This is a genomic window from Streptomyces humi, assembly GCF_001005085.2.
In the GTDB taxonomy this organism is placed as follows: domain Bacteria; phylum Actinomycetota; class Actinomycetes; order Streptomycetales; family Streptomycetaceae; genus Streptomyces; species Streptomyces humi.
This window is the reverse complement of record NZ_LBMU02000045.1, coordinates 56,740-111,252: the sequence shown is the minus strand read 5'-3', so window position 1 is coordinate 111,252 and position 54,513 is coordinate 56,740. Positions and strand designations below refer to the sequence as shown.

Genomic DNA, 54,513 nt, shown 5'->3' with positions numbered 1-54,513 from the left:
GTGGCTGGCGAAGTCGTTCACGACCAGCGCGGACGGCAGCGCTTTCACGTTCGTGCTGCGCGACGGCGTCACCTTCAGCGACGGCAAGCCCGTCGACGCGGCGGCCGTGAAGGCCACGTTCGACAACCTGGTGAAGCTGCCCGCGAACGGCGCCCCCAGCTATCTGATCGGCTACCGGGGCACGACCGTCACCGACGCGCACACCCTCACCGTCAAGTTCGCCACGGCCAACGCCCAGTTCCTCCAGGCGACGTCGACCGTCGGCTTGGGGATCCTGTCGCCCGCATCGTTCACGGCCTCGGCCGCCGACCGCTGCCGGGGCAAGTTCATCGGCTCGGGCCCGTACGTCCTGGACCACTACACCACCAACCAGGAAGCCGTACTGAAGAAGCGGGCGGACTACGCCTGGCCGTCGTCCCTCGCCACGCACAAGGGCGCCGCCTACCTCAGCGAGGTGAAGTTCACGTTCATCCCGGAGGCCGGCGCCCGTACCGGCGCCCTCTCCTCCGGTCAGGTGGACATCGCCAAAGCACTACAGCCCACGGACGAGGCCCAGTTCAAGGGCAACGGCTTCCGCGTCCTGTCGGCGCCGGGACCCGGGCTCGTACCGCCGCTCTCCCTCAACCACCGGGGAATCCTCGCTGACCAGAAGGTCCGCGAGGCGCTCCTCAAGGGCATCGACCGGCAAGGGCTCGTCGACTCGGTGTTCAGTCACTCGTACAAGCCCGCCACGAGCGTGCTGTCCTCGACGACGCCGTACTACGTGGACTTCTCCGACAGACTCCGATACGACCCACAGGGCGCCAAAGCCCTGCTGGACAGCGCGGGTTGGAACGCGGGCAAGAGCGGCATCCGGGAGAAGGCCGGCAAGCCGCTCGCCCTCACCTGGCTGATCCCCGCGCCGATGCCGCCCGCGAACGAGGCCGTGCAGCAGCAACTCCGGAAGATCGGCGTCGACCTGAAGCTGAAGGCCGTCACCCCGGCCGTCTACGTCGAGCAGCAGCAGAAGGGCAACTTCGACCTCACCGCCGTCGGTGTCACCCGCGCCGACCCGGACGTGCTGCGCACCATCTTCTACAGCAAGAGCGCCAACCTCTGGCATCTGCCGGCGAGTGAACTCGACACCTACCTGGAGCAGGAGGCCGCGGCGACCGACACGAAGACCCGCCAGACCGCCGTGTCCAACGCGGTCCGCTGGATCCTGGACCACGCAGACACCGTCCCGCTCTACGAGGGCGCCCAGGTCCACGGCGTCTCCGACAAGGTCAGGGGCTTCACCCTCGACGCCTCCAACCGGTTCGACCTGTACGACGCCTGGCTGGGCTGAGGGGGGTCGACTGTGCACACGGCCCTGTACACGGCCACCCGGACACTGCGCGCGGTGTTCGTCGTCTGGGCCGCGTTCACCCTCACCTTCGTCGCGCTGCGACTGCTGCCAGGCGACCCGGTCGCGCTCATGCTCAGCGGACGCGGCGGCTTCGCCGAACTGTCACCGCGGCAGGTCGCCCAGGCCCGCGCGGAACTCGGCTTCGACCGGCCGCTGATCGTCCAGTACGGCTCCGCCCTCGCCGGCGCGCTCCACGGCGACCTCGGCGCGTCCCTCCAGACCGGGCAGCCGGTCTCCCGCATGATCGCCGACGCCGTCCCACCGACCCTCCAGGTCGGCACCCTCGCACTGCTGCTCGCGCTGACCCTGGGCACGCTGCTCGGGGTCGCCGCGAACCTGACCGCGAGCCCCCTCCTACGCCAGCTCCTGCGCTCACTTCCGTCGTTCGCGGTGTCGCTGCCCTCCTTCTGGGTGGGACTCGTCCTGATCCAGCTCCTCTCCTTCCGCTGGCACCTCTTCCCCTCCTTCGGTGACAGCGGCTTCGCCGGCGTGATCCTGCCCGCCTGCACCATGGCGATCCCGGGAGCCGCACTGGTCGCCCAGGTCCTCGGCAAGTCCCTCCACACGACCCTCCAGGAGCCGTACGCCGACACCGTCCGCGCCACCGGCGCGGGCCGGACCCGGCTCCTGTTCGGCCACGGGCTGCGCAACGCGGCCATCCCGGCCGCGACCGTCGCCGGGATGCTCGTCGGCTCGCTGATCGGCGGTGCGGTCGTCGTCGAGACAGTCTTCGCACGGCCCGGCATGGGCCGCATCACCCAGTCCGCCGTCTCCGCGCAGGACCTGCCGGTCGTACAAGGGGTGGTGGTGGTCGCCGCCCTGGCCTTCGCGGTGGTCAACCTGCTGATCGACCTGCTGTACCCGGTGCTCGACCCCCGCATCCGCGCCACGGGACGGCTGGTGACCGCATGACGACGCTGACCCGGTCGCCCGTCGAGCCGGTCCGGGAGCCCGCACGACTTCGCCGCGTGTTCTCGGCCCCACTCCGCTCACCCGGCGTCACGCTCTCCGTCCTCGTCCTCGGGACCGTCCTCGGCTGGGCCCTCGTCCCGGACTGGTTCACCTCCCGCAGCCCCGTCACCGGCGTACCGGCGGACCGCTTCCGACCGCCGAGCGCCCGACACCTCTTCGGAACGGACCAGTTGGGCCGCGACATCTACGCCCGAGTGGTCCACGGCGCGGCTCTGTCGCTCCGCGCCACCGTCCTGGCCATCCTCATCGCCCTGGGCGGCGGACTGATCCTCGGGCTCGTCGCCGGGTTCTTCGGCCGCTGGACGGATGCGCTCATCATGCGGGCCGTCGAGGTCACGATGTCCGTCCCGCCGCTCCTGCTCTCCCTCACCCTTGTCACCGCGCTCGGCGTGGGCACCGGTCAGATCGCCGTCGCCATCGGCACGACCAGTGTCGCCGCGTTCACCCGAGTCATGCGGGCGGAAGTGCTGCGCGTACGAGCCGCACCGTACGTCGAGGCCGCCATCCTCTGCGGTGCGCGCTGGTGGCGCATCCTCCCCCGCTACATCCTCCCGTCCGCCATCGGCCCCGTCCTGGCCCTGGCCGCCCTCGACTTCGGCCTCGTCGTCCTCGCCGTCTCCAGCCTCGGCTTCCTCGGCTACGGCGAACCGCCTCCGGCCCCCGAGTGGGGCTCCCTCGTCGCCGACGGCCGCAACTACCTCGCCACGGCCTGGTGGCTGACCACCCTGCCCAGTCTCACCGTCACGGTCGTCGTCCTCGCGGCGAACCGGCTGTCACGAGTACTCGAAGCGGAAGGGAGGCATCGGTGAATCCGGTGGAACCGGTGCGTGATCACGACTCGGCGAGGGGCCGCGGTTCCCGCGCGGACGTGTCGGCGCGGGGTCCCGCGTGCGATGACGGCCCGACCGAAGTCCCTGGCGCCCACGCGACAGTATCGACTGGTGCCTCTCCCGCGCACGGCGGTGACGAGACGCCGGACCATGCCCTCTCCGCTCGTGGTTCGGCGAGGAACCGGGGCTCTCGTGCGGGGGCCGGGGGCGCTGACGGTGCGGCCGGGAGCCCCGGTGCTCGCGCTGCGGTTCCGCCCGGGGCGTCGGCCGGGGATCCGCTGCTGGCCGTGCGAGGCCTGCGGATCGGGTACCGCGGCGCGCATGGTACGCACCTCGCTGTGGACGGGCTCGATCTGAGAGCGACGGCCGGGGAGATCACCGCCGTGGTGGGGGAGTCCGGGTCGGGGAAGAGCAGTACCGCCCACGCACTGGTCGGGCTGTTGCCGGCCGGGGGCGTGGTGCTGGGCGGTTCTGTCCGGCTCCAGGGCGAGGAGCTGACCGGGCTCGGGGAGCGGGCATGGCGGGAGGTGCGGGGGCGGCGTGTCGGCCTGATCCCGCAGGACCCCGGCGTCAGTCTCGACCCGGTCAAGCCGGTCGGCGCGCAGGTCGCCGAGGTGCTTCGGGTACACGGCCTGGCCACCCGCAGGGAGGCCCCCACCCGAGCCGTCGACCTCCTCGCCGAGGCCGGACTGCCCGACCCGGCACAACGCGCCCGCCAGTACCCCCACGAACTCTCCGGTGGCATGCGCCAACGCGTGCTCATCGCCATCGCCACCGCCGCCCGCCCCCGCCTCCTCATCGCCGATGAACCCACCTCGGCCCTCGACGTCACGGTCCAGCGCCAACTCCTCGACCACCTCCAGGAAGTCGTCACCACCACCGGCACCGCCATGCTCCTGGTCACCCACGACCTCGCAGTGGTCGCCGACCGGGCGCAGCACGTGGTGGTGATGTCGCAGGGACGGGTGGTGGAGTCGGGGCCTGCCCAGCGAGTGCTCGCTGACCCCCGACACCCGTACACACGCCGACTGCTGGCGGACGCACCGACCCTCACGGCCCGGCCTCCGCGTGACCGTTCCGGCACAGGCTCCGCCCCGGCCCCCGTCGCCTCCGCACGCACGGCTGACCCCGTGGCAGCGGGTGCGGCAATCCGCGCTGCTCGACCTACCCCCGGCGAACCGGTTTCGACAGCACCCCTGTTGATCGTCACCGGTCTCACCCGGGCCTTCCCCGTCCGGGGGCCGGTCCTGTCACGGCGTCGTACGCACACCGCAGTCGACGGGGTCGGGTTCGAGCTGGGCAGAGCCGAGACCCTCGGCCTGGTGGGGGAGTCCGGGTCGGGGAAGTCGACCACCGCGCGAATGATTCTCGGGCTGGAGCGGGTCGACAGCGGAACGGTGCTGCTGGACGGGGTCGATGTCACCACCGTGCGGGGAGCCGCGCGGCGGGCGCTGCACCGTCGAATCCAGCTTGTCTATCAGAATCCGTACGCCTCGCTGAACCCCCGTTTCACCGTCGAGGAGTTGCTGACCGAGCCGTTGCGCAACCACAGGATCGGGAACAGGACGCGGTGGGGCGGAGAGGCGCGGCGGCTGCTCGACGATGTGGCGCTGCCGGCCGGCGTGGAGCGGCGCAAGGCGGCCGAGCTGTCCGGTGGGCAGCGGCAACGGGTGGCCATCGCACGGGCGTTGGCGCTCGGGCCGGAAGTGCTCGTGTGCGACGAGCCGGTGTCCGCGCTCGACGTCACCATTCAGGCCCGGATCCTGGAGCTGCTCGTCGGGCTTCAGGAGCGGCACGGGCTGAGTTATCTGTTCATCTCTCACGACCTGGCTGTCGTGGCACAGGTCAGTGACCGGATCGCGGTCATGCGCGGCGGCCGGATCGTGGAGAGCGGGCCCGCGGAGGAACTGCTGAGGGCGCCGCGACACCCTTACACCCGGGAGCTGCTGGCCGCCGTGCCGGGCCGCAGCGCGACGGAGGACATTCCATGCAGCTAGGGCTCATCACGTTCGGCAGTCTTCTGCCCGACCCGCTCACCGGCAAGACCCTCACCCAGCGCCAGCGGCTGCGGGACGTGGTGCGCGCGGCAGCCGACGCGGAGGACGCCGGGTTCGTCTGGTACACCGTCGGCGAGCACCACTTCGGGGAGCGGGACGTCATCTCCTCGCCCGCACTGGTGCTGGCCGCGATCGCGGAGCACACGACGACGATCAGGCTGGCGACAGGGACGACGCTCGTCGCCAACCGCGACCCGGTGCTCGTCGCCGAGGACTACGCGCTCGTCGACCTGCTGTCCGGCGGCCGACTCGAACTCATCGCGGGCGGCTCCTTCTTCCCGGAGCCGTACGCGGTGTTCGGCCAGTCCCCCGACTCGAAGGCGGCGCGCAAACGGGAGAACACCGAGCTGCTGATCCGGCTGTGGACCGAGGAACGGGTCACCTGGCACGGCGAGTTCAGGCCGCCGCTGGCCGAAGTCACCGTACAACCCCGGCCGTTGCAGGAGAGGCCGCCGCTGTGGATCAGTGGCGGTGTGGGGTCGGAGTCCGTGCGGCTCGCGGTCGAACACGGGCTGCCGCTGGTGGTGGGGACCACCGCGCGTGAACCCGGCACGTTCGTACCGGTCTTCGACGCCTACCGCGCCCTGTGGCAGGAGAGCGGACGCACCGACCCGCCCGGCAGGCTCGGTGCCGCCAGCCATGTCTTCGTCGCGGAGACGTCCCAGCGGGCGCGCTCCGTGTGGGCCTCCTACATGAACAACTACCTGACCGTGAAGAAGCCCGGCACCACACACTTCACGATCCCGCCGGACTTCGACACGTACATCGGCGACAACGGGCCCGCGATCTGCGGCAGCCCCGCCGAGGTCGTCGACAAACTGGGCCGCCTGCACGAACTGTGGGGCCACGACCTGCACCTCCTCGCCATCGATGTCGGCGGGATCCCGTACGCGGAGGTCCAGGCGGCCGCCGAACTGACCGCAGCCGAGGTCCTTCCCCAGGTCGCCGGTCTCGGGACCGAGGCGGTGACCGGTGCCTGAGCTGCCGCCCGTGGTCGACGCCGAGTGGGTCGGCGCGCACCGCGACACCCTCGTGCTCGCCGACGTCCGCTGGTTCCTGGACGGCCGCAGCGGCTACGCGGCCTACCTCAGCGGCCATCTGCCCGGCGCGGTCTGGGTCGACGTCGACACGGTCCTGTCCGGCCCGCCCGACGCGACCGGTGGGCGCCACCCGCTGCCCCAACCAGCGTCGTTCGCGGAAGCGTTGGGTGCGCTCGGCATCGGGGACGGTGCGACGGTGGTCGCGTACGACGCCGACGGCGGGCCGTACGCCGCCCGGCTGGTGTGGCTGCTGCGCCGGACCGGACGGCCCGCTGCCCTGCTCGACGGCGGGCTGACCGGCTGGCCCGGCGAGACCGAGACCGGCGCCGTCGTGCTCCCCGGGGCGCGGCTGACGCCGGTGCAGTGGCCCCAGGAGGCGCTGCGGAGCGCCGATCAGGTCGCGGCGGGCGACGCGATCGTCCTCGACGCCCGTGCCGCGGACCGGTACTCCGGTGTGCATGTCCTGCCGACGGATGTCCGTTCCGGCCACATCCCCGGCGCCCACAGCGCTCCCTGGAGTGCGAACCTCGCGCCGGACGGCACTTTCCTGGCGCCTGAGCAACTGAGCGCACACTACCGGGGGCTGGGAATCGAGGACGGCGCCGATGTCGTCGTCTACTGCGGCAGCGGGGTCACCGCCTGCCACGACCTCCTGGCCCTCGAACACGCCGGCATCACCGGTGCGGCCCTCTACCCGGGCTCCTGGTCCGCCTGGTCGGCGGACCTGTCCCGGCCGGTGGCGACCGGCGTGGAGCCCGGGTAGGGACGGGCGGGTCGGGGCCGGCGTTCACCAGCCCGTCCCGAACCTGGCCATCGGCTCGATCAACTCCCGCTCCTCGTATGCCAGATGCGACAGGATGGCGTCTGTGAGCAGGTCCGTCGCCGCCCGTAGCGCCTCCCGCTCCTTCTCGCCGCTCTCCTCGCCGACGAGGGCGACCAGTTCGCGGTCGATGCGCTCGATCAGACCGTGGATGGCGTGGTGTTCCTCGGTGAGTCGGTCCAGCACCTCGCCGAGCCGGGGGTCGGAGCGGCGCAGGTAGGGCAGGAGATCCTCGTCCTCGCGGGTGTGGTGCAGGGTGGTGATCCGGCAGTAGGACGCGCAGTACGCGCCGAGCGTCCAGGAGTTCTGCCGCAGGCTGAGCCGCTGGATCTCCGACCGTGCGTCCCCTGGTGCGAGGGTGTCGGCCAGCACCTCGCGCGCCACCTCGCGGAGCCGGTCGAGATCGGCTCGGAGCTGGTCGTGCGCGGCGACGAGGTTCCGGGCCGGCTCCTGCTCGCGACGCGGATAGCGCCGATCCGGGTCCGCGGGTGGTCCGACGGGGCGCGTCGACTCGTCCCAGGCTCGCTCGACGGAGCGCCACGCCTCCGGGGGCGGAGTGGGCCGTACGGTCAACGGATCCCCGGAAGAGGTTGTCGGGACCGGGACCTCGGCAGCACCTGTTCGCGGCCCCGCGACACCGGCCCGGCCCCCCGCCGCGTCCGCGACGGCCCTGTGCTGCGTGGTGATCACCGCCGCGGACCTGCGAACCACATCCGTGACACCTGCGTCCCCTGTGGCAGCCGGCGCGTCGATGGCGTCATCCTGACCGGCGGCTGCCCGGGTGCCGTCCGTACGCCGTCCGGCGTCGCGGGCCTGGCCACGTGCCGCCCCCGAGCCGTTCGCCGAACTCGGCGTGTGCGGCGCGCGTTTGCGTTCGGCCGTCACCAGCTCCCGTGTCGCTGGTGCCACGTCCGCGGCGAACGCCTCGAGCAGGGCCGGCTGATGGGCGGGCAGCAGGAAGGTGCTGGTGCCGTGCTCCAGGGTGAGCGCGGCGAGTTGCTCGGGCCAGGCGTCGAGCGGGCCTTTGGGGAAGCCGCCCGGACCTGGTGAGAGGTTGTACAGCCGGCGAACCGCGGAGGGAGCGCGGCCGGCGGTGACCGCCGCCTCGTCGACGATCCGGTGCCCTGCGGCGAGGCGGCCCGGCGGTACGTGCGGGACGCTGGGCAGCCAGCCGTCCGCCGCCGCGCCGGTCAGCGCCAGCATGCGGGGGCCGACGGCGCCGATCCAGATTCCGATGGGGTGCGCGGGCGCGGGGCCCGCGGCGGCGCCGTCGAGCCCGTAGTGCTCACCGGGTACGCGTACCCGGTGGCCCTCGCCCCACAGCGCGCGGATGACGTCGATGGCTTCGCGGGTCGCCCGCACCGCCTCGCCGGGTCCCCGGCGCGGTCCGCCGTCGGCGGCGATGGCGTCCCAGTACGCCCCGGCACCAAGCCCGAGTTCGACCCGGCCCCCGCTGAGCAGGTCCAGGCCGGCGGCGGTGCGGGCGAGTACGGCGGGCGGACGCAGGGGGAGGTTCGCGACGTTCGGGAAGACCCGTACGCGGCTGGTGGACGCGGCGATCACCGCGAGCGCCATCCACGCGTCGAGCAGTTCCGGCCGGTAAGGGTGGTCCGGAACGCTCACCAGATCCAGTCCCGCCTGGTCGGCGACCCGGGCCAGCGCCACCGTGTCGTCGGCATGCCCCGTACTCGGCACCAGGACAGCACCGAAGAGGAGGTCGTGTCCGTAGTCAGGCATATGGGTGCCAACTCCTGTTCATCGGCGGTACGGGGGAGAGAGGGGTGCCTGGCGGCTCCCGGCGGCCGAGGCGGGCATTGAGTCGGCAACTGACGCAAGGGGTGTGGGAGTTGTGTCCGGAGGTGTGCGGGGGCGCATCCAGCCCTCGATGGTTTCGCCACGTTCCCTCCCGCCCGCGAAGCCACCGGTTCCAGGCCTGTTCCCCCGCACACCCCCCGTCTCAAGCCGCCGACCGTGACTGCTCCTTGCCGGGAGGAGTGGGCGCAGGGGCCGCCGCCGGGGTCCTGCCCCAGAACCTGCCCGGCCCCGCCAGCGCGGCCAGCGTCGCGACGCCCAGGGCGATCGCCGACATGACGAACGCGGTGGTGTAGCCGGATTCGGCGGGTACCCGGGTACCGGGGATCGTCCTGGAGGCGACGATCGACGCGGCGATCTGGGCGCCGAGGGAGCCACCGATCGTCCGCATGATCGTGTTGATGCCGGTCGCCTCGCCGGTCTGGCTGCGGTCGACCGCGCTGACGACGAGGTTCGCCAGGGCGGCGAAGGCGAAGCCGACGCCGATGCCGAGGATCCCGGAGCCGACGTACATGGTCCACTCGGTGTCGTGCGCGCCCGCGTAGACCACGAAGCCGACGACTCCGATCAGGCAGGCCAGGACGAGCGGCAGCTTCCAGCCGGCGGCCGCGCCGATGCGCCCGGCGAGGGGGCTGGCTATCAGCATCGTCACGGCCATCGGCACCATGAACAGCCCTGCTTCGGTGACGGACGCGTCGAAGCCGTATCCGGCCCGGGACGGGGTCTGGGCGAGGAGCGGCACCAGTGTGAACGCGCCGTACATGCCGAACCCGATGATCAGTGCGGTGATGTGACTGGTCAGCACGGCGGGGCGGCGCAGCAGTTCGAGGTCGATGAGGGGTTCGCCGACCTTGCTCTCGGCGTATGCGAACACCGTGAGCAGCACGACGGCGGCGAGGAACAGGCCGATGATCCCGCCGGACGTCCAGCCCCATGACTTGCCCTCGCTGATGGCGAGCAGCAGTGCCACGACAGCCGCGCTCAGCAGCACCACGCCGGCCCAGTCGATGCGTCCGGGGTTGGTGGCCGAGGACTCCCGGATGAACGCGGTGACGGCGGCGATGCCGAGCAGGATGACGACCAGTCCGAGCCAGAAGATCCAGTGCCAGTCGAGGGCGTCGACGATCGGGCCGGGGATCACGAGCCCGACGCCGAAGCCGATGCCGAACGTGGACGAGATCAGGCCGATCGCCACCGGTACCCGCTCGCGCGGGAACTGGTCGCGCACGATCCCGAACGCCAGCGGGAAGGCGGCCGACCCGACACCCTGCACGGCGCGCGCCGCGATCAGCAGGGCGAGCGAGTCGGACAGAGCGGCTAACAGGGTGCCCGCGGCGAAGACGGCGAGGCTGGCGATCAGCACCCGGCGCTTGCCGAACATGTCGCCGACCCGCCCCAGAAGGGCAGTTGCCACCGACGCGGTGAGCAGGAAGGAGCTGAGTACCCAGGACACGGCCGTCGTCGAGGCGTCGAACTCACGCTGGAGGTCGGGCAGCGCGGGCACGACCATCGTCTGCATCAGGGAGAAGGACAGGACGGCCAGGAGCAGGGCGGCGAACGGGGCGGTGGTGCCGCGCTGTGCGCCGGGCGGTGGTGTGTCGGTCATGGAGCGGTCCTCCGGAGACGGGCGCCTCGGTCCGCTGTTTCGGAGCACGGATGGAGCGCCGAATTAGTATCGCCCTGGAATGATTCCATGATGTCATCATCACGTCCAGTCACTGTATGCCCTTATCGTGAACGCATGAGCCAAACCCCTGAATCCGCTGCGGGCGCCACAGTCCAGGACAACGCGTCTCGCCCGCCGAGCCTGCTGGCGCTGCCGTCGTACCTCGCCGGACACATGGCGCGGATCGGCCACGACGCGCTCGTCGAGGCGGTGGGTCGGCACGGGCTGCGGCTGCCGCACTTCGCGACCCTGACCGCGCTCTCGGACTTCGGCCCGCTGCCTCAGCATGTGCTGGCCGACCGGCTCGGCTTCCAGCGCAGCCACCTGGGCGGCTACCTGGACGCGATCGAGGAGCGCGGGCTCGTGCGCCGCACCCGCGACCGGAACGACCGGCGTCGGCAACTGGTCGAACTGACCAGCGAGGGAGCCGAGTTGCAGCGCCGGCTGTGGCAGGTGGCCCAGGAGTCCCAGGACTCCTTCCTCGGCTGCTTCACCCCCGAGGAGCGGGACACGCTGACGACGCTGTTGCGCAGACTGCTGGACGCCGACGACCGGGCACGCTCCTGATAAACCCGCAACCGAATTTCGTAAGGATGATTGCGTGCGCCAAGTAGCCGAAGGCGGTTTCATACTGCTGCAACAGAAAATTCACCGCGACGGATTGGAATGTGCGTCCCCGGTTTCGTAGAATCGTGCAGGAGTTCTTATTCGTGCGACGACGTGCCTCACGGGGGGAGCATGACGCAGACGTCAGAGTTCTTGCGAGGGTCTCCGTTATCCAACCAGTGCATCGAACGCCTGCCGGGCCCCGCACCCGTGGCAATACCCGGCACCCCGGCCTGGCGCATCCTGCTCGTCGAGGGCGACGCCTCCGCGGCCTGCGCGCTGGAGGAGGGGCTGCGCAGGCACGGTCACGAGGTGGCCGCCGTGGACCGGGGCAGCGTCGCCCTGGCCGCCCACGAGAGCGTGGACCTCGTCCTGATGGAGCTCGAACTCCCGGACCTGGACGGCCTGGAGGTGTGCAAGGCCATCCGAGCCGTCAGTTCTGTGCCGCTGATCGTCGTCACCGCGCGCGGATCGGAGCTGGACAGAGTACTCGGACTCCAGGCCGGCGCGGACGACTACCTGGTCAAGCCGTACGGGTTCCGTGAGCTGATGGCCCGCATCGACGCGGTCATGAGGCGTGTGCGCATCCAGAGCACGCAGGGCCGCGCCATCGACCACGGCCCGCTGCACATCGACGTGAACTCCCGCGAGGTCTGCGTGGACGGCCACGGCGTGGACCTGACCCGCAAGGAGTTCGACCTCCTCTGTCTGCTCGCCTCACACCCCGACACGGTCATCTCGCGCAAGCGCCTGCTCCAGCAGGTGTGGGGCGACTCCTGGTCCCGGCGGACCGTCGACACCCACGTCAGCAGCCTCCGCAGAAAGCTGGGCGACAGTGGCTGGGTGGTCACCGTACGCGGCGTCGGATTCCGGCTGGGGCACGCCTGAATTTCCGCACATGGCAATGAGAAGAGCTATATGCAGCCTTTTTGCCATAACTTTCGGCGCCGCGGCGGAATAGATCGAGGCGACCGCCCGAAAATCACTCGCGTGATGCCAGACCTGAAAATGGATTCCGGCTCCACCGCGTTTTCCGAACCCCTCCGGGGGGCGGACTCCGATTCCCGCCGATGGAAGCGAGTCGTGCATGTCTCACACGCATGAGTCCCCCGTCGTCGTCGCCGGGGCAGGCCCTACCGGGCTGCTGCTCGCCGGTGATCTCGCGGCGGCCGGCGTCGACGTCGTCATACTGGAGAGGCGTCCGAAGGGCATCAGCAACCTGACCCGCGCCTTCGGCGTGCACGCCCGGACCCTCGAACTCCTCGACGCCCGGGGGCTCGCCGACGAACTCGTCCGCACCGGCCGGACCATTCGCGAGCTGCGGCTGTTCGGGGCGGTGCCGTTCGACATCGGCACGCTGCCGTCCCGGTTCCCCTTCCTGCTGGTCACGCCGCAGTACGAGGTGGAGAAGCTGCTGCTGCGCCGGGCCCTGGAGAACGGCGCGGTCATCCGGTACGGCACGGAGGTCGCCGGTCTGGAGCAGGACCAAGACGGCGTCACCGTGTCGGTGCGAACGGAGGCCGGCGACACGACCGTACGGACCGGGTATCTCGTCGGCGCCGACGGGGTGCGCAGCGCGGTGCGGGAGGCGCTCGGCCTGCCCTTCCCCGGCAAGGTGGTGATCCGGTCGGTCGCGCTCGCCGACGTGAAGTTCACCGAGGAACCGCCCCTCGTGGTGCGGGTGCACGGCACCGGCGGCGCGTTCGGTTTCATCGCCCCCTTCGGGGACGGCTACTGGCGGGTCGGCGGCTGGGACCGCGCGCACCGCGGCGAACCCGAGGAGACGCCGGTCGAGTTCGAGGAGCTGCGCGAACTCATCGCGCGGGCCTTCGGTTCCGACTTCGGGATGCACGACCCGCGTTGGCTGTCCCGCTTCCACAGTGACGAACGGCAGGCCCCGGAGTACCGCGTCGGGCGCGTCCTGCTGGCCGGTGACGCCGCCCACCAGCATTCCCCGGCCGGCGGCCAGGGCATGAACACCGGCCTCCAGGACGCCGCCAACCTCGGCTGGAAGCTGGCGGCGGTGCACCACGGCCGGTCCGCCGACGCGCTGCTGGACACCTATCACGCCGAACGCCACCCCATCGGCAAGGCGGTCCTGCGGAGCAGCGGCCTCAACCTGCGCCTCGCCATGGCCCACAACCCGCTGGAGATCGCCCTGCGCACCGTACGCAAGCTGGTGGTCACCCACGTCCGCCCGGTGACCAGGCAAGCTGTCGGCGAGATCACCGGCATCGGCTTCTCCTACCCCGCCCCGCGAGGCGCGCACCGCCTGACCGGCAAGCGCGCCCCGGACCTGGAGCTGGACCGCGGTCGCCTGTACGAGGTGCTGCGCGAGGGATGTTTCGTGCTGGCCCTGCCGCCGGGCACGGAGGCGGGCGGGCTTGCGCGGAACGGGCTGATCGTCGCTCACCGCACCGGCGGCGACGAGGCGCTTCTGATCCGCCCCGACGGCTACTACGCCTGGGCGGGGGCGCCGCAGATACCCGTCATCGAGGCCGGCGTCGCCCCCTGGACGGGCTGACCGGAACCGGCGGACCGCGTCGGAGCGGTCCGCCGTCACCGGCCGTACACAGGCCATCCCGGGCCCTCAGCGCGGCGGCAGCGGCGAGAGCGTCGGCAGGTGGGCGAGGAAGCCGCCGTCGACGGAGAGCACCTGCCCGGTGATGAACGAGGCGGCCGGGGAGGCGAGGAACGCCACCAACTGGCTCACGTCCTCGGGAGTACCGAGGCGCGGGATCAGGTTCGCGCTCTGGAACATCTGCTGCACCGGCACCGGCATGTCCGCCTCCAGCGCCGGCGTGCGGACCAGCCCCGGCGCGACGGCGTTGCAGCGGATGCCCTCCGCGCCGTACGCGGCGGCCACGAACCGGGTCAGCGCGATCAGCCCGCCCTTGGAGCTGCCGTAGGCGACCATCACCCGGTCACCGGAAAGGCCCTGGCCACTGGTGATGTTGATGATCGACCCGCCGCCGCGCTCGATCATCACCGGAACCGTGTGCTTGCACAGCAGCATCGGACCCCGCAGGTTGACCGCGAGGACCTGGTCCCACAACTCCACCGACATCGACACGACGTCCCGGTCCTGCCGGATCGCGGACGTCAGCGCCGCGTTGTTGTCCAGGACGTCGATGCCGCCGAAGGTGTCGACGGTGAAGTCCACCAGCCGCTCGACGCTCGCCTCGGAGGATATGTCGACGCCGTGCCCGACCACTGAGAGTCCCTGCGCGGCCAGCTTCTCGGCGGCCGCCTTCGCGGTGTCGGCCGCGACGTCCGCGAGGACGACCTGCGCACCCGCGACCGCCAGCGCCTCCACCGTCGCGACGCCGATCCCTCCCGCGCCGCCGGTGACCACGGCCACTTTGCCGACCAGGGACTGCGTTCCGTTCGTCATCGGTCAACGACCTCTCGTAGCCGGGTGGATATGCGGAGAAGCGGCGCTGCACGGTCCTGTCGGGTGTATGGAAAGGTCAGGCGGAGACTCCGAACAGCTCGCCGAAGCGTCCGAGCAGCAGGTCGGCGCCCTTGTAGCCGGAGGTCTCCGCCGCGCCCAGCACGACCGGGCCGTCGGGGCCGGGCACCTGCGAGGCGCCGCCGGTCGAACCGAGCGGCACGAGCACCGCATCCGGCCCCGGCCGGTAGGTCTGTTCGACCGGGCGCCCGGCGGCCAGCGCCCTGATGTTGGCGGCGACGGTGACGGCGTGTTCGGTGGCCGCCTTGGACCGCTTCGGCTCGGGCACGGCGGTGACGTCACCGATGGCGAACACGTTCGGTGCGCCCGCCACCCGCAGGTGCTCGTCGACCTCTACATGCCCGTCCCGCCGCCGTGCGGCGGCGAGTTCACCGGCCAGCATGTCGCTGAGCGGCGTCATCCCGTAGCAGCGGAACCACAGGTCCGCGTCGATCCGGATACCCGCCTCGGTGGTGACCGAGAACGGCCCGCGCACCCCCGCAGGCGTCGACGGCGGGGCAGTCAGCGCGCTGCCCAGCTCCAGCCGTACGCCCCGCTGGGCCAGTTGCTCACGCAACGCGTGGCGCAGCTCGGGCAGATAGCGCCCGCCCAGCACGTCCTCGGCAGGGTCGACCACGACCACCTCCGTCTGCGGCCACCGCTCGGTGATCTCTCCAGCCAGCTCCAGTCCGACGGGGCCGGCCCCGAGCAGCAACACCCGGGAGGAGGAGGTGAGTTCGGCCCGCGTGTCCGCGTGTCGCAGCACGGAATCGGCGCTGTCCTCGGTGTCCGGCTTCGCCGGGTAGGGGTACGACGAACCAGTGGCGAGGACGACGTAGTCCGCGTCGATGCGCGTGCCGTCGGCCGTGGTGACACCTCCCGCGTCCACCGCCACGGCGCGGGCGCGCACATGCCGGCCCCGAGTGAACAGCCCGTCGTACCCGAAGTAGATCCGCTGGGCCCACTCCTCGTCGACCAGCCCGCGTAAGGCCGCCACCGCGTGGACGAAGGCGTCCTTGGGATCGATCAGGACGACGTCGAAGTCCGGGTCCAACTCACGGGCCAGCGCGGCCCCTCCGTATCCGCCGCCGACGATCGCGACCGTGCTGCCCATAAGTTGCACTCCTTGTGCTCACCGCGTCGGTACCACCGGCGGAAGACAGGGCTCCGCCGACACTCGGGAAGCCTAACCGGCGGCCTAGGTAAAGTGCAATCTGTATGGCAATTAATGCCCGGAGCCTGACAGAGACATCGAGGTGTCGCATGCCCATGGCCTACCTGTACGACCGTTTCGGCGGACCGGAGGTCGAGTACTTCGCCGACCTCCCGCGACCGGTTCCGGGCCCCGGTGACCTGCTGCTCGCTGTGCACGCGGCCGGCGTCAACCCCGTGGACTGGAAACGCCGCTCGGGCCGCCGTCCGGCCGGGGCGCCCGCCGTCGTGCTGCCCGCCGTGATGGGCGGCGAGGCGGCAGGCAGGGTGGTCGCGCTGGGCCCCGGCACCACCGGCTTCGCCGTGGGCGACGCGGTCCTCGGCGGCCCGACGACAGGCGGGTACGCCCAGTACACCCTGCTGCCCGCGCGAGCGGCGGTCCGCAAACCGCCGGAGGTCTCCTGGACCGACGCCGCCGTCCTGCCCATCGCCGCCGCCACCGGCTACGGAGCGGTACACCAACTCGCCCTCCCGCCAGGCGCGACGCTGCTGGTGACCGGCGTCGGGGGAGGCGTCGGCGTGGCCGCCGCGCAGGTCGCGGTGGGTCTCGGGCTGACCGTGGTGGGCTCGGCGGCCGAGGACAAGCGGGCGTTCGTCGAGGAACTCGGTGTACGGTTCGTCGCCTCCGGACCGGGCCTCGCCGCGCGGCTGCCGGGCCGCGTGGACGGCGTACTCGACCTGGTCGGCGGAGAGGTCCTGCGCGAGAGTGCCGGGCTCCTGGCGGACCGCACGAAACTGGTGAGCGGCGCCGACCGGGACGCCGTCGCCGCACTCGGCGGCGCGCCGGTGGGGTCGGTGCGTGACCCCGCGATCCTGGGCGCTGTCGTGGAGCTGGTCCGCACCGGCGCTCTGAACCCGAAGGTGACGCACGTGATCCCGTTCGAGCGGGCACCTCGGGCGGTCCGGGCCGTGGAGGGCGGACACGGCCGGGGCAAGACCGTCCTGGAGATGCCGCCTTTGACTTGAGAGCCCGAGTGGCGGACCGCTCGGCCCTCCAGGAAGTAAAATGCAATTTGCATGGCAATTTGGCCGACGGGCCACCCGATCCACCGGAGGCTCCCCTGAACACCACACCGCCGGCTCCCGCCGACCCCGACGTGCCGACGCGCCCCGGGCGACCCGGCGGCAGGGCCGCGAAACGCCAGGCCATCACCCAGGGCGCGCGTACCGTCTTCGGCCGCGAAGGATACAGTCGCACCAGCATCGAGGCCATCGCCGCCGAGGCCGGGGTGTCCACCCGCACGATCTACAACCATTTCCAGGGCAAGGACCACCTCTTCTCAGACGTGGTCCGTGACAGCGCCAGCCAGGTCGCGGACGCCTTCATCGCGACGGTGGCCGAACAACTCTCCGGCACCGACGCCCGCGCCGACCTGATCGCCCTCGGCCGCGCCCTCGTCGGTCAACGCACCCAGTTCCCCGACCACTTCGCGATGATCCGGCAGATCAAGGCCGAGGTGCAGCACTTCTCGCCCGCCCTGATCGACACCTGGCAGCAGGCAGGACCCCTGCGCGTCCAGAGCGAGGTCTCCCGGCGCCTTTCCCAGCTCACCGACGCCGGCCTCCTGCACATCTCCAGCCCCGCCCGCGCCACCCTCCACTTCGTCGCCCTGGTCAACTCCGAGATCACCATCAGCCCCTACGCCAGCCGCGCCCCGAGCCCGGCACAGGTCCGCGCCTGCGTCACCCGCGCGGTCGACGCGTTCCTGCACGGCTACGGGGCCGCGGCCACGGACTGAGTGAATCCGTACCACGTCGCCGACGGCGACCACCTGCTTCCGGGGCTGGAAACGGCCGGGCCGCACAACCAGCCGGTGCGGAGGTGGTCACGGCACAGGTGGGCCCCGAGGAGTTCCTGCGGATTCTTCGGGGCGATCCCCACAGTGGATCGCGGTGGTGACCACCGCGACGCCGACCACCCACCCAGAGGGTTCCCCTGTGATGCCTTCCCGGCGGCCTCCGCCGAGCCGCCCCTGCTGGTGGCGTGCCTGGACCGGCATCCAGCACCCCGCAGACCCCGCTGTCCCGGCGGGCGTTCGTCCTGCACCCGCAGGACGATGGCGCAGGGATCATTCCTTGGTGAGGAGGCGGACAAGACGCTCGCCGTGCCTTCCGCCGAACCACTCGGCGTGGCCGACGCAGTACTCCTGTGCCGGCCTCGTGTTCTGCGCAGATCGTGTCACGCTGTGGAAGTAGCCGAGTTCGGAGAGGGCGAACTCCGCGTGCCGCAGGGGAAGATGGGCGGCCAGGGCGGCAGACTCCGCTTTGGTGAGGGGCGTACGGGCCGGTGGCCGTCGGGGATCGCCAGAGCGTCCTGTTCGCGGACCGGGAAGCCGGGACGAAGCGGAAGACCGTCGGCACCACGACCGGGGCGATCGCCGAAGAGCTCGAAGGCGGGGCACCGGTGTCCCGGGCGAATCCTCGCACCCGGCCCGCAGGAACGACCACGACGGCATCAGTCCCCCTCGCCGCGGCCCTCCGGCTCGAACCCCCCGATGGTCGGTCGTGACGTCGGCAGGATCCCGGCATGGCCGATCGTCGTTTCGAGTTGATCTGCGAGAGCGTCGACGGCGGCCGACACGCGCCCGGGACCGCCCAGGTCGCGGGCGCCTCAACTACCCTGCAAAGCAGTTTGGTTGACACGGGCCGAACTGCGTGCTTCCATCCCGGCATGCCTTTGCCGGAGCCTCTGACCCGTCGCCGCGCCGTGGACCTCGTCCGCGTGGCCGCCGCGCTGTGTCGGCTCCCCGGCTGATCGGCTTTCTCTCGGTTCTCTTCTTCGACGGCCGCGTCGCGCATGCGCTGTCGGTTTGTGCAGGCATGTCGAGGACGTTCCCCTGCGCGTCGGCTGCCGCGCTCTGCCCGGCCCCTCTTCCCCGCCTACGCATGGGACTGCCATGTCTGCTGCCGGCTCCGCCGCCCACCAAGAGTTCGCCTACGATCGCCGCAGGCTGCGCCAGTGGCTCGCCGGCGAGGCCAGAGCGGACGGGGTCACGCGGCGCCGGCTGCTGACCCTGCTGGCCGCGACCGCCGCCGCCACCGCGCTCCCCGTGAGGAATCCGGCGCGCGCCGCCGACTCGCCGATCGTCAAGCCGTTGCCGCCCGAGTGGTTCATCCAGCGCGGCACCAACGCCGAGACCCGCTGGGAGGCGCTGCGTGGAACCGGCCACCACACCCCCAACGCACTGTTCTTCGTCCGTAACCACACGGCGACACCGGTCCTGGACGCCGCCGACTGGCGGCTGAGACTGTGGGGCGACGGGCTGCGCGGCACGCCTGCCGAGGACCGGCCGGTGGAGTTCGGGTACGACGATCTGCGTGCCCTGCCCGCCGTTACCCGCACCGCGTTCGTCGAGTGCGCCGGGAACGGCCGCAGTTATTACACGACACAGCAGGGCGAGACGGTCACCGGCACCGCGTGGACGCTGGGCGCGGTCGGCGTCGCGCGCTGGCGCGGGGTGCGCCTGGCCGACGTACTGCACAGGGCCGGGCTGTCCCCGTACGCCGTGGACGTGCAGCCCCGTGGCCTCGACGCCGAGTATGTCAGCGGCGGCGAGAGCCTCGGCCGGGTGCGCCGCCCGCTGCCACTGGCCAAGGCGCTGGACGACGTACTGCTCGCGTACGAGATGAACGGCGAGCCGCTGCCGTACGATCACGGCCACCCGGTGCGGGTGCTCGTGCCCTCGTGGGTGGGGATCGCCTCGATCAAGTGGGTCGGCGACATCGAGGTGTCGGCGCGGCCGCTGTACTCGCCGTGGAACACCACCTTCTACCGGCTGTTCGGCCCCGCCTACCCGGAGGACGGCAGTGCTCCGCTGACCCGGCAGACGATTAAGAGCGCCTTCGAGCTGGCGAGCGGTGCGACGTTCGCGGCGGGGGAGAGCCAGGTGCTGCACGGACGGTCCTGGTCGGGCGCGGGCGTCGTTGCGCGGGTTGATGTCTGCACCGACAGTGGGACGAACTGGCGGCGCGCCCGACTTCATGACCGGCCGCGTCCCGGCACCTGGACACGCTGGTCCGTCCCGTGGACGCCCGGAACGCCCGGCCCGACGCACTTGCTGGCGCGCGCCACGGACACGGCAGGCCGTACCCAGCCGGACACCGCCGTGTTCAACGCGCAGGGCTACCTGTTCCACGCGGTGGTCCGGCACCCGGTGTCTGTCCTCTGATACCGCTGTGCGGACCTCTCACCGCGTCAGGTCTCCTCGTGCAGGGCATCGGCGGCCGGCAGGTCCCCTGAAGGGGTCTCCTGTCGCCCGTTGCCGCGGAGCTGGTCCTGCGCCCACCTTTCGAAGGTGGTGAGGGGCAGGCCCAGATCCTTCGCGAAGCCGGGTCGGGCGGGCTGGAGTTCTTCGTTGATGCGGGCCTGCGCGAAGCCCATGCCGGGCATCCCGGCGGCGGTCGCTTCCGCGCTGGTCATGTGGGGTGCCGCAAGTTCGACGCCCAGGGTGCGGGAGAGGGTCGCGGCGATGTCCGTCATGGACAGGAAGTCGCCGGCCAGTTCCAGTTCGACCCTGTCGAGCCGTTCCGGCTCGGCGATGGCCGCGGCGGCCGCCGTGCCGATGTCGGCGACGGCGATGAGGGAGAGCCGGGTCGCGGGCTTGAGCAAAGTGACCAGCCCACCCTCGATGCCGCGGGGGAACATGATCCGGGCTGAGGGGAGGAAGTTCTCCATGAAGAAGCCCGGCTTGATGAGCGTCCAGTGCGTGAAGCCCGCCTCGCGGACCCGGTCCTGGATCCCGGCCTTGGCGCTGTAGTACGGCTCCATCCACGCCCACTGGTCCTTCGCCCAGCTGACATGCTGCCCCGCACCGGAGACAGAGGTGTGGACGAACTGCGGGACTCCCGCGGCTCGGGCCCCTTCGATCAGGTTGACGGCCTGCGCGACCTCGCCGTCGAAGCCGCGGCCGTCCATGTCAGGCATCTGGACGGAGAACACCGCGCACGCTCCCTCGGCGGCCCGGCGTACCGAGCCGGGGTCGTCCAGGTCGCCGGTGACCAACTCGGCGCCCAGCGCCTCGACCTCCTTGGCCCGGTCGGTGGCCGGGTCGCGGACGAGCGCCCGGACGGGAATCCCCGCGGCGATCAGGGCGCGCGCGGTGGCACCGCCCTGCCGGCCGGTGGCGCCGACGACCAGAACGGGAAGGGACTGTGTAGTCATGGTGCTCCTCCGCCGAGAACCCGGAAGTAAACGGTGGGGCCCGCCGTTTACTTCCGAGTACAATACGGAGGGCCCCGCCACTTAGCAAGCACGGAGACGCCCCATGACCGGCCAACGCGCGGACGCCCGGCGCAACTACGCCCTGATCCTTGCCGTAGCAGAGGCCGAGGTTGCCGCGCATGGCGCCGACGCCTCTCTGGAACAGATCGCTCGTACCGCCGGGGTCGGATCGGCCACCGTCCGCCGGCACTTCCCCACCCGAAGGGCACTTCTGGAAGCGGTATTCAGCAACCGGATCGACGCCCTGTGCGCCCTCGCCACGGAACTCACCAGCGCCGACGACCCACGGTCCGCACTGCTGGACTGGCTCAACGCACTCACCACGTACGCGACCTCCGCACGCGGCATGGCCGATGCGCTGCTCCAAGACGCGGCGGACGAGGCCGATCACGTGAACGCCTGCTCGGCCCGGCTCGGCGGTGCCGTGGACCCGCTGCTGCACCGTGCCGTTCGGTCCGGTGCGGTGGCGCCCGAGGTAACCACGGCCGACCTGATTACGCTGGTCACCGGCCTCGCGCTCGCCACGGAGCAGCACCCGGACCCTGCCGCCGAGGCGCACCGGCTGCTCACCCTGACCGTGCGGGGCATCAGCCCGCAAAGCTGATCCGCACAACGGTGGACGCCGGGCGCAGGGTGTCAGGACGAGCCCCCCAAAAAACCTCTCCCGCGTCCATCGCGCGGCGGGCCGACGCCGCCTCCGCCCGCGGCAGCACCCCGTGCACGACCGTGCGCAGCCTTCCGCCTGTGGCATCGGCGAACCGGGAAGGCCGCACGGCCTGCCGGTCGGGCCCGGGCACGGTGTCGGAGCTGAAGGTGGCGAACGACAGCGACCCGCGGAAGCCGGCCATCAGCCGCATGCCGAAATCCACCGGCGGCGGCCCGCCGAACACGCCGACGGCCACGTAACGCCCGTTGGGGTTCAGCCTGTCCACGAAGACCGGAAGCTGCGCACCGGCGACCAGGTCGATGACGACATCGAAGCCCTCCGGCGCGTCCGATCCTCCTCACCCGCCCGGCCCAGGACATCGGTCGCGCCCAGGTCCTTCAGGCAGGCGTCGCGCTCCGCCGAGGACATGGTGACCGCCGCCGCGTCCGCCGCAATGCCGCCCTCGCCGACCCGGACCCCTGGCACAGCTTCCAGAGCCTGATCCAGCGGATCTGTGAACTCCACGCACACAGCCGCGGCTTCGCCGACGCCTTCATGACGGCCTTCCCCGAAGCCGCCGACTTCACCGCCGACCGCCGACCGCCGACCGCCGACCGCCGACCGCCGACGGACCGTACGGGCGGTCACCGAACTGGCCCGCCGCGCCCATGCCTCCGGCCGGCTCCGCCCCGGTTTCGTCGTCGACGACCTGATCCTCATGCTCATGGCCCATCAGGGCCTCCAGGATGCCCCTCCCGCTGCCCGGCCCGGCAGCCTCCCGCCGCTTCGCCGCCTACGTGATCGAGGTATTCCGCGCCCCACCCGGGACGGGAGCCCCCGCATCGCTGCCGCCGGCCCCGGACCTGCGACCCGCAAGCTCACCCGACCCGCCTCGACCCGTATCTGCGGGCGGCGGCTGGCGACATAGGCCCGCACCATGTGATAGGTCACCTAGACCGCACCGTGCTCGTCGACCGGGCGGTCGAAGATCCGCTTGGCGGTGTGCCGCTGCTTGCGTGGAGCATCCAGGACCGCCCTCGGCATCTGGTCGATGACCGGCTTGAACGCATGCAGCCGCCGTCTTGCGGGGTGGCAACTGCTCGCGAGGCTCGGGCCAGACCGAAGCCATGGCCGCCCTCACCGTCCGGAACCCGACCCCGTACTTGCGCTGCCCCTCACCACGGAAAGCATTCCGAGTATCCCGCCGCAAGCACCCAAGTGGTGTCAGAACTCAGTGCGATATCACTCTCCACCGACACCGGTCGCTGTCGCTCCCGATCGACAACCGGTGTCACCACTCACTGATAAAGCCAACCGCGGCTACGACCAAGACAAGTACCGCCGCCTGGTCCGGGACCTCGTCGTGAAGCCGCAGACCGCCCGCCGTGGGACCGAGCACGGCTCCGGCCTGCGGACCCAGCGCTGGGTCGTCGAGCGAGTGTTCGCGCACCTGCACTGTTTCCGTCGCCTTCGCGTCCGCTGGGAGACACGCGATGACATCCACGGAGCCTCCCTCAGCCTCGCTCGCCGCATGATCTGCTGGCGACGGCTGAAGAAGCTCGGGTCGCGTTGACCGTCGGTGTCCTGAGGGGCCCTGAAGCCGTGATCTCTCGTTCAAGCGATGGAACAGGAGGCCGCCCGCGCCGAACTGGCCCACGCCGTCTCCACCGCCCGACAGAAGATCACCTTGCTGCGCCGCGGCTGACCAACAAGGAGGGCCACTGTGGCAGCACCCGCCGAGCGCGCCAGGCCATCTCCCGGGCGGTATCGGATCCGTCGCCACGACCACCGAACCCTGGACCGGATCCGGTGTCGTGCCACCGGCCTGGGCGGCAGCAGGATGAAACACGCTCGCCCGAAGCGGCCGGCCGCCATCCTCGGCAAGCCACGAACCTCGCCCAGGGACACTCCGCAGGACGGCGGACTCCTGTTCCACGAGCTGCCGCAGGTTCTCACCGACCGTGATACGGCCTGGAGCTGGGCTTCGCCCAGGAATTGGCCGCCGCGGGAGCTATGAGCCGTCTACTGCTTGCCAGTCGGGTAGGGCATCCCGCCACGGGTGCTCGGGCGGCAAGCCGACGCGCGGGTCGTCCACCCACGTTCTCCAGGCTTGCGGTAGCCGAACCGGGCACTGCGTCGTCGGCTGCTCCAGCAGGTCCCACGCGTCGCGATAGCCCTCCCAGGTCGACGCGTGCACGCGGGCCTGTTCGAAGCCGGTGTTTCTCTTGCCGGGCGGGAGACCTGGCTCGGTCAGCCATGCCTGGTGCTCCATCCATGCCGCAGCCCACACGTGGTCGCGCGGGACGACGTACGACGCCGGCGCCCGGCCGGGCGTCGAATTCAGAGCGACGAACACGAACCACTCGCGATCGCTCAGGGACGGTAGCTGCGTCTTGGTCCCGCAGCGCCAGTTGGGCCTCGGCATGGGGCTTGCCGACTTGACCTGTACCTCGATCATGCGGCGGGTGCCATCGGCGCGGACGGCGAGAATATCGGTGCGCTCCAGGCCGTCGCGGGTGAGCGCGGCACCCCATCCGGCGCCGGCGAGGACCGAGCACACCCAGTGCTCGCCGGCACTCTTGGTCATTTTCGTGTCCACGACAGAGATTGTGCGCGATGGCCACGATGCTTTGCGAGCTACATGCGCTTGGGTCGGACCAGCCTTGCTCTGGTATCTCCCTTGTCGTCGGCGCGGAGACAGTCGCCTCCTGGGACCGTGACGAATTGGTGCGATCCGCTGACCGGCGTAGGGTCACGACGTCGATCGTCGTGCAGTCCTCTCGCGCTGTTCGAGCCACTCGAGGTACCAGCTGCGGAAGGTGTGACGGTTTCCGTTTGCGTCGATGTACGGCGTGAAGGGCGGGTTGACTGCGCAGTCCCGGTCGCGGAGCTCTCCGCGGTGCGGACCCACTGCGATGAGCCAGCCGGTCATTCTGCATCTGTTGTCGCTGATGTGGATCGCACCCCGTCCGCGCTGCAAATGCCAGACTCTGTCGGCGGCTTCGCCGAAGACCTGGTGGTAGTCGTCCAGATAGTCGTCGTCTTCGTCACAGGTGGTGGGTTCGTACCCGGCGGCGCGAAGGGTGGCGACCTGCTGGGCGGCCCAGTCCTCCGTCTCGACGAACGGCGCACTGGAGTCCAGGAGCCAGGGGTGGTCCTCGTCGCAGTCCCAGACCCATCCCCACCTCCCGTCGACCCGGCGCAACGACGTGAGCTCGAGTGCCGGTCCGGGGCCGCCGGCTCCGACCTCCGCCAAGAACGTCCGGTACTCCTCGGGAAGCGCGACACCGAACTGCGCTTCAACCTCGGTGATCTCGGCAGGAGTCAGGACCGGCTCGAACGTCGGATACGGAGACGGCCCGTGCCCACGGGCTCGACGCTCGGTCTCCATCACCGCGATGACCCGATCCCGGACTCCCGACCAGTGCACCTGCGTGTTCATGGCTCTCCTGTCGACGGTGAGCACGGACATTAGTCTCCGCCACCGACATCCGAATTCCTTCGGGCGCGAGCGTATGCATCGTGCTGCCAACCGGGCATCGCAAGTGCTGTGACAGCCTGTACATTCAGGCGCGCGAGGGCCCGGCTGGCTGTGGTGGAGCGCCTCACCTGGCGCGCGAGCGCTTGAGATGGCGAACCCGAGTGCCGGAATTGACGGGCAAGGTGGTGGCCGGCTCCGTCTGCTGCCGCTGCCGCTGCCGCTGCCGCTGCCGCTGCCGCTGCCGCTGCCGCTGCCGCTGCCGCTGCCGCTGCCGCTGGCTGCGGCGGTCGGTGGGCCGCGCTGTCAGCGCCCGCCTCCAGGGTCGGCCGTATGACAACCGCCTTGGTCGAGGACTCCTGGGACCGGATCGACAGTTGGCTGCGGGAGCACACGCCTCGCATCTTCGCCGCCCCGGCCGCATCCACGTCCAGATCGCCGAAATGCCCGATGGACAGAGCTACTTGTGGACCGCCCGCGCCGGCACCCGGCACCGCGGCGGCTGGGGCGAACCCGGCAAGACCTTCGCCATCGGCCTGGGCTGCGAGATCCGTCACGCCCACCGACTCGTCTACGCCGACGGCCTCGACCTCACCAGCGACTCCGTCGCCACGCCCATCGGCATGGGCTGCCGCGTCTGCGAACGCCTCGACTGCCCCCAGCGCGGCGCACCACCCCTCGGCCGCCCGCTGCGGAGCGACCAGAACACCAGCACGTTCGTGCCGTACCCCGTGACGGATCACACGACTTGACCCAGCGATTACCTTGATAGCCTCGGTGGGCCAGTCGAGCCACACCTGAGGCCAGGGAATCCGGTGCGAATCCGGAACTGACGCGCAGCGGTGAGGGGGACGGGCGGGGCACGACGCCACTGGGAGACCGGGAAGGCGCCCCGGCCGGACGAACCCGAGTCCGAAGACCTGCTGGCACCTTCGCGCCCCCGCGCGGAGGGACGTCCGTAGGCCAGGCTCCGCGAACGAGCCCCGACCCCAGAGGCATGCCCGTGCTCCGCACCCCCGTCGTTCTCCGCACCCCGGCTCTTCTCCTCACGTCCGCCCTGCTGCTCACCGCCTGCGGTTCCGCCGACGGCGACGACACGAAGGCGGAGGAGACCGCTGCCGCCGGCTATCCGGCCACCCTCGACAACTGCGGCGACCAAGTCACCCTGAAGTCGGCTCCACAGCGGGCGGTCTCCCTCAACCAGGGCACCACGGAGATCCTGCTCTCCCTCGGCCTCGCCGACCGGATGGCCGGTACGGCGACCTGGACCGACCCGGTGATGAAGGGGTTGGAGAAGGCCAACGCGTCCGTGCCCCGCCTCGCCGACGACAACCCTTCCTTCGAGAAGGTCCTGGACGCCGAACCCGACTTCGTCACCGCCTCGTTCGTCTCCACCCTCGGCAAGGGCGGAGTCGCCACCCGCGAGCAGTTCGAGAAGCTGGGCGTGCCCACCTACGTCTCACCGTCCGACTGCTCCGAGGGCAAGGACAACGACAGCGGCGGCGACGGATCACGCAGCACCCCGCTCACCCTTGACGCCGTCTACGGTGAGATACGCGACCTGGCCCGCGCGTTCGGCGTCGAGGAGCGGGGCGAGAAGCTCGTCGCCTCGCTGAAGAAGCGGGTGAGCACGGCCACCGCCGGACTGCACGCCTCGGACGTCTCCCTCATGTACTGGTTCGCCAACTCCCAGTCGCCCTATCTGGCCGGCTGCTGCGGCGCGCCCGGCGCCATCACCCGCGCCGTCGGCGCGAAGAACGCCTTCGCCGACACCCACGACGAGTGGCCCCAGATCAACTGGGAGACCGTCGCCGACCGCGACCCCGACGTCATCGTCCTCGGCGACCTCACCCGCAGGCAGCAGACCGCCGAGACGGCCAAGGCCAAGATCCGCTTCCTGGAGACCAACCCCGCCACCCGCAACCTGGCCGCCGTGAAGAAGAAGCGATACGTGCTGCTGAGCGGGCAGGCGATGAACCCGTCACTCCGCACGATCGAGGGAATCGAGAAGGTCGCGGCCGGACTGCGGGACTTCGGGCTCGCCAAGTGAGTGTTCGCTCACTGCTGTTGACGGTCGGAGGGCCGGCCGCGCTGCTCGCTTCGATCGCCGTCGCCGTGACGATCGGCCCCGCCGACATCTCCACCGGTGACGTCTGGGCGTCCGTCGCGGCCCATCTCGGTCTCGGAGAGAGCGCGTTGGCTCCGCTGCGGGACGGCATCGTGTGGGACCTGCGGATGCCGCGCACGCTGCTGGCCGCCGTGTGCGGGGCCGGACTCGCCGTGTGCGGCGCGGTCATGCAGTCGCTGCTGCGCAACCCGCTCGCCGACCCCTTCGTACTCGGTGTCTCCTCCGGCGCGTCCACCGGAGCGGTCGCCGTGGTCGTGCTGGGCGTGGGCGGGGGAGCGGTGTCCCTGTCGGCTGGCGCGTTCCTCGGCGCGCTGCTCTCCTTCGCCCTGGTACTGCTGCTCAGCCACACCCTCGGGGCCGGCACCGACCGGGTCGTGCTGTCCGGCGTGGCCGCCATGCAACTCTTCTCCGCGCTGACCTCGTTCATCGTGCTGACCTCCGCCGACGCCGAGACCACCCGGGGCGTCCTGTTCTGGCTTCTCGGCTCGCTCACCGGCGCCGACTGGGGACAGGTACTGCTCTGCACCGCCGTCCTGGCCGTGGTGCTCGTGGTCTGCCTCGGATACGCCCGTACGCTCGACGCGTTCTCCTTCGGCGACGAGGCCGCCGCCGGACTCGGGGTCCGGGTCGCCCGTACCCGTCTCGTGCTGCTCTGCGCGACCGCGCTGCTCACGGCCGCGCTGGTCAGCTGCGCGGGCGCGATCGGCTTCGTCGGCCTGGTCCTTCCGCACGCCACCCGGGCCCTCACCGGGTCCGGGCACGCCCGCCTGCTGCCGGTCACCGCGCTGACCGGCGCCGTCTTCCTGGTGTGGGTGGACACCCTCGCCCGGACCGTCCTCGACCCCCAGGAGGTCCCGGTGGGCGTGGTGACGTCCCTCATCGGCGTGCCGGCGTTCGTGGCCGTGCTCTACCGAGGACGGAGAAGGACATGAGCAGCCTGCACGCGGACGGCGTCGTACGACGCCTGGGCGACAAGGTCGTCGTCGACGGCGTCACGCTCACCCTGCGCCCCGGCGAGACCGTCGGCCTGCTCGGCCCCAACGGCTCAGGAAAATCAACGTTGTTGAGGTTGCTGGCCGGGGTGCTGGCCCCAACGTCCGGAGTCGTGACCCTGGACGGACGCCCGCTCGCCGAAGTCGGCCGCCGTGCCACCGCCCGCCGTGTCGCCACGGTCGAGCAGCACGCCGACACCCAGACCGAGCTGACCGTCCGGGACGTCGTCGCCCTCGGCCGCATCCCGTACCGCCGCGCCTGGACGCCCGCGACGACGGCCGACGAGCAAGCCGTCACCGAGGCCCTCGCGCGCACCGGACTGGCCGACCGCTCCGGCCAGTCCTGGCACACCCTGTCCGGCGGCGAACGCCAGCGCACCCAGATCGCCCGCGCCCTCGCCCAGCAACCTCGCGAACTCCTCCTCGACGAACCCACCAACCACCTCGACATCCAGCACCAGCTCGACCTCCTGGAGCTGATCGCGGGCCTGCCGGTCACCACGGTGATCGCCCTGCACGATCTGAACCTCGCCGCGATGTACTGCGACCGGCTGCTCGTCCTGCGCGACGGCCGCGCGGTCACGCAGGGCACCCCGGCCGAGGTGCTCACCCCCGCCCTCATCGAGCAGGTGTACGGCGTCCGAGCGCAGGTGACCCACGACCCAGGCCACCCCCTGATCCGCCCCCTGATCCGCTTCCTGCGCCCAGGCGCACGAGACGGATCTCCCCTGGAGAGGAGAGCGACGAGCGATGCCCCGACAACGCCCTGAAGCAGTCGGCACGGAGCCCACGTCCACCGCACCGGCACCGTGCCGTGTCGTCGTCTGCCGGGACTGCTGCTGCGGCACCCCGAAAGTCACCGGCGTGGACCACGACCGGCAGCTCGCGCGCCTGACCGGGGAGGTCCCCGTCCGCGTCTCGGACTGCCTGGACGTCTGCGAGCACGCCAACGTGATCGTGGTCCAGCCCTCCGCCGCCGCACGCGCCACCGGCGCGCGCCCGGTCTGGCTGGGTCTCGTCAACGACCCCGACGCCACCGAGGACATCGCCCGCTGGGTACAGGCGGGCGGGCCCGGAGTCGCTCCCTGCCCGGACATCCTCGACCTGTACGTCTTCACCCCGCCGGGCAGATCGAGATGAGCGGGTCGCGAGGCCGACGGAGGTTTCACGCCGGGCACTGACCAGATCGTTCGGCGAGAGGTGCCGCAGCCACGAGGAAGGCGGATCACATCGCTGTTCGTCATGATGCCGACCGACCTCATCGGCACGTCTCGGCGCCCGGCGTCGGACGAGGCGCGTACCGCTGAGATGGCGTCCTCGGCATCGGTGGACGCCGTGCCCCTCCCGGAGCCGGGCAGCCCCGATTGCCCCGATTGCCGCACAGTTGCAGCCGTCGGCAGCGAGGCCGCTGAGGAGGTGGAGCCAGATGCCGAAGATGTCGGGGTCGACCGAGAAGGTGAGCAGTGCGGCGGCGGGGAGGTTGATGCCGGTGGCCGATGAGGTCTCCCTCGGGCGGCGCTTCTGCGCCCCTTCCCGGAGTTCTGGCCTTCGCGCGTGAGCCTGAGCGGCCACGCGCTGGCCGGGCTCGTCTCCGCGGGGGCGGCCGGTGCGGTGAATCCGTCGGAGACGAGCCGGCGGAGCAATGCTCCCTGGCTCCGAGGTGTCGTGAAGCTCGTCTGCTTCTCCTCGGCCATCGCCGCCGATCCGAAAGGCCGAAGGGTGCCGTCGACAAGGTTCCACACAAGTCACGATGATCAACAGTGGCTGCACCCGTCCCGCGCTGGCCCCACCAGCAAGCTCAACCAACAGCTGGAGCGCTAGGCGGTTTCGAGGAGTCGCTTCCGCAGTTGGGCGGCGCCGGATCGGGCGAGCCAGTCCGCGAGCGTACGCAGTCCGGGGTGGATGATGCGCAGCGCCTCGATATCGGCGTGCCAGCGCGATCCGGCTGCCCAGCGCTTCCGAACCTGGGCGATCTCAGGCCTACGGTGTCCGTGCCCAGTGCCTCGACGCGGCCCACGCACTCCATGTTGCCCCCGACAGCGGGGAATTCGGGGGGAGAAGCCAGAGCGGCCGCGCAGCACGTGCAGATCACTGGTGTGAAGAGGGGTCGCCTTCACCCGGATCAGTGCCTGGCCCTCCGGCGTGGGAACAGGCCGGGACAGTGCCGGCGTCTTCGCCCGACTCCTGCTCCAACTCTTCGGCCTGGGCGCGGAACCGCTCCCGCAGGTCCGGGTGGGCCGCTTCGACGGCCTCGACCACCCTCGCCGGGCCGGCCCCGGCACCCAGGCCGTCCAGTCCTCAACGAACGGCTTTGATCAGCACTTCCCAGTCAGAGCCTAGGAGCGGATGTGCGTGCGGGCTTGCTCGATCCACCCCAACACGGCCTTGGCACCGCAGCTCTCGGCGACCGACTGCGCCTCGTCAAGGTGGTGGAACGCCGCCGCAGGGTCGCCGGTTTCGGCCGCGAGGTAGGCCAGTGCCACCAGGCCAGCCGCTTCCCCAGGCCTGAAGCGGATCTCACGGCGCAGTGTCACCGACTCGGTCAACCTCTCGCGGGCCTGATCGAATCGGCCTGCATCCCTGTCGGTGAAGCCGAGATGCCGAATCGCATAGGACATCGTCATCCGGTCGTCGACGGTCTTCGCCAGCGCGTACGACCGCTCGAAGTACGGCGTGCCGGCGACGCCGTCGCCCTTGACCACCTGGTGCCAGCAGCCGACCCAGAACAACGCGTCCGCCTCACCCGACGCATCCCCCAGCCGCTCGTACAACTCGGCCGCGCGCTCAAACAGCACCAGTTCCTGGTGGTTCTCTTCGCGGTCGTTCAGGAAGCGGACGTGCAGCACCTTGCCCCGCGCCATGGCAAGCGGCGCCTCGACCGAGTCCAGCACCTCATCGGACCGCTCCAGCGCGGCCGTGTCCCCGCCGAACATCGCCGCTTCGAACAGCTCTCCCGCACGTTCGATCCAGTTCTGCCCTTGCATACCCCTGCCCCTCCCCGCCGGACGATGACAGCGCCGAGGCTATCTCCGCGCACCACGCGAGAGGCGGGCGAGCGGGCCAGTGCTGACCCGCTCGGCGGCCTGGACCCCTCCACCGCCGTCGTGGCCGCGGCCGGGGTGAGCCGGGTCGTGGCGGTCACCTACGGTGGTCCGCTCGCCGACCGCGTGGACACCGAACTGGCCGTGCGGGTCGCGCAGTACACCGGCGCCGAGCAAGTCTGCACCAGGGCGGTCCGAGCGGTCGTGGAGGACTCCGGCCCTGGGCCGTGGCCCGGTGTTCGGACGGGCTGATCACCGCCCTCGTCGCACTCCGCGGACCCCAGGACGTCACGTCGGGGATCGACCGGTCACGGTGGGCCGGGACTGACCGGCGCGGCTCACGAACCGGGAACCAGGTCCGTGACGAGCCGCTCCAGGAAGGGCAGGGTCCGCTGGCTCCAGACGGCCAGCGCGACCGACGCGGCCACGGCGGTCAGAGCCACCGGGCCCAGCGGGGTGCAGCCGAAGAACTGACTCACTCCCGGTGTCTCGATGAGCGCGACCAGAACGGCGGCCGAGCCGAGCGAGGTGAGACGCACCAGCGTGCTGTCCCGGCGGTCCAGGAGGGTCTGCACGAGCTGGGTGCCGACCACCGCGGCCAGCGCCATCGTGCCGGAGCGGCGGGGCGTTCCGGGCGTGACCCGACCGAGGAGCCAGGCAAGCAGAGCGCCGGCGCTGGTCGTCAGGGCCCGGTGCCGGATCTGCTCGGTCAGGGGCGCTCCGAGCACGGCCGACGGCGCTCCGGGATCCGACCGTTCCTCCGGCTCCTTCGGCGTGACCGCCACCGCCATCGCCGGGAACAGGTCGGTGAACAGGTTGACCAGCAGCATCTGCCGGGTGGACAGCGGGGCCCGGCCGGCCAGCAGGGTGCCGAGGACACCGAAGCCGATCTCGCCCGCGTTGCCGCCGATGAGGATCGCGACCGCGTCCGCGACGCTGTGCCACAGCGCCCTGCCCTCGCCCACCGCGTCGATCAGCACCGTCAGGTCGTCGTCGGTGAGCACCAGGTCGGCGGCGTTGCGGGCGGCGGCGGAGCCGTGGGCGTTGATGCCCACGCCGATGTCGGCGGCGCGGATCGCCGCCGCGTCGTTGGCGCCGTCGCCGACCATGCCGACCACCCGCCCGGCATCCCGCAGCGCCTCGACGACCTGCAACTTCTGTTCCGGTGCCACGCGCGCCACGACACCCGCGTCACGCAGCATCCGGGCCCTGCCCGCGCGGTCGGCCGCGGCGAGGTCGTCCCCGGTCACCACGACCGTGTCCGCGGGCCAGCCCAGCTCGGCGGCGATCGACCGGGCGGTCTGCGGGTGGTCGCCGGTGAGCATCACCGGCCGGATGCCCTCCTCGTGGAGACCTCGCACCAGGGCCGTGGAGGTCTCCCGGGGCGTGTCCGCGAGCCCCAGGAGTCCGACGAACTCCAGGTCCTCCAGGGGCTGTTCCAGAACCTCCTGGGCGTGCTCACCGGCACCGAGCCGACGCTGGGCGACGGCCAGGACGCGCAGTCCCCGGCCGGCCAGCTCCTGTGCGACCTCCGAGGCGTCCTCGGAGAGCCCACGACAGGCGGGCAGCACTGTCTCCGGCGCTCCCTTCAGCACCAGCACCCGCGCGTCGGCCCCGGCACGGCCGACGGCTGCCGCGTAGCCGCGGGCCGCCTCGAACGGCAGCCCTTCGGTCTGCTCCCAGTCCGGGTCGGGCGCGGCCGCGTCGAGGACCGCCGCGTCGGTGACGTGCTCGGGCGGCTCGGATCCGTCACCGACCTGCGGGCAGGCCCGGGCCGCCACCCGCACCGTGTCGGCCGCCGCCTCGTCGCCGGCCGCGAGGACCCTCCCGTCCGCGCCGGTCGCCCGGGCCAGGCGCAGTTCGTTCGCGGTGAGTGTCCCCGTCTTGTCGAAGCAGACGGTGTCCATCCGGCCCAGCGCCTCCAGTGCGCGGGGCGCCCGGACCAGGACCCCGCCCCGGCTCAGCCGCCGGGCAGCGGCCAGCTGCGCCACCGTCGCCACCAGCGGCAGCCCCTCCGGTACGGCGGCCACGGCGACGGCCACGCCACCGCCGACCGCCTCCCGGATCGGGGTCCCGCGCAGCAGCGCCAGACCGGTCACCACGGCGCCGCCCGCCAGCGTCAAGGGCAGGGCCTTCGCGGTGAGTTCGTGCAGCCGGGCCTGGACTCCGGCGGCCGGGGGCGTCCGCGCGGCGAGGTGGACGGCGCGGGCGGCCTCGGTGCGCTCGCCGGTGTCGACCACGACTGCGCGCGCATGACCGGCGGCCACCGTCGTGCCCTCGAAGACCATGGAGTGCCGGTCGGCCACCGGGACGTGCGGGGTCGCGGCGGTGTGCTTCTCCGTCGGCACCGACTCGCCGGTCAGCGCGGACTCGTCGACCTCCAGGCCGTCCTCCGAGAGGACCCGTGCGTCGGCCGGCACCACGTCGTCGGTGTGCAGGTCGATCACATCGCCGGGGGACAGGCGCACCGCGTCCACGGTGTGCGTCTCCGGATCGCCCGGGGCATCCGCAACCCGGGCCTGCCGCTTCTGGTCCGCGAGCAGCCCGGAGACGGCCTGTTCGGCCCGCAGCCGCTGGATACCGCCGACCAGCGCGTTCAGGTCGAGCGCACCGACCACCAGGAGCGCGTCCACCACCGAGCCGACGATCGCGGACGCGGCCGAGCCGACGGCCAGCACCGGTGTCAGCGGGTCGTCCAGTTCGCTGCGTACGGCGTGGGCGAGCCGCCGGGTCCACCGCACCGGCACGAGCACCGGATGTCCGGACGGCTCGGTGGCCCGCTGCCGTTCCTCGGGCGGTACCGCCTCCCGCTCGTGCTCCAGCCGCTCCAGGGTTTCCCGCGGCCCGAGTTCGTGCCAGTGCACCCGGGCCCGGGGGTGCGGCGCCTCGGCCCGCGCCACCCGCAGGGCCGCCCGGATCGCCGAGAGCAGCGCGGCCGCGGCGGCGCCGTCGACCGGCGCGTGCCGCAGCCCGGGCAGCGCGACCAGCCGGCCGCGTCCGCCGCGCGACTCGCCGACGGCGACCAGCAGCCCGGAGAGCGTGGCACCCGACCGGGCCAGGGTCCCCGAGCGACGGCCCACCCGGCGCGCTGCCGGTATCGCGCTGAGCAGCCGCCACACATCGGGCAGTCCGTGCAGAGCGAGGGCGTCCGCGCTCCACACGACCGCGCTGTCCGTGTCGGTGAGCGCGACCGCGATGTCACCGGCGAGCAGACCGGCCAGCAGCACCTGGTCCCGGGCCGACCACAGCCGGGCCACCGTGATCACCGCGCCGGCGTCCTCCGGCAGCGAGTGGACCACGTCGTCCAGGGGCCGACGGGCGTCCACCACCTGGTCGGCGAGGCCCGTGAAGTCCTCCAGCGCCGGGTCGTCCACCAGCACGACCCGCAGTCCGGCTTGCCGGGCGGCGTCCAGCACCGGTTCCGTCCAGGGATCGGCCTCACCGTCCTCGGTGCGCACCGCCGACGGATGCAGCACGATCGTGCCGGCCAGTTCCAGTTCCCGCAGCCGCTCCGGATCGCGGACGAGGAGCCCCGAGCGGGCCAGCACGGCACCGAGTACCGCCTCGAAGGCGGTCGGCCCGTAGCGGGCGGCCTTCGGCGAGCCGGCGAGCACCGCCTCGGCGGCCTCGGCGACCCGCTGTTTCACCAGCAGCGTCGCCGCCGCGCCCAGCACACTGCCGGCGGTGGCGTGCGTGGCGTACTCCTGGGCCGGGGTGGTGCGCAGGGCCGGGCGCGGCCGGGCACCGTCGCCGACGCTCGGCCGGCCCGGGGTGCACAGGTCGTCCTGGAAGAACTCGAAGGCGGACGCACGGGCGACGGTGTCCGCGAGCTGGCAGCCGCGCAGCGCCGCGTCGAGCAGCAGCGCGGTGGGCGTCTGCCCCGCGGCGTGGGCCGCGGCGTTCACGCAGGTCAGCAGCAGGTCCGTGGCTTCGGCGCCCAGGCGGGCGCGGAGCAGTCCACGGAAGCGGGGGTTCTCCCGCAGTACCGTCACCAGTGCGGTCACCACCCGCGGGGAGGGCGGCAGCCGCAGGGTGTAGGCGGTTATGCCCACGCCGGTGCCGACGAGATCGGCCGCGAGGGTCGCCAATGCCGCCCGGATCCCTCTCGGGTCGGCCGGGTGCGTGACCTCCTCGGCACCTTCTTCGGCCGCCACGAGACCGTGCCGGGCGGCGAGGTCGGCTGCGCGCTGCGCGACCTCCTCGGTGACCGCCTCCTCGGCGGCGGCCACCACCAGGCGGCCGAGGCCCTCGTCCCAGTAGGCGAACAGGACGTCCGGGTGTTCCGTCAGCACCTCGGCGACGTGCGCGGCGAGCCGGTGCGCGCCGCCCGCGGCCCGGGCCTGCTCCGGGTCGGCCGCGCGTAGGGAGAGGTGTGCGCGGGCGCCGGACCGCCACTGCCAGTCGGCGCCGGCCAGTGTGTTGCGTGCCGCCCGGGTGAGCCGGGTGGCCGTGTCCAGGCTCCGGACACCGGTCCGTGCGGTCCCGGCCGCGGCTCCCGCGACCGCGCCGACACCCTCCGCGGCGACCCCGGCCAGCAGCCGGGGCGCCGCGGACAGGGCTCGCGCGGCCACGGACGGCACCGCCGGCAGACCGAGCGCCATCACACGTCACCCGCAGCCCGCATCAGCTGGACGGCGGCGGGACCGGCGCACCGGGCCCCGCGTCCGGCTCGCCAGCCGACTCGGCATCGGCAGGCGGGGAGAACGGAACCGGCGCGGCGGTGGCCGGCACCGACTCGGCGACGGGCAACGGCCCCGGTTCGAGGCCAGTCACGTCCGACTCGGCGGTGGATGAGGTTGGTTCGGCGGCAGGTGTGCCCGACTCGGCGGTAGATGTGCCCGGCTCGGCGGCAGGTGCGGCCGGCTCGGCGACGGGCGACGGGCCCGGCTCGGCGTCGGGCGTGTGCAGCGCCGCCGTGGGCGGGGCCGATTCCGAGGCGGGTGGGCTCGGCTCGGTGTCGGGCGTGCCCGGCCCTGCGGTGGGCAGGCCCGGCTCGGTCGAGGGCGCTGTCGGGCCGTGGGTGTCCGGCTCCGGCATCTGGTCCTCCCGTACCGGGCCCGGCGCTGTGGTGCCCGTGGCCGTCTCCTGCGCCGTCGCCGCGTCGCCCACGGCCACGTAGGCGCCGCGACCGGGGCCCGCCGTCGGGTCCCCGGTCGCCTCCGGCGGCGCCGTCCGCACGCTCTGCCCCGGCCGGGGCTGGGTGAGCCAGGCGATCGCCGCACCGCTCAGCGCGACGGGCCACTCCACGACGCCGGCCACGCCCAGCACACCTGCTCCGGCGTACACCGCCATCCGACGGCTCCGGGGCGAGACGGCGCCGATCTTGTCCAGCGTTCCTTCGGCGGCCCTGGTGACGGCCCCGGCGCCGGGCACCCTGCGCACCGCCGAGGCCGCGTTCCGCAGGGGCGCGGTGAGGGTCGAGGACGACTTCTGCTCAGCCATGACTACTCCTCGTCAATGCCGAGATCAGACTCTCTGCCCGCCGAGTTCCCCGCACGGCGGTGACCATACGGAGTAAATCGGGCATGTCGAAAGTCTCGCCCGATAGTGGTGGGCTCGCCCCTGTCGCGACCCTTCGTGCCCCTTGGTCTGTCACTTGGTCTGCCCCTCGGTCTGCCCCTTGACCTGGGCATGCCCGCATCCCTGGGCTCCGTCTTCATAAGGAGACGCTGTCTCCCTGTGTGGGCGTCATTCCGTCCTGGACGCCGTCAGAGCCCGTAAGGACGTTCTCCCGTGAGCCGGCCCGTCGTCACCCGCTTTCCCGCAACGTCCTGGTCGTCGAGGATTCCGAGGGACCGACCGGGCTCGGCGAGGTGCCCGGCGGGGAGGCGCGCGGTGAGCCCAGAGACCGCCAATAGGCCCTGCGACCTGCCATGGCTCTCGGGTGTCGCTCCGGGCAAGGACGTCCGTTGCAGACCCTGGGCCCGTACGCGGCGCGGGTGGGGCTGCCCGGGGTGTGGACGCACTCCTCGCCGTGATCCGGGGTAGGCGGTGTGGCACCCGACGGAAGGATCGTCATGACCACCTATGTGATCACCGTGCCCGGCACCTTCACCGCAGGCGTCGACGAGGCGGCACGGCAGCGGCTGGGGCGGGCGCTGCGGCCCGCGGATCCGCACGGCACCAGGATGGGCAGCGCCGAGGACCTGGACGTGCTTGCCGTCAACGACGACGACACCTTCGCCCTGCGGCTCTCCGTGGAGGCGGACAGCAACGCCGACGCGGAGCGTGAGGCGCGGCGGCTTGCGGACACCGCGATGCGGGACGCCGGGATCGACGCGGACAGTGTGCCGCTCGGCCCAGCCGTGATCACCGGCATCGACTCCGAGATCGCCTGACCTGCCGGTGAACTCGACACGCTGGCCGGTGCGTGCAGGGACATCGGGCACGGGCCCGGTGGGGGCGATGCCGGCAGTCGTTCCTGACCTGCTACGGCTGCCCCGGCGCGCTGGTGATGGAGCGCCACCTCCCGGCTCTGCTCCCCCTGGCTGAGGTCCTGCGCGAGGACCTTCAGCGCCGGGGTGTCGAGCGGTGGACGGCCCGGTACGCGGCGACCTGGCAGATCCTCACCCGCGGCATTCTGCCCCGCTTCAGCCCGGCCCGCTTGCGACGCCGCGTCGGGCCGGTGCCCGTGCCGCGGTCAGGGCCCGGTTGAGGGTGTTCTCGGTGGGGCTGATTCGACTTCCTGGTGGGCTCCGTCACAGCCAACAGCCCACTACCGCAGGCGCGATGGGGCAGGCGCGATGGGGCAGACCTGAAACCCCGTCGCCGCCGCGGCGATCCGATGGCGGCAGGGCAGAGGCGGGATCCGGCCTGTGGGCGGTGGGCGCGTACCGCCGCTCAGTCCATCTGCTTGCGGCGTAGGTCGCTGACGGATTCGCCGAACTCGCGTTTCAGGGACCTGCCGAGGTGTTTGGTGTCGTGTACTCCCCACCGTGCTGCGATCGTGGCCGTGGAGATGTCCGCGGAGGCGGGGTCGAGAAGGTCTCGGCGGATCCGTAGCAGGCGTTCATGGCGGACCCAGGCGGCGAAGGTCAGGTCACTGCCCTTGAAGAGCGCATGGAGGTACCTGACCGAGATGTGGTGCTGGTGGGCGACTCGCTCCGCACTGAGGCGGGGGTCGCTGAGCTGGGCCAGCGCGTAGGCGCGTATGCGGTCGGCAAGGTCGCTGGCGACGGACGCCCGCTCGGGGGTGATGTCGGCGAAAGCGGCAAGGAGGAGTGCGGTGAGCGCGTCGGCCAGATACGTACGTGACACACGCTGACGGGGAAGGTCCTCGTCGGCTGCGGACAGGGCGTGGCCGAGCAGTCTGCCGATCCCGCTCTGAGTGGATATGGGGAGCGCCGTGCGCCGGCTGATGGAGTTCGCGTGCCTGCCCAGACTTGCCCGGGGAACGCAGAGCACAGTCATGTCACTGGGGTCGGCACCGATGAGCCGGTAGGGCCGGGTGTTGTCACAGGCGAACAGTTCACCGGGTCTCACGGCCGTGGTCCGGTCGTGCTGGGTCGCCGTGACCGGGCCGTGGTGGTGCAGAGTGAAATGCATCCACTCCACGTCGCTGGAGGTGATGCTGCGGTTGTCCCGCGTCACCGTCGCGGCGGTGGCCTGGATACGGGCGACGACCACGGGTCCGATGACCGCGTGGTCCACCACGGCTTCGAACCCCTGCGGACCGGGATCGGTGACCCGCAACGGGGCGAACAAGGCCGAGGCGACTGCCTCGAACGACTCGGTTCCCCTTAATCGGGAACCCTTGCGGTCGGTCATGCCGATGTACTCCCAGCCCCCTGTGCGCATGTGCGGTTCAGTCCCAATTGTGCACCGTGCGCGAACTGGGGAGTCACAGTGCGCATATGGGTGCTCGCGGACCGTGAATTGCGCCTACGGTTCGTCAACGAGCGATCGACGGCCGGGCGGAGCGGGCCGGCGACGCACACACATCTCGTCGACACCTGGGAGATCTGCATGATCAAAGGTCGTATCGCAAAGGCATTGGCCTCAACGGCGCTCGTCCTGGGGGGAGCGATGACGCTCGCACCGAGCGCGGTGGCGGACAGCGGCTCGTCGGTGACCGCCCTCCCCGCGTCCAGCGACTCCGCGCTGGCCTCGTGTCTGGGCCAACGGGTCACGGGCAGCGCGGGCCATCAGGGGAACAAGACCTGGTGCACTTCGGGACGGTACCGTGAAGTGATCAAGTGCGAGACCCTGGGCGGCTACCAGTACACGCACTACGGTCCCTGGGTGTGGGCGAGCGCGGAGAGCGTCGCATGGTGCAACCTCGGCGACAGGATCATCGGAGACTATACGGAGTGGGGGGCCTGAGGCTCCTTCTGAGGACGCCCGATCGGTACGCATCGACCCACGCCGGCGAGTTCTGTGCGGAGATGAACCGGAGGTTGTCCGGTAACCGGTGATGCGGTCGGTGCGTCCGCCGGACCTTGAACCATGCGGTCACGCGATCCGCGACAGGACAGCGGCCGATGCCGCTTCGCGGAAACGGCTCAGTACCACAGCGGCCACCGCGGGCGCCGCACCCAGCACGTCCGCGATGACGGCCGTGCCCTGCGCGCCACGCGCGATACGGTCCGGCAGGAATCCCGGCGCCGGCACGCAGGGCGCGACGGCGCCCCGCTCGCAGCCGAGCGCCCAAAGTTCGCGTACCGCGTCCTCGGTGCGGGGCAGAGATGCGGAGGCGAGCGCAGGTCGCACGGCGCACCGACCACCGGTGTGCCGCCACTCCCGTGCGATGTCAGCGATCACTGCGAACGCCTCCGGGTCCGTGGACTCCGCCGGGGCCGGCACGACCCCGGTCGAGGACCTGTCGGCGGACGTCAGTCCCGCCTCAGGAGGTTCACCGGGTTCTTCGGTCCATGCTCGGTTCGCTTAGCATCTGCGTCCATGTCCGAATCCGTGAACGTCCTTGACTGGTTGCAGCACTGGTATGCCGCGCAGTGCGATGGAGACTGGGAACACGAATGGGGCGTGACGATCGGGACGCTCGACAACCCGGGCTGGACCGTCAAGATCAGCCTTGAGGAGACGGACTTGGCGGACCGGGAGTATCCCCGGCAGCAGGTCACCCGGGGTGAGCAGGACTGGGTGATGGCCTGGACGTCCGAGAAGGAGTTCCGTATCGCGTGTGGGCCCGGCAACCTGACCGAGGCGCTCACGCTGTTCCGTGCCTGGGTCGCCGAAGATGCCCCGTAAGGGCTGCGGCGGCCTTCAGGCCGCGAGCGGTAGGAGATCGCGTTTGCGCTCACCGACCGCCTACGACCGCTGACCTTTGGGCCCGATCATGAGTTGGACGGTGCCAGGGTGCGCATGACATCGAACTCGTTGCCCTCGGGATCGGCCATGACCACCCAAGTCCGGCCGGGGCCCTGGCCCACGTCCACCTTGGCTGCGCCGAGGCCGAGCAGCCTGGCCACCTCGTCGTCGGTACTGGCGTCGATCGGACTGACGTCGAGGTGGAGCCGGTTCTTCACGGTCTTGCCCTCGGGCACCCGGACGAACACCACGGTGGGCGGCATCTGGCGGGCCCGGACCTCCTCGACGGTCGGCTGCCAGGAGCCGATCTCGACTTTGCCCTCGCTCCGGTCGATCACCTTGAAATCCAGGACAGCGCTCCAGAAAGCCGCGAGCCGCTCCGGATCATGGCAGTCGACAACCAACTCAGTGAACCTACTGGTCATTACTCCCCCAGACAGCGCCGATGTGGGCCTCAGCCTATGGGGTCGCGCCACCCTCCGGTCCGGGATTACTACGACCACCGATCCTGGGAATCGATCGGCGCGAAGCGCCGTCACCCGCGGAGATGAGCCCGGCCCGCGCGTAGCCCGGGCGTCTGCGGGCGGGCGGGCGCGACCGAGGCCGATTCGACGGACCTGGTGGATGCTGCGGGGTTGATCTCGGCCCGAGGAGGCGAGCCGGAGGATCAGGACGGCGTGGACGAGGCTCGTGATGCGGGGCGTCGAGCAGCGGCGCCTGCGCAGGAGTCGCCGGGACTTGAGGGTGGCAATGGCCCGCTCGACCAGTGCACGGACCTTTGCGTGGGCTCGGCTGGCGGTCTGCCGGCCGGTGGAGACGGGCGTGTTTCTCTGATCCGGGGCTTCGTCAGGCGGTCGTGTCGGCCGACACGAGTGAGGTGAGTGCGGCGTCGAGGCGGCGGGTGGCCTCCTCGGCGACCGGGTGCCGGGCGTCGAGTCCGGTGGGGGTGACCATCGTGTTCGGGTCGAAGGCCTGTACGGCGGTGCGGTCGCCGTCGCGGCTGACGACCACGCTTCAGGGCAGCGGCAGCCCGATGGAGCGGTCGGTCTCCAGGGCGCGGTGGGCGAGGGCCGGGTTGCGGGCGCCGAGGATGACGTAGTCCTCCATGTCTTCTGCGGTGCGGTCCGGCTGGGCCTTGAGGGCGGCGGTGACGTCGATCTCGGTCAGGATGCCGAAGCCCTGCGCGGCGAGGGCGTCGCGGGTGCGGGCGACGGCGGTGGCGAAGTCGGTGCCGAGCCGGACCGCGCGGTGTCTCCCAGGGAACTGCCCTGTCCCCGTGAATACCCCCAGGGGTATTAGTGCTACCGTCGTGGATATACCCCTGGGGGTACGTCTTCACTCGAAGGGAGCAACCCGTGTTCTTCGTCGACACCATCGAGGTGCCGGGACTCGGCAACCGCAGCTATCTCGCCGGCGGTGAGCGGACGGCCGTGGCGGTCGACCCGCCCCGCGACGTCGACCGGGTGATCGCGGCGGCCGCCCGGCGCGGGGTGCGGATCTCGCACGTCGTCGAGACGCACGTGCACAACGACTACGTCACCGGCGGCCTGGAACTCGCCCGCCTCACGGGCGCCGCCTACCTCGTACCGGCCGCGGCCCGCGTGTCGTTCGAGCGGACGCCCGTGGGCGACGGCGATGTCACGGCCCTCGACGCCGGCCTGACACTGCGGGCGCTGTCCACGCCCGGTCACACCCCGCACCACACCTCCTACGTGCTGGAAGAAGACCGCACGGCGGTCGCCGTGTTCACGGGCGGCTCCCTGCTGATCGGCACGGTCGGACGGCCCGACCTGGTCGAACCGCGCCTGACACGACACCTCGCCCGCGCCCAGCACGCCTCCGCGCACCGGCTGGCCACCGAACTTCCTGACGAGACAGCCGTCCTGCCCACGCACGGGTTCGGCAGCTTCTGCTCGTCCGCGCAGGCGGAGGGCGGCGACACCACGATCGGCAAGGAGAAGGCGTCCAACGAGGCGCTGACCCGGGACGTGGACGCCTTCGTCGCCGACCTGCTGGCCGGTCTGGACGACATTCCCGCCTACTACACGCACATGGGCTCGGCCAACGCGGCTGGACCCGCGCCCGTCGACCTGACGCCACCGGCTGGGGCCGACGCCGAGGAGATCGCCGCGCGGCTGGCGGCGGGGGAGTGGGTGGTGGATCTGCGCAACCGGATCGCCTTCGCCGCAGGGCATGTGTCGGGATCCTTCAACTTCGAGGCGGAAGGGCAGCTGGCCACCTATCTGGCCTGGCTGATTCCGTGGGGCAAGCCGGTCACGCTGCTCGCCGAATCGCCCGGGCAGCTCGCTGCCGCGCAGCGTGAGCTGGTGCGGGTGGGGATCGACCGGCCGGCGGCCGCAGCCACCGGTACCCCGGTCGACTGGGTCCGTGAGGGCGAGACACCGGTCTCCTTCCGCCGGGCGACGTTCGCCGAGTTGGCCGGGCGCGGGCGGGAGGGGGTCGTCGTCCTGGACGTCCGGCGTGGGTCGGAGCGGGCTGCCGGGTTCGTCGAGAGCTCGGTGCACATCCCGATCCACACCTTGCACCGCCGCCTCGACGACATACCGGACGGTGAGGTGTGGGTGCACTGCGCGGGCGGGATGCGCGCCGGTGTCGCCGCGTCCCTGCTGGATGCCGCCGGACGCACCGTAGTCGCCGTCGACGACTCCTTCGACGCGGCCGAGAAGGCAGGGCTGGCCGTCCGGGCCGCCTGACGCCGGCCAGTACGCACGGGCGAATCCGAGACAGGAGCGAGAAACCGGGATGAGTATCTTCCGACGGAGCAGGGGCAGAAGCCCTGGCCGTGTGAGCGTGCGGGAGGCGGCCGCGCGCACCGGCCACGGGAACGCCGTCGAGGGCGGCGGCGAGGCTGTGCTGCTGGACGTGCGCGAGCCGTACGAGTGGCAGGCGGGACACGCACCCGGGGCCGTGCACCTTCCCCTGTCGGCGCTGGCCGCCGGCGCGGAACTGCCCGCGCCGGCCCGGGCGCGGCCCTTGGTCGTGATCTGCCGCTCCGGAAACCGCTCCCGGCAGGCCGCCGAGCTGCTCGTCGCCCGCGGCTCGCAGGCCGTGGACGTGACGGGCGGCATGCGGGACTGGGCCGGAGCCGGGCTGCCCGTGGTGGACGCGCGCGGCGCGAACGGCACGGTCGCGTGAGCGCGGTCATACTCGCCCTGGCCGCGGGAGCGGTCATCGGTCTCGCGCTCGGGGCGCTCGGGGGCGGCGGCAGTGTCCTGGCCGTTCCCGCGCTGATTTACCTGCTCGGCTCCAGTCCGGTCGTGGCGACCACCGCGAGCCTGGTCATCGTGACGATCACGTCGGTCACGGCGCTGGTCGCGCACGCCCGTGAGGGGCATGTGCGGTGGCGTACGGGGCTGTTGTTCGCGGCGGCGGGGATCGTCCCGGCGACGCTCGGGGGCGCGCTCGCCGCCCACGTCCCGGCGGCCGTGCTGACGGCGGCCTTCGCGGTGGTCGCGGGAGCGGCCGCCGTGCGTATGATGCGGTCCCGGCGGGCCGGGGAGGGTGCCGTGGCGGTGCGGCCGGGGCGCGCCGCGGCAGCCGGTGCCGGGCTCGGCGCGGTCACCGGTGTCCTCGGTGTCGGCGGCGGCTTCCTCGCCGTACCGGCACTGGTGGGGGTGCTGGGCATGCGGATGCGCAACGCGGTGGCCACCAGCCTGATGGTCATCACCGTCAACTCACTGGCCGCGCTGGCGACCCGGGCCGACACGGTCGAGGGACTCGACTGGGCCGTCGTCGGCCCCTTCGTCGGGGCCGCGATCCTCGGCGCCTGGGACGGCAAGAAGCTGTCCGCGAAGATCTCCGGGCACACGCTTCAGCGGATCTTCGCCCTGGTGCTGCTGGCGGTGGCGGCCTTCATGCTCGCCGACGCGGCGGTGTGAGGCACACCGTGACACATGATCACGCCAGAGACAGGAACAGCTTCTCCAGCCGGGCCCGCATCGCCTCCGGGTCCTCGCCGTTCTTACGGCCGGACTCCATGTCCGTCACGCACTGCTGGAGCCCCGTCGCGATGATCGCGAAACCGGCACGGTCCAGCGCGCGCGAGGCTGCGGCGAGCTGTGTGACGACCTCCTCGCAGTCCCGCCCCTCCTCGATCATCCGGATCACACCGGAGATCTGACCCTGGGCCCGGCGCAGCCGGTTCAGTACGGCCTTCAGCTCCGCACCCGCAAGATCCAGTTCCACGATCACTCCTCGGAAAATACCCCTCGGGGTACTGTACGTCCCGGTCCGGGACGGCGTCGACCACCAAGGATCACACCTGCCATGACCAGTTCCCCCGCTCCCGTCGCCCTCCGCACCGACCAGGCCCGCACCCGGCTGCACGAACTGACCGTCATCGACGTGCGCACCTCCGCCGAGTACGCCACCGGGCACCTGCCCGGCGCCGTCAACATCCCCCTCGACCACATCCGGCGGGCGCTGCCGGAGATACGGCACGCCGCCGAGCGCGGTGACGTCCTCGTCGTCTGCGCCTCCGGGGCACGCTCCGAGAACGCCTGCAAGCTGCTGGCCGAGCAGGGCATCACCACGGCGACTCTCGCCGGCGGCACCGGCGCCTGGGCCGCCGAAGGGCACGACCTCCACACGCCGCCGGCCTGCGAAAACCGGGCCGGCTGGAGCATGGAACGCCAGGTCCGCTTCACCGCCGGCACGCTGGTCCTCCTCGGCCTCGTCCTCGGCCCGCTCGTGCATCCGGCCCTGCTGCTGATCTCGGCCGGCATCGCGGGCGGCCTCGTCTACTCCGCCCTCACGAACACCTGCGGCATGGCGGCCGTGCTCGGCAGACTGCCGTACAACCGGCCACGGGCGGCCGACCTGGACGCCACGCTCACCGCCCTCCGCAGCCGCTGAACGCCGAACGCGTCGTGGTCTTTCAAAAGAGCCTGTGACCTCCGCTTTTTCCGGCCTGCGCCCGGCCGGGACGCGTGCTCACGTATCGCACGGACCGCCCAAAGCGCCCCAGCACAGGCTCCATGCACCCACTGACACAGCGGGCTCCCACCACTACCGGAGCGATGGGTCTTGCGCTGGCCCCCGGCGCGCAGACCGACCCGGCCACCGGGGCACACGAGCGCGAACGGATCCGGCTCGGCGACCGGCGGTACGGGCGCAGCAGGGGTCATCACAGATTTCCCAGAGCGGCACAATCCGGCCGCACCACCCACAGGATGTCGGCCACGACGGCACGCGCGTTCGAGCGGCGTCGGACTGCGGTACCAGCCCAGTGCGTGCCCGGCAACCGGGAGGGAAGATGAAGTGAGCGGCGGTGCCCCGCCGCGACGTTCCCCTACCCCTCCGGTGACTCATGGCCTTCTTCGCGCTCTCCCGAACGCGACCCCTGACGCTCCTGTCCGCAACGGATCTCGCAATGGAGAACGAGCGGCTGGAGGGCGAATGCGGTCAGCTTCAGCAGGCTGTCACCTCGCACGCCGTCATCGACCAGGCCATCGGAGTCGTCGTCGTTCTGGGGAAGATCCCGCCCGAGGAAGCCTGGAGAGTCCTGCGGGACATCTCCCAGCGCACCAACACCAAACTGGCCACCGTCGCCCAGCACGTCCTCGCCTTCGCCCAGGGCGGCGAACTGCCCGACCCCGAACGTACCGAACTACATCAGGCCATCAGCCGCTACACCTGGCCCCGCACCACCTGACCACGGTCCCCCTTCGGGTGGGTCCTGGCGCCACGCACCGGTGTCTGAAAGACACCTGCGGGCCATCTGGAGCGGTGTGATCACGTTAGGGCTCGTCAGTTCTCCGAACTAGACCAGTCGTGTCGGCGTTCCGGTGGCCCCTGCACACGGACATGGCCCTGAGTACATCTCGCTCCGGGCCGTGGCGCGTTGCGGCGCAGCCGACCGGGCTACTGGTCCGGGTCTTGGCGCAGGTCCAGGAAGAAGCGCAGTCGTACCCCGGGCTCGCGGGATGGGACCCGGCTGGGGTGGCTCTGGCCGACGTGCCGGGGCCCAGTGGCCCGCTACCCGCCTCATACCGCAGGTGGCTCTGGTGCTGTGCCCGGTCACCGACATTGACGTCACTGCCTGACGAGCAGACCGAGGCGAGCGGCCAGGCAGCCCAGACGGCGACCTGGTCGGCGGCCTGGCCTTCGGCACGATCACCGCGGTGCTACGCCGTCCCTGATCAAGGCGCCGTGTCCCGCGGAGAGGCGGGCGGCCGGACGGACACGGGCCCGAGCCGCGGAGACCGGCCCGTCGAGAACGAAGGGCCGCGGGCCGAGGGGACGATCCGAACGTACTGCCGAGCTCCGGCCGTCCAGGATGCTGTGGCAGGACTGGGCCGATCGGCCTTTACTGGAAAGTGAGGATCATCAGAATTCGCGACCGAATCGTTTCGCCGACGCCGGATGCATCGCCAAGGCAGGAGGTCGTGCCATGGACCCTCCTCCGCGGGAGCGCGACCTACCGCACCTCGTGGTCGACCGCCCGGACCGGCTGCGCGGCCGGGTCTTCGTCATCGACGACCAGCCGATGCTGGTCGGGCGGGACTCCGACTGCCAGATCCAGGTAGGTGATCCGGGCGTCAGCCGACGGCACGCGGTGGTGTGGCGGGCCTCGGGCCGGACCACCGTCGTGGATCTCGCCTCCACCAACGGAACCATGCTGAACGGTCACCCGGTGCTCGGTCAGCAGGTGCTGCACTCGGGCGACGTGCTGGATTTCGGGCCCATAGAGGTGCATTACGAAGAGCTGTGCTCCGCCGACCGCACCGTTCAGACCCCGAAGCCCGGAGCCGACGGCAGCCCGATCCGTACCTCGGACACCATGCCGGGCTGGAGCCCCGTCCCTGAGCCCGGGCGCACGCCGTACGGCGCTCCCGCCGCAGGGCCACCCTCCGGCCCGCCGGGCCGCCTGGCACCGCGCGAGGCCGGCCGTACGCCGCCCAACGGCGAGCGGCGGTTCGACATCGGGGAGCAGCAGGCCGACCGGCTGAGCAATGTCGCCGGGGACCAGTACAACTATGTTCAGCAGGCACAGCGCGAGGGCTTTTTCAAGGAGATCGCCGCGACCCGTACCAGGGCGCGACACCTGATCATGCTTGGCTTCCTGCTCTTTCTGATCGGGGGCGGGATCTACGGCTGGGTGATCATTCGATTCATTGCCAGGACCAACGACGATATTTCGTCGGGGAGTTCGAACTTCGGCTCCGCTCCGGAGCTGCTCGGACCGGAGGTGGCCGGGGTGCCGGTAGGTGCGGTCGGGTTCGCGATGGCGGCGATCGGGACGGTTCTGACGGTCATCGGGATCGTTCTGCACATCGTGACGACGTCCCGGCGCCGCCGCTTCGAGGATGCCGAGCGGCAGGCGTCCTGGCGGCAATGGTGAGGAGACGGGGAGCCATGTCCTTCAATATCGGCAACCAGCAGGGCGGCGTGGTCAACAACGTCGCTGGGAACCAGACCGTTCGCGGTGGCCAGTCGGCCGTCTTCACAGCGGGCGGCCAGGAGGTGCGCGGCCTGGTCCGGGAACTGAGGGCGTCGATCGAGCGGACGGCGTTGCCGCCGGCAATCGAGCCCGAGGTGCGGGCCGAGCTGGACTCGCTGGACGAGGAGGTCGCCCGACCGGAGCCGGACCGGCAGGCAGTGGCGGGCCGACTGGGCCGGATCACCCATCTGTTGTCCTCGGCGGGTGCGCTGGCCGCAGCCAGTACCGGACTGATCGGGCCACTCGGATCGCTCGCGGGCTGGCTCGGCACACTTGGACAGCCGATCTTGCGGGCGATCGCTGGTTAGCCGCTCACCGTAGGAATGTTGTGGGAGGCGGGCCGAGCCACATCCGGATCCGACCTGGAGACTGCCCGTCCTTCAGGCGCGAGCTCCCACCCAGGTGGCAGGATCAGCGTGTGTCTCTCATGAGCAAGCTTCAGATCAAGCCCGGTCAGAGCGTCGCCGTGCTGGGCAAGCCCGACGACGTCCCTCTGGAGATCGAGACCGTCGGCGAGTCGGCTTCGGTTGATGCGGTGCTCGCCTTCGTGACCACCTCCAGTGATCTCCTCGGGGCGGACACGCGGGCCGCGCTCGCCGCGGCACGGCGCGATGCTCTCGCCTGGGTGGCCTACCCGAAGGGCGGGAAGCTCGGCACGGATCTCAACCGCGACACTCTGGCTGCCGCGCTCAGCGAGCACGGCGTGCGGCCTGTGCGGCAGATCGCCATCGACGGCATCTGGTCGGCGCTTCGATTCCGACCCAGCCACTGATATCCGGCCGCGCTTCGCGGGACGAGGAGCGCGATGCCGTCATAAGGAGCCGACCTCTCGTCGAGCGAGGGCTGGTCCCGTCCGGTTCGCGCCAAGCCCTTGGCTGACCCGTTCCCGGCAGCGTGTGAGGGTGAGTCGGCCGCTGCTCGATCGACGCTGCCCGCTGCCGGGTTCTCGTCCCTGGTGGCCTGGAGGGAGTGCGGCCTGTGGGGCGCAGGTGCGGGGCGAGGTAGCGGTGCCAGGCCTTCGGCTACCGGCCCGTCCGGGCGGCGGCGGCTGCCAGAAGCGCGATGGCCAGCGTGTCGTAACCGTGGTAGGTGACCTTGAGCAGCACCGGTCCGGAGCGGTGCTCGGGCCGTGGCGACCAGATCGGCTGGGATGGGCGGACATCCGAATTCTCAGTCGGTCGGGTCCGGTGCGTGAGAACGCCGCTCGTCGTCTACAGGGATCTGGTCGGCGGGGGCCCTGTCGAGCCGGTCGAGTTCGTCCCGGCCCCCGACGATCGCTGGACCACAGCCTGGCGGCAGACCGGAGACGACCAGAGCAACGGTTTCCTCGGCGGTGTCCGCTTCCCCGACGATCTGGGAGCGGGACGGTCCAGCGACGAGGTAGCGTCCGCCAGGAAGGTGCATGATGAACGGAATGTCCCAGGACCAGTTACCGGTGCACCTGCTGAAGTGCAGGTCCTGGTGGCTGCTTGAGGGATGGAGCTGTCGGAGAAGGGGCTCGGCGTACGCGGCTCGCACCAGTTCGGTGTCCATGTACTCCGTGTGGAGCAGTCGTTGCCACGCAGCCTCCACGACGCTATCCCGACCAGGTGCGGCTTCATCGGAAGGACGCGGCACATCATCTATCCATCCCATGCGCCCATTCTGCCGTCTCGTGCGCCGACTGGCTTTTTGCCCGGACCAGTTCACGGAGAGGTCCCGCGCAGATGCCGGAGATCTCGGTCGATCGTCGAACCGCTTCCGGCACTTCCGGCCCTGTGTGGACTGGTGGCACGCCAAGTCAACGTCCCTCTCGGCTACGCACGTGTGTGGATGAGCGCCTGAGTGGCGGCCCCACGGCGGCCCGAGCTGGCGGAGGTGGTCGACCTGCCGGTGGCCCCGGGCAGGATCAGCCCGAGGGCGCCGACGAACTCCACGATGCCGACGAAACGGACGGCGCCAGGCGAGAAGCCGGCCACCCAGGGCAGCTTCTCGACGAGCTTGTCCTTGGGCTGGGTGGACACCGCCGGCCCGCCCAGGTGCCTGGATGCCGACAGCTGCGACATCGGCTCGCGTACCTCGGGCGGGTCCGGGGACAGGTGTGCGACCTGCTCGGGGGCGGTCCGGAGGGAATGCTTTCGGGGCCGCCCCGGGCCAGGTGTTGATGACGAAGTGCGCGGCGTAGATACCGGGATGACAGGAGGACAGGAGGACGGGTGCTGATGGGCTTCAGAGACTGAAGACGAGTTCGGCCTGGTCGCGCTTGGTGGTGTGCAGGTCCCAGTAGACCGGGGAGATCTCCTCGGGCTGGGCGGTCGGGAATCCGGGGATCGCCGGCGTGCCGATCGACACGTTGATGGCGACGTGCGCCGCCTGGACACCGGTGCCGTCCAGCTCCTTGTGCAGGTTGATCACCCAGTTGCGCAGCGCCGCGGCGGCGGCGTTGACGTTGGCGACCTGCGGTACGGGGTCGACGGAGCCGGCGCCGGTGGTGAACAGCAGGGTGCCCGCACCGGCCTCCCGCATGGCGGGCAGCACCGCACGGGTGGCGTCGATCGCTCCGTAGAGCTGGAACTCCATCTCGTGCTGCACGTCGGCCGGCTCGGTGGCGCTCGGAGTGGTCATGACGGTCTGGAGGCCGCCCACCGGGGAGTACTCCAGGACGTCGACGGCGCCGAAGTGCGTAGCTGCATCCTTGAGTGCCTGGGTGAGGGCGGGGCGGTTGAGGACGTCGGCGGGGAAGGCGGCAGCGGTGATGCCCTCGGCGGCCAGCTCGCCGACGAGGACCTCAAGCTTGGCCCGGTTGCGGGCGATCAGTGCGACGTCGTAGCCGTGAGTGCCGTAGGTGCGGGCGATGGCGAGACCGAGCTGAGGACCGGCGCCGACGATGGCGATGGTGGGCATGAGAGCACCTTTCACTGACTGGGGTGGCGGATAGGGCTATCCGTTTCATTTCCGGAAAGCCCTATCCGGTTCGCTGTCCACCGTAACACGAGAATCGGATAAGGCATTCCGGTTTGCTAGTCTGACGTCATGAGCCCCGAAGACCCGCACACCGAAGCCAGCGCTGGCGCGACTGTTTCCGCAGGTCAGTCCAAGCGCAGCGACGCGGAGCGCAACCGTGGGCGGATCATCGCCGCCGCGCGCGCCGTCTTCGGGCGCGACGGGCTGAACGCGTCGATGGCCTCAGTCGCACGAGAGACCGGGGTCGGCATCGCCACCCTCTTCCGCCACTTCCCCCGCAAGGAGGACCTGCTCGCCGCGGTCTTCGCCGACCGCATGAAGGCATACGCGCAGGCCACCGAAGCAGCCCTGGCCGATCCGGACCCGTGGCACGGCTTCACCCGCTACATCGAGACCGTCTGCGCGATGCAGGCGGCCGACCGCGGCTTTGCCGACATCCTGACCATGAACTTCCCGGGCGTGCCGGAGCTGGAGAGCTATCACGCTCAGGCGTACGAGGGCTTCCTCGAACTCATCCGCCGCGCCAAGAACAGCGGGCAGTTGCGCGAGGACTTCACCAGCCGCGATCTCGTGCTGCTGCTGATGGCCAACGCCGGAGTCCTCAGCGCCACGGCCGACGCCGCCCCGGACGCCTGGCGCCGCCTGGTCGCCTGGATGATCCAGTCCTTCCAGGCTCCGGCTCGCGGCCGGCTGCCGGACCCGCCGGAAGACGCTGCGCTGTACGAGGCCATGCGCCGTGCCAGCCGGAGCGCCACCGTCCCCGAGACTGGAAAGCGACGCTGAACCAGTGACCGGTGGGACAGGGCGACCGCGATGAGGCCGTACATCGTAGTGGTCTTGTCGGTGGTCGGATCCGCTTGGCAACCCCACGGAACATCAACCGTTCCGCACGTTCGCATAACGGGGTTCACCAGTACTGCGCCAGGCGCTGGAGCGGTCCTCTCGGGTCGTGGTGAACCAAGTCCGCCTGGAGCGGCCGGGAACGCCCGGGGCTGGTGCGCCTGCGGGACGATGTGATCGTCCTGCACGCGATGCGCTGGCCGTTCCGCCGTGAGTGCCGTGAGTGCCGTGAGTTCCGTTTCGCGCCGCGCGGACCGGCCCCGCGCCGTCCAGCGCCGCGGCCTCGTAGAGCTCCCCGGGAATGGCCGGGAGCGCCGCGTACAGGGTGATCATGTTGTAGCCGGTGAACTCCCACGCCACGACGTTGGCGATCGAGGGGAGCAGGTGGCCGGCCGACAGGAAGTCCGGGTTGGCCGGTCCCATGTGCTCGGCGAGCTGGGTGAAGGTGCCGAACTCCCGGCCGTACATGTAGCCCCACAGGAGGCCGGCGCCCACCACCGCACCGGCCCGTTCGGCCGGCGCCTCGGGCCTGTCGTGCGCACCCTGCTGCACCGTTCCCACTGTCCGGTGGTGCTGGTGGCCTCGTTGAACTGACAGGGCCTCAACGACTCCCGTAAAGGGGGACGTTCGGCCCTGTGGCGCGGGACTGCCAGCCCCCTGTGTCCCGCCGGTCCCCCGCGGGACAGTGAAGTCGCAACAAGAGTCGTCAAGTCTCCACGAGCCACGCCCTGAAGGGATGAACATCATGGCTGTCCACGACCACCCCCGCCGCCACTCGGGGTTTCACTTCCCGTCCCTGCGCCGGACCGGGACGGTGTCCGCCTCCGGTGAGGCGACGACCGTGGCGGCGACGTCGACCAGCGCGTACGCGCTCGCCGGGCTCCGCCTGCTGACCGGTTTCGTCTTCCTGTGGGCGTTCCTGGACAAGACGTTCGGCTTCGGCTACGCCACTCCCTCCGGCAAGGGCTGGATCGACGGCGGCTCGCCCACCAAGGGCTTCCTCAGCGGGGTCGCCGCCGGCCCGATGGAGTCCACGTTCCACGACTGGGCTGGACAGGGCTGGGTGGACTGGCTGTTCATGCTCGGCTTGCTCGGCATGGGACTGGCGCTGATCGCCGGTGTCGGCCTGCGGATCGCCGCGGTCGCCGGCGCCCTGATGATGGCGTTCATGTGGATCGCCGAGTGGCCCCCGGCCAAGCACCTCTCGGACGGCTCGGTGAGCATGTCCACCAACCCGTTCGCCGACTACCACCTCGTCTACGCCGTCGTCCTCATCGCCCTCGCGGCCGCGGGCGCCGGCACAGTCTGGGGCCTCGGAAAGGTCTGGGCGCGGCTGTCCTTCGTCAGCCGCAACCGGTGGCTGATCTGACCCTCGGACGTACGGAACCACGGCAGGCCCCGGCGGGTGGCCTGCCGTGGTGTCCGTCGCGTATCCGGCCGGTCCGCCGGCCGCCGTGCCCGAGACCGCAGGCCTTCTGCGTGTGCCTGTGTCAGCGACCAGGCTCCGTCCCCCTGGAGTCCGTCGCTACCGGCGGTCCGGGGGATACGGGACGGACTGCTTCGGTCGACCTGCGATGTGCAGCGGGCTGGCTTGGAGGCCGGGCGGCGGACGGCGGGCACGTCTCGGCGGTGGCCGGGGCGGGTCACTGCCGTCGTCGTCCTTGACGCCGTGGCTGCGGAACCGGTGACCAGGACGGGGACGAACGCGGTGGCATGACAGTGTCGGGTCGGTGCGCGGGCACAAGGGCCTGACCAAGCGGCACCTCCGCAGGGACTGGCCGGATGGGGGAGGGGGCGGCCGAGCCCGGCGTCGAATCCGCCGGTGGCCACGCCGGCAACCGTGGGCCCCGTGGCCTGTTCGTCGGTCGCCGGGCGGATGCTCCTGCGCGCCTTCCGCGGAACCGCGTCGCACGCCGACAGGTTTCATGCCGCAATGCAATACCCGTCGTGATGGGGGTCATGGTCGTGTGTGCAGCGGCGCGCGGGACGCCGTCGAGGGGCTGGCGGTACGGGCATCGGCAACCCGTCAGGATCCTCCGACGCGACCACTCCGCCGGCGACGGTGTCACACCGTCATTCCTCCGGCACCATGTCGATCGCGCCGCTCGGGCACTCGACCGTGCACAGTCCGCAGCCCTTGCCGTAGTCCAGGTCGATGGCGAACCCCTTGCCCGGGCCCAGCTCGGTGATCGCGTTCCTGGGGCAGACGCCGTAGCAGTTGTCGCACTCGAAGCAGTTGCCGCAGGACATGCGGCGCGCCGGGCCTCGAAGAGCGCGGTCGACTCGTCGAGCTCCTGTACGACCTCGTCGAACATCGAGACCCGGCGGGCGAGTTCGAGTTGCGGCAGGCCTGTCACGTGCGGGACGGAGCAGGACCGGGAGACGGCGCATCCCGCCCGTGGTGGCGCTCAGTCGTGCGGCACGATCGCCACCGGGCAGCGGACGTGGTGCATCACCGCGTGGGCGACCGGCCCCGTGTGTACGCCCAGCCTGGCCGGGCGGATCCGGCGGCCGACGGCCAGCAGGCCCGCGTCCTGCGCGGCGCACAGCAGCCGCTGTGCGGGGTGCCCCTCCTCCACCAGCTCGACGACCTCCACCGTGGGGAACTTCTCCCGCCAGGGGGCGAGTACCGCGGCCAGCGC

At 71.3% G+C, this 54,513-nt stretch carries 53 protein-coding genes, 5 pseudogenes and 1 riboswitch (2 of these 59 cut by a window edge); of the genes and pseudogenes, 35 read left to right on the top strand and 23 right to left on the bottom strand.

Annotated elements, in window-relative coordinates; genetic code table 11:
* The 6 genes from AAW13_RS21255 to AAW13_RS21230 form a co-directional block, all read left to right on the top strand.
* Positions 1–1,327, top strand: the 3' portion of a protein-coding gene (locus tag AAW13_RS21255; protein ID WP_046729485.1) for an ABC transporter substrate-binding protein. Its footprint begins 278 nt before the window's first position; only the last 1,327 of its 1,605 coding nucleotides appear in the window; its start codon lies off the left edge, out of view; its stop codon occupies positions 1,325–1,327.
* Between the two features lie 12 nt (positions 1,328–1,339).
* Complete coding sequence (locus AAW13_RS21250) at positions 1,340–2,299, top strand: ABC transporter permease (protein WP_079178885.1); 960 nt, start codon at positions 1,340–1,342, stop codon at positions 2,297–2,299.
* Positions 2,296–3,168 carry an ABC transporter permease gene (locus AAW13_RS21245; RefSeq protein ID WP_046729410.1) on the top strand — a complete coding sequence of 291 codons (873 nt, stop codon included), beginning with the start codon at positions 2,296–2,298 and terminating at the stop codon, positions 3,166–3,168. Before AAW13_RS21250 ends, AAW13_RS21245 begins: the two co-directional genes overlap by 4 nt.
* A gap of 308 nt (positions 3,169–3,476) precedes the next feature.
* Complete coding sequence (locus AAW13_RS21240; protein WP_338059056.1) at positions 3,477–5,186, top strand: dipeptide ABC transporter ATP-binding protein; 1,710 nt, start codon at positions 3,477–3,479, stop codon at positions 5,184–5,186.
* On the top strand, positions 5,177–6,226 hold the full coding sequence (locus tag AAW13_RS21235) for an LLM class flavin-dependent oxidoreductase (RefSeq protein WP_046729411.1): 1,050 nt from the start codon (positions 5,177–5,179) through the stop codon (positions 6,224–6,226). Before AAW13_RS21240 ends, AAW13_RS21235 begins: the two co-directional genes overlap by 10 nt.
* The gene (locus tag AAW13_RS21230) at positions 6,219–7,049 is read left to right on the top strand and encodes a sulfurtransferase (protein ID WP_046729412.1); all 831 of its coding nucleotides are present in this window, start codon (positions 6,219–6,221) and stop codon (positions 7,047–7,049) included. Before AAW13_RS21235 ends, AAW13_RS21230 begins: the two co-directional genes overlap by 8 nt.
* A 24-nt stretch (positions 7,050–7,073) precedes the next feature.
* Here AAW13_RS21230 and AAW13_RS46860 read toward each other — a convergent pair whose 3' ends face one another.
* On the bottom strand, positions 7,074–8,843 hold the full coding sequence (locus tag AAW13_RS46860; RefSeq protein ID WP_046729413.1) for an LLM class flavin-dependent oxidoreductase: 1,770 nt from the start codon (positions 8,841–8,843) through the stop codon (positions 7,074–7,076).
* A gap of 220 nt (positions 8,844–9,063) precedes the next feature.
* On the bottom strand, positions 9,064–10,524 hold the full coding sequence (locus AAW13_RS21215) for an MFS transporter (RefSeq protein WP_046729414.1): 1,461 nt from the start codon (positions 10,522–10,524) through the stop codon (positions 9,064–9,066).
* A 135-nt stretch (positions 10,525–10,659) separates the two neighbouring features.
* Between AAW13_RS21215 and AAW13_RS21210 the strand changes: the two genes are divergently transcribed.
* The 3 genes from AAW13_RS21210 to AAW13_RS21200 all read left to right on the top strand — a co-directional run bounded on the left by AAW13_RS21210 (position 10,660) and on the right by AAW13_RS21200 (position 13,714).
* Positions 10,660–11,151 (top strand): MarR family winged helix-turn-helix transcriptional regulator, encoded by a 492-nt coding sequence (locus AAW13_RS21210; protein ID WP_046729415.1) that lies wholly within the window; start codon positions 10,660–10,662, stop codon positions 11,149–11,151.
* A gap of 249 nt (positions 11,152–11,400) precedes the next feature.
* A complete protein-coding gene (locus tag AAW13_RS21205; protein WP_240528672.1) occupies positions 11,401–12,078 on the top strand; it encodes a response regulator transcription factor in 678 nt (225 codons plus the stop codon).
* Positions 12,079–12,277: 199 nt separating this feature from the next.
* Complete coding sequence (locus tag AAW13_RS21200) at positions 12,278–13,714, top strand: FAD-dependent oxidoreductase (protein ID WP_046729416.1); 1,437 nt, start codon at positions 12,278–12,280, stop codon at positions 13,712–13,714.
* A gap of 66 nt (positions 13,715–13,780) precedes the next feature.
* On the opposite strand, the gene AAW13_RS21195 is transcribed toward AAW13_RS21200, so the two are convergent.
* Together AAW13_RS21195 and AAW13_RS21190 are read right to left on the bottom strand one after the other, a co-directional pair.
* Positions 13,781–14,584 (bottom strand): SDR family NAD(P)-dependent oxidoreductase, encoded by an 804-nt coding sequence (locus AAW13_RS21195; protein WP_046729417.1) that lies wholly within the window; start codon positions 14,582–14,584, stop codon positions 13,781–13,783.
* Between the two features lie 76 nt (positions 14,585–14,660).
* Positions 14,661–15,755 carry an NAD(P)/FAD-dependent oxidoreductase gene (locus tag AAW13_RS21190; RefSeq protein ID WP_046729418.1) on the bottom strand — a complete coding sequence of 365 codons (1,095 nt, stop codon included), beginning with the start codon at positions 15,753–15,755 and terminating at the stop codon, positions 14,661–14,663.
* A gap of 149 nt (positions 15,756–15,904) precedes the next feature.
* Here AAW13_RS21190 and AAW13_RS21185 point away from each other — a divergent pair, with 149 nt between their 5' ends.
* From AAW13_RS21185 to AAW13_RS21165, 3 genes are all read left to right on the top strand, one after another.
* The gene (locus tag AAW13_RS21185; protein ID WP_046729419.1) at positions 15,905–16,819 is read left to right on the top strand and encodes an NADP-dependent oxidoreductase; all 915 of its coding nucleotides are present in this window, start codon (positions 15,905–15,907) and stop codon (positions 16,817–16,819) included.
* Positions 16,820–16,878: 59 nt separating this feature from the next.
* Positions 16,879–17,592: a TetR/AcrR family transcriptional regulator gene (locus AAW13_RS21180; protein ID WP_240528671.1), complete on the top strand. Its 714-nt coding sequence runs from the start codon at positions 16,879–16,881 to the stop codon at positions 17,590–17,592.
* 1,158 nt (positions 17,593–18,750) lie between these two features.
* A complete protein-coding gene (locus AAW13_RS21165; protein ID WP_046729421.1) occupies positions 18,751–20,022 on the top strand; it encodes a sulfite oxidase in 1,272 nt (423 codons plus the stop codon).
* 26 nt (positions 20,023–20,048) lie between these two features.
* On the opposite strand, the gene AAW13_RS21160 is transcribed toward AAW13_RS21165, so the two are convergent.
* Positions 20,049–21,014, bottom strand: a complete 966-nt coding sequence (locus tag AAW13_RS21160) for an NmrA/HSCARG family protein (RefSeq protein ID WP_063777062.1) — start codon at positions 21,012–21,014, stop codon at positions 20,049–20,051.
* Positions 21,015–21,117: 103 nt separating this feature from the next.
* Between AAW13_RS21160 and AAW13_RS21155 the strand changes: the two genes are divergently transcribed.
* Positions 21,118–21,678 carry a TetR/AcrR family transcriptional regulator gene (locus tag AAW13_RS21155; RefSeq protein WP_046729422.1) on the top strand — a complete coding sequence of 187 codons (561 nt, stop codon included), beginning with the start codon at positions 21,118–21,120 and terminating at the stop codon, positions 21,676–21,678.
* Here the strand turns inward: AAW13_RS21155 and AAW13_RS46855 are convergent.
* Positions 21,662–22,006 carry an MDR/zinc-dependent alcohol dehydrogenase-like family protein gene (locus tag AAW13_RS46855; RefSeq protein WP_240528670.1) on the bottom strand — a complete coding sequence of 115 codons (345 nt, stop codon included), beginning with the start codon at positions 22,004–22,006 and terminating at the stop codon, positions 21,662–21,664. The two genes, AAW13_RS21155 and AAW13_RS46855, sit on opposite strands and share 17 nt — an antisense overlap.
* 173 nt (positions 22,007–22,179) lie before the next feature.
* Between AAW13_RS46855 and AAW13_RS46850 the strand changes: the two are divergent.
* Together AAW13_RS46850 and AAW13_RS47805 are read left to right on the top strand one after the other, a co-directional pair.
* Positions 22,180–22,589, top strand: a pseudogene (locus AAW13_RS46850) (TetR/AcrR family transcriptional regulator); the annotation flags it as partial.
* Between the two features lie 182 nt (positions 22,590–22,771).
* Positions 22,772–23,293 (top strand): transposase, encoded by a 522-nt coding sequence (locus tag AAW13_RS47805; protein ID WP_420855480.1) that lies wholly within the window; start codon positions 22,772–22,774, stop codon positions 23,291–23,293.
* A 438-nt stretch (positions 23,294–23,731) separates the two neighbouring features.
* On the opposite strand, the gene AAW13_RS21135 is transcribed toward AAW13_RS47805, so the two are convergent.
* Positions 23,732–24,319: a hypothetical protein gene (locus AAW13_RS21135; protein WP_206306257.1), complete on the bottom strand. Its 588-nt coding sequence runs from the start codon at positions 24,317–24,319 to the stop codon at positions 23,732–23,734.
* Positions 24,320–24,472: 153 nt separating this feature from the next.
* Positions 24,473–25,186, bottom strand: a complete 714-nt coding sequence (locus AAW13_RS21130; RefSeq protein WP_240528669.1) for an SMI1/KNR4 family protein — start codon at positions 25,184–25,186, stop codon at positions 24,473–24,475.
* Between the two features lie 163 nt (positions 25,187–25,349).
* On the opposite strand from AAW13_RS21130, the gene AAW13_RS44970 reads away from it, so the two are divergent.
* The 6 genes and pseudogenes from AAW13_RS44970 (at position 25,350) to AAW13_RS21100 (ending at position 29,458) form a co-directional block, all read left to right on the top strand.
* Positions 25,350–25,535 (top strand): hypothetical protein, encoded by a 186-nt coding sequence (locus tag AAW13_RS44970; RefSeq protein ID WP_071659626.1) that lies wholly within the window; start codon positions 25,350–25,352, stop codon positions 25,533–25,535.
* A pseudogene (locus AAW13_RS44965) lies at positions 25,513–25,950 on the top strand (DUF2083 domain-containing protein); the annotation flags it as partial. The gene AAW13_RS44970 and the pseudogene AAW13_RS44965, both read left to right, overlap by 23 nt.
* 14 nt (positions 25,951–25,964) lie before the next feature.
* A riboswitch (cobalamin riboswitch) is annotated at positions 25,965–26,140 on the top strand.
* 55 nt (positions 26,141–26,195) lie between these two features.
* Entirely contained in the window at positions 26,196–27,248 is a 1,053-nt protein-coding gene (locus tag AAW13_RS21115; protein WP_206306256.1) for an ABC transporter substrate-binding protein, read from the top strand.
* Positions 27,245–28,258, top strand: coding sequence for a FecCD family ABC transporter permease (locus AAW13_RS21110; protein WP_046729426.1), 1,014 nt, complete (start codon positions 27,245–27,247; stop codon positions 28,256–28,258). Before AAW13_RS21115 ends, AAW13_RS21110 begins: the two co-directional genes overlap by 4 nt.
* Entirely contained in the window at positions 28,255–29,088 is an 834-nt protein-coding gene (locus AAW13_RS21105; protein ID WP_046729427.1) for an ABC transporter ATP-binding protein, read from the top strand. Before AAW13_RS21110 ends, AAW13_RS21105 begins: the two co-directional genes overlap by 4 nt.
* The gene (locus AAW13_RS21100) at positions 29,069–29,458 is read left to right on the top strand and encodes a hypothetical protein (RefSeq protein WP_071659625.1); all 390 of its coding nucleotides are present in this window, start codon (positions 29,069–29,071) and stop codon (positions 29,456–29,458) included. The genes AAW13_RS21105 and AAW13_RS21100 overlap by 20 nt, the downstream gene beginning before the upstream one ends.
* Positions 29,459–30,654: 1,196 nt before the next feature.
* On the opposite strand, the gene AAW13_RS21080 is transcribed toward AAW13_RS21100, so the two are convergent.
* Positions 30,655–31,302, bottom strand: coding sequence for a tetratricopeptide repeat protein (locus AAW13_RS21080; RefSeq protein WP_046729431.1), 648 nt, complete (start codon positions 31,300–31,302; stop codon positions 30,655–30,657).
* A gap of 24 nt (positions 31,303–31,326) precedes the next feature.
* On the opposite strand from AAW13_RS21080, the gene AAW13_RS21075 reads away from it, so the two are divergent.
* Complete coding sequence (locus tag AAW13_RS21075) at positions 31,327–31,611, top strand: hypothetical protein (protein WP_143145024.1); 285 nt, start codon at positions 31,327–31,329, stop codon at positions 31,609–31,611.
* Between the two features lie 86 nt (positions 31,612–31,697).
* Here AAW13_RS21075 and AAW13_RS21070 read toward each other — a convergent pair whose 3' ends face one another.
* Positions 31,698–35,960 (bottom strand): cation-translocating P-type ATPase, encoded by a 4,263-nt coding sequence (locus tag AAW13_RS21070; RefSeq protein ID WP_046729433.1) that lies wholly within the window; start codon positions 35,958–35,960, stop codon positions 31,698–31,700.
* A gap of 22 nt (positions 35,961–35,982) precedes the next feature.
* Positions 35,983–36,801 carry a hypothetical protein gene (locus tag AAW13_RS47625; RefSeq protein ID WP_143145023.1) on the bottom strand — a complete coding sequence of 273 codons (819 nt, stop codon included), beginning with the start codon at positions 36,799–36,801 and terminating at the stop codon, positions 35,983–35,985.
* Between the two features lie 575 nt (positions 36,802–37,376).
* Between AAW13_RS47625 and AAW13_RS21060 the strand changes: the two genes are divergently transcribed.
* Entirely contained in the window at positions 37,377–37,697 is a 321-nt protein-coding gene (locus AAW13_RS21060; protein WP_046729434.1) for a hypothetical protein, read from the top strand.
* A gap of 502 nt (positions 37,698–38,199) precedes the next feature.
* Here AAW13_RS21060 and AAW13_RS21050 read toward each other — a convergent pair.
* A complete protein-coding gene (locus AAW13_RS21050) occupies positions 38,200–39,126 on the bottom strand; it encodes an AraC-like ligand-binding domain-containing protein (RefSeq protein ID WP_240528668.1) in 927 nt (308 codons plus the stop codon).
* A 258-nt stretch (positions 39,127–39,384) separates the two neighbouring features.
* Between AAW13_RS21050 and AAW13_RS45610 the strand changes: the two genes are divergently transcribed.
* Positions 39,385–39,681, top strand: coding sequence for a hypothetical protein (locus AAW13_RS45610; protein ID WP_143145022.1), 297 nt, complete (start codon positions 39,385–39,387; stop codon positions 39,679–39,681).
* A 129-nt stretch (positions 39,682–39,810) separates the two neighbouring features.
* Here AAW13_RS45610 and AAW13_RS21040 read toward each other — a convergent pair.
* Positions 39,811–40,203 (bottom strand): annotated as a pseudogene (locus AAW13_RS21040) (CbiX/SirB N-terminal domain-containing protein); the annotation flags it as partial.
* A gap of 54 nt (positions 40,204–40,257) precedes the next feature.
* On the opposite strand from AAW13_RS21040, the gene AAW13_RS21035 reads away from it, so the two are divergent.
* A complete protein-coding gene (locus tag AAW13_RS21035) occupies positions 40,258–40,566 on the top strand; it encodes an immunity 53 family protein (RefSeq protein ID WP_046729438.1) in 309 nt (102 codons plus the stop codon).
* An 86-nt stretch (positions 40,567–40,652) separates the two neighbouring features.
* On the opposite strand, the gene AAW13_RS21030 is transcribed toward AAW13_RS21035, so the two are convergent.
* From AAW13_RS21030 to AAW13_RS21025, 3 genes and pseudogenes are all read right to left on the bottom strand, one after another.
* Entirely contained in the window at positions 40,653–41,051 is a 399-nt protein-coding gene (locus tag AAW13_RS21030; RefSeq protein ID WP_046729439.1) for a VOC family protein, read from the bottom strand.
* Between the two features lie 222 nt (positions 41,052–41,273).
* Positions 41,274–41,420, bottom strand: a pseudogene (locus AAW13_RS44950) (IS5/IS1182 family transposase); the annotation flags it as partial.
* A gap of 52 nt (positions 41,421–41,472) precedes the next feature.
* Positions 41,473–41,916, bottom strand: a pseudogene (locus AAW13_RS21025) (DUF302 domain-containing protein).
* A 65-nt stretch (positions 41,917–41,981) separates the two neighbouring features.
* On the opposite strand from AAW13_RS21025, the gene AAW13_RS21020 reads away from it, so the two are divergent.
* Genes AAW13_RS21020 through AAW13_RS21010 form a run of 3 tightly spaced genes read left to right on the top strand, consistent with a single transcriptional unit; the run spans position 41,982 to position 44,525 of the window.
* Positions 41,982–43,340 carry an MBL fold metallo-hydrolase gene (locus AAW13_RS21020; RefSeq protein WP_046729440.1) on the top strand — a complete coding sequence of 453 codons (1,359 nt, stop codon included), beginning with the start codon at positions 41,982–41,984 and terminating at the stop codon, positions 43,338–43,340.
* A 49-nt stretch (positions 43,341–43,389) separates the two neighbouring features.
* Positions 43,390–43,782 (top strand): rhodanese-like domain-containing protein, encoded by a 393-nt coding sequence (locus tag AAW13_RS21015; protein WP_046729441.1) that lies wholly within the window; start codon positions 43,390–43,392, stop codon positions 43,780–43,782.
* On the top strand, positions 43,779–44,525 hold the full coding sequence (locus tag AAW13_RS21010) for a sulfite exporter TauE/SafE family protein (RefSeq protein WP_046729442.1): 747 nt from the start codon (positions 43,779–43,781) through the stop codon (positions 44,523–44,525). Before AAW13_RS21015 ends, AAW13_RS21010 begins: the two co-directional genes overlap by 4 nt.
* A gap of 19 nt (positions 44,526–44,544) precedes the next feature.
* On the opposite strand, the gene AAW13_RS21005 is transcribed toward AAW13_RS21010, so the two are convergent.
* Positions 44,545–44,832: a metal-sensitive transcriptional regulator gene (locus AAW13_RS21005; protein ID WP_046729443.1), complete on the bottom strand. Its 288-nt coding sequence runs from the start codon at positions 44,830–44,832 to the stop codon at positions 44,545–44,547.
* 81 nt (positions 44,833–44,913) lie between these two features.
* Here AAW13_RS21005 and AAW13_RS21000 point away from each other — a divergent pair, with 81 nt between their 5' ends.
* From AAW13_RS21000 to AAW13_RS20975, 5 genes are all read left to right on the top strand, one after another.
* On the top strand, positions 44,914–45,501 hold the full coding sequence (locus tag AAW13_RS21000) for a rhodanese-like domain-containing protein (RefSeq protein ID WP_046729444.1): 588 nt from the start codon (positions 44,914–44,916) through the stop codon (positions 45,499–45,501).
* A 517-nt stretch (positions 45,502–46,018) separates the two neighbouring features.
* Complete coding sequence (locus AAW13_RS20990; RefSeq protein ID WP_338059055.1) at positions 46,019–46,300, top strand: ANTAR domain-containing protein; 282 nt, start codon at positions 46,019–46,021, stop codon at positions 46,298–46,300.
* Positions 46,301–47,038: 738 nt separating this feature from the next.
* Entirely contained in the window at positions 47,039–47,989 is a 951-nt protein-coding gene (locus AAW13_RS20985) for an FHA domain-containing protein (protein WP_046729446.1), read from the top strand.
* 14 nt (positions 47,990–48,003) lie between these two features.
* Positions 48,004–48,396, top strand: coding sequence for a hypothetical protein (locus AAW13_RS20980; protein WP_046729447.1), 393 nt, complete (start codon positions 48,004–48,006; stop codon positions 48,394–48,396).
* A gap of 119 nt (positions 48,397–48,515) precedes the next feature.
* Entirely contained in the window at positions 48,516–48,860 is a 345-nt protein-coding gene (locus tag AAW13_RS20975; RefSeq protein ID WP_046729495.1) for a hypothetical protein, read from the top strand.
* A gap of 398 nt (positions 48,861–49,258) precedes the next feature.
* Here AAW13_RS20975 and AAW13_RS20970 read toward each other — a convergent pair whose 3' ends face one another.
* The 3 genes from AAW13_RS20970 to AAW13_RS20960 form a co-directional block, all read right to left on the bottom strand.
* Positions 49,259–49,723, bottom strand: coding sequence for a DUF6193 family natural product biosynthesis protein (locus AAW13_RS20970; protein WP_276207595.1), 465 nt, complete (start codon positions 49,721–49,723; stop codon positions 49,259–49,261).
* Positions 49,724–49,884: 161 nt separating this feature from the next.
* Positions 49,885–50,133 carry a DoxX family protein gene (locus AAW13_RS20965; protein WP_052768549.1) on the bottom strand — a complete coding sequence of 83 codons (249 nt, stop codon included), beginning with the start codon at positions 50,131–50,133 and terminating at the stop codon, positions 49,885–49,887.
* Positions 50,134–50,296: 163 nt separating this feature from the next.
* Entirely contained in the window at positions 50,297–50,971 is a 675-nt protein-coding gene (locus AAW13_RS20960) for an SDR family NAD(P)-dependent oxidoreductase (RefSeq protein WP_046729448.1), read from the bottom strand.
* A 129-nt stretch (positions 50,972–51,100) separates the two neighbouring features.
* On the opposite strand from AAW13_RS20960, the gene AAW13_RS20955 reads away from it, so the two are divergent.
* A complete protein-coding gene (locus tag AAW13_RS20955) occupies positions 51,101–51,814 on the top strand; it encodes a TetR/AcrR family transcriptional regulator (RefSeq protein ID WP_046729449.1) in 714 nt (237 codons plus the stop codon).
* Between the two features lie 93 nt (positions 51,815–51,907).
* On the opposite strand, the gene AAW13_RS47800 is transcribed toward AAW13_RS20955, so the two are convergent.
* Positions 51,908–52,423 (bottom strand): carbohydrate ABC transporter permease, encoded by a 516-nt coding sequence (locus AAW13_RS47800; RefSeq protein ID WP_046729450.1) that lies wholly within the window; start codon positions 52,421–52,423, stop codon positions 51,908–51,910.
* A gap of 193 nt (positions 52,424–52,616) precedes the next feature.
* Here AAW13_RS47800 and AAW13_RS20950 point away from each other — a divergent pair, with 193 nt between their 5' ends.
* Entirely contained in the window at positions 52,617–53,240 is a 624-nt protein-coding gene (locus AAW13_RS20950) for a DoxX family membrane protein (RefSeq protein WP_046729498.1), read from the top strand.
* A 704-nt stretch (positions 53,241–53,944) separates the two neighbouring features.
* Here the strand turns inward: AAW13_RS20950 and AAW13_RS46830 are convergent.
* Entirely contained in the window at positions 53,945–54,121 is a 177-nt protein-coding gene (locus AAW13_RS46830; protein WP_240528667.1) for a 4Fe-4S dicluster domain-containing protein, read from the bottom strand.
* A gap of 158 nt (positions 54,122–54,279) precedes the next feature.
* Positions 54,280–54,513: the end of a universal stress protein gene (locus tag AAW13_RS20940; protein WP_046729451.1), read on the bottom strand. Its footprint extends 657 nt past the window's final position; the window shows 234 of its 891 coding nt (coding positions 658–891); its start codon lies off the right edge, out of view — the gene reads right to left on this strand; the stop codon is at positions 54,280–54,282.

Excerpts from the sequence above, each read along its gene's own strand:
- AAW13_RS21245 (WP_046729410.1), top strand. The coding sequence starts at position 2,296 with ATGACGACGCTGACCCGGTCGCCCGTCGAGCCGGTCCGGGAGCCCGCA.
- AAW13_RS44970 (WP_071659626.1), top strand. The coding sequence starts at position 25,350 with ATGGCGAACCCGAGTGCCGGAATTGACGGGCAAGGTGGTGGCCGGCTC.
- AAW13_RS21080 (WP_046729431.1), bottom strand. The coding sequence starts at position 31,302 with ATGCAAGGGCAGAACTGGATCGAACGTGCGGGAGAGCTGTTCGAAGCG.
- AAW13_RS21200 (WP_046729416.1), top strand. The coding sequence starts at position 12,278 with ATGTCTCACACGCATGAGTCCCCCGTCGTCGTCGCCGGGGCAGGCCCT.
- AAW13_RS21185 (WP_046729419.1), top strand. The coding sequence starts at position 15,905 with ATGCCCATGGCCTACCTGTACGACCGTTTCGGCGGACCGGAGGTCGAG.
- AAW13_RS20965 (WP_052768549.1), bottom strand. The coding sequence starts at position 50,133 with ATGTCGCAGCTGTCGGCATCCAGGCACCTGGGCGGGCCGGCGGTGTCC.
- AAW13_RS21000 (WP_046729444.1), top strand. The coding sequence starts at position 44,914 with ATGACCAGTTCCCCCGCTCCCGTCGCCCTCCGCACCGACCAGGCCCGC.
- AAW13_RS21235 (WP_046729411.1), top strand. The coding sequence starts at position 5,177 with ATGCAGCTAGGGCTCATCACGTTCGGCAGTCTTCTGCCCGACCCGCTC.
- AAW13_RS21070 (WP_046729433.1), bottom strand. The coding sequence starts at position 35,960 with ATGGCGCTCGGTCTGCCGGCGGTGCCGTCCGTGGCCGCGCGAGCCCTG.
- AAW13_RS21210 (WP_046729415.1), top strand. The coding sequence starts at position 10,660 with ATGAGCCAAACCCCTGAATCCGCTGCGGGCGCCACAGTCCAGGACAAC.
- AAW13_RS21075 (WP_143145024.1), top strand. The coding sequence starts at position 31,327 with ATGACAGCGCCGAGGCTATCTCCGCGCACCACGCGAGAGGCGGGCGAG.
- AAW13_RS20985 (WP_046729446.1), top strand. The coding sequence starts at position 47,039 with ATGGACCCTCCTCCGCGGGAGCGCGACCTACCGCACCTCGTGGTCGAC.
- AAW13_RS21155 (WP_046729422.1), top strand. The coding sequence starts at position 21,118 with ATGACCGGCCAACGCGCGGACGCCCGGCGCAACTACGCCCTGATCCTT.
- AAW13_RS45610 (WP_143145022.1), top strand. The coding sequence starts at position 39,385 with ATGACGCTCGCACCGAGCGCGGTGGCGGACAGCGGCTCGTCGGTGACC.
- AAW13_RS46860 (WP_046729413.1), bottom strand. The coding sequence starts at position 8,843 with ATGCCTGACTACGGACACGACCTCCTCTTCGGTGCTGTCCTGGTGCCG.
- AAW13_RS21165 (WP_046729421.1), top strand. The coding sequence starts at position 18,751 with ATGTCTGCTGCCGGCTCCGCCGCCCACCAAGAGTTCGCCTACGATCGC.
- AAW13_RS20990 (WP_338059055.1), top strand. The coding sequence starts at position 46,019 with ATGGAGAACGAGCGGCTGGAGGGCGAATGCGGTCAGCTTCAGCAGGCT.
- AAW13_RS21035 (WP_046729438.1), top strand. The coding sequence starts at position 40,258 with ATGTCCGAATCCGTGAACGTCCTTGACTGGTTGCAGCACTGGTATGCC.
- AAW13_RS21215 (WP_046729414.1), bottom strand. The coding sequence starts at position 10,524 with ATGACCGACACACCACCGCCCGGCGCACAGCGCGGCACCACCGCCCCG.
- AAW13_RS21115 (WP_206306256.1), top strand. The coding sequence starts at position 26,196 with ATGCCCGTGCTCCGCACCCCCGTCGTTCTCCGCACCCCGGCTCTTCTC.
- AAW13_RS20960 (WP_046729448.1), bottom strand. The coding sequence starts at position 50,971 with ATGCCCACCATCGCCATCGTCGGCGCCGGTCCTCAGCTCGGTCTCGCC.
- AAW13_RS46830 (WP_240528667.1), bottom strand. The coding sequence starts at position 54,121 with ATGTCCTGCGGCAACTGCTTCGAGTGCGACAACTGCTACGGCGTCTGC.
- AAW13_RS21160 (WP_063777062.1), bottom strand. The coding sequence starts at position 21,014 with ATGACTACACAGTCCCTTCCCGTTCTGGTCGTCGGCGCCACCGGCCGG.
- AAW13_RS21030 (WP_046729439.1), bottom strand. The coding sequence starts at position 41,051 with ATGACCAGTAGGTTCACTGAGTTGGTTGTCGACTGCCATGATCCGGAG.
- AAW13_RS20975 (WP_046729495.1), top strand. The coding sequence starts at position 48,516 with ATGAGCAAGCTTCAGATCAAGCCCGGTCAGAGCGTCGCCGTGCTGGGC.
- AAW13_RS21190 (WP_046729418.1), bottom strand. The coding sequence starts at position 15,755 with ATGGGCAGCACGGTCGCGATCGTCGGCGGCGGATACGGAGGGGCCGCG.
- AAW13_RS20950 (WP_046729498.1), top strand. The coding sequence starts at position 52,617 with ATGGCTGTCCACGACCACCCCCGCCGCCACTCGGGGTTTCACTTCCCG.
- AAW13_RS21060 (WP_046729434.1), top strand. The coding sequence starts at position 37,377 with ATGACCACCTATGTGATCACCGTGCCCGGCACCTTCACCGCAGGCGTC.
- AAW13_RS21015 (WP_046729441.1), top strand. The coding sequence starts at position 43,390 with ATGAGTATCTTCCGACGGAGCAGGGGCAGAAGCCCTGGCCGTGTGAGC.
- AAW13_RS21105 (WP_046729427.1), top strand. The coding sequence starts at position 28,255 with ATGAGCAGCCTGCACGCGGACGGCGTCGTACGACGCCTGGGCGACAAG.
- AAW13_RS20970 (WP_276207595.1), bottom strand. The coding sequence starts at position 49,723 with ATGGGATGGATAGATGATGTGCCGCGTCCTTCCGATGAAGCCGCACCT.
- AAW13_RS21050 (WP_240528668.1), bottom strand. The coding sequence starts at position 39,126 with ATGACCGACCGCAAGGGTTCCCGATTAAGGGGAACCGAGTCGTTCGAG.
- AAW13_RS20955 (WP_046729449.1), top strand. The coding sequence starts at position 51,101 with ATGAGCCCCGAAGACCCGCACACCGAAGCCAGCGCTGGCGCGACTGTT.
- AAW13_RS21100 (WP_071659625.1), top strand. The coding sequence starts at position 29,069 with ATGCCCCGACAACGCCCTGAAGCAGTCGGCACGGAGCCCACGTCCACC.
- AAW13_RS47805 (WP_420855480.1), top strand. The coding sequence starts at position 22,772 with ATGACCGGCTTGAACGCATGCAGCCGCCGTCTTGCGGGGTGGCAACTG.
- AAW13_RS47625 (WP_143145023.1), bottom strand. The coding sequence starts at position 36,801 with ATGGCTGAGCAGAAGTCGTCCTCGACCCTCACCGCGCCCCTGCGGAAC.
- AAW13_RS20980 (WP_046729447.1), top strand. The coding sequence starts at position 48,004 with ATGTCCTTCAATATCGGCAACCAGCAGGGCGGCGTGGTCAACAACGTC.
- AAW13_RS21195 (WP_046729417.1), bottom strand. The coding sequence starts at position 14,584 with ATGACGAACGGAACGCAGTCCCTGGTCGGCAAAGTGGCCGTGGTCACC.